55 protein-coding genes and 1 pseudogene (1 of these 56 cut by a window edge) are annotated in these 55,918 nt (G+C 69.3%); 14 read left to right on the top strand and 42 right to left on the bottom strand.

Translation table 11 applies throughout. From position 1 onward, the window contains the following. The 7 genes from ACFPZ3_RS58470 to ACFPZ3_RS58440 all read left to right on the top strand — a co-directional run. Window positions 1–621 carry the 3' end of a polysaccharide deacetylase family protein gene (locus ACFPZ3_RS58470; RefSeq protein WP_379523115.1) on the top strand. 843 nt of this gene lie to the left of the window's left edge, so 621 of the gene's 1,464 nt are visible here — the last part of the coding sequence; its start codon lies off the left edge, out of view; the stop codon is at window positions 619–621. Window positions 622–870: 249 nt separating this feature from the next. Continuing rightward, window positions 871–2,715: a 2-oxoacid:acceptor oxidoreductase subunit alpha gene (locus ACFPZ3_RS58465; RefSeq protein ID WP_379523114.1), complete on the top strand. Its 1,845-nt coding sequence runs from the start codon at window positions 871–873 to the stop codon at window positions 2,713–2,715. Then, window positions 2,708–3,754 (top strand): 2-oxoacid:ferredoxin oxidoreductase subunit beta, encoded by a 1,047-nt coding sequence (locus tag ACFPZ3_RS58460; RefSeq protein ID WP_379523113.1) that lies wholly within the window; start codon window positions 2,708–2,710, stop codon window positions 3,752–3,754. The genes ACFPZ3_RS58465 and ACFPZ3_RS58460 overlap by 8 nt, the downstream gene beginning before the upstream one ends. A 113-nt stretch (window positions 3,755–3,867) precedes the next feature. Further along, window positions 3,868–4,548 carry a polysaccharide deacetylase family protein gene (locus ACFPZ3_RS58455; RefSeq protein ID WP_379523112.1) on the top strand — a complete coding sequence of 227 codons (681 nt, stop codon included), beginning with the start codon at window positions 3,868–3,870 and terminating at the stop codon, window positions 4,546–4,548. Beyond that, on the top strand, window positions 4,549–5,568 hold the full coding sequence (locus ACFPZ3_RS58450; RefSeq protein ID WP_379523111.1) for a GNAT family N-acetyltransferase: 1,020 nt from the start codon (window positions 4,549–4,551) through the stop codon (window positions 5,566–5,568). Then, the gene (locus ACFPZ3_RS58445; protein ID WP_379523110.1) at window positions 5,565–6,464 is read left to right on the top strand and encodes an NAD-dependent epimerase/dehydratase family protein; all 900 of its coding nucleotides are present in this window, start codon (window positions 5,565–5,567) and stop codon (window positions 6,462–6,464) included. Before ACFPZ3_RS58450 ends, ACFPZ3_RS58445 begins: the two co-directional genes overlap by 4 nt. A 3-nt stretch (window positions 6,465–6,467) precedes the next feature. Continuing rightward, the gene (locus ACFPZ3_RS58440; protein ID WP_379523109.1) at window positions 6,468–7,385 is read left to right on the top strand and encodes a glycosyltransferase family 2 protein; all 918 of its coding nucleotides are present in this window, start codon (window positions 6,468–6,470) and stop codon (window positions 7,383–7,385) included. On the opposite strand, the gene ACFPZ3_RS58435 is transcribed toward ACFPZ3_RS58440, so the two are convergent. The 3 genes from ACFPZ3_RS58435 to ACFPZ3_RS58425 are packed head-to-tail and all read right to left on the bottom strand — an operon-like array spanning window position 7,330 to window position 11,502. Next, window positions 7,330–8,625 (bottom strand): hypothetical protein, encoded by a 1,296-nt coding sequence (locus ACFPZ3_RS58435; protein WP_379523108.1) that lies wholly within the window; start codon window positions 8,623–8,625, stop codon window positions 7,330–7,332. The genes ACFPZ3_RS58440 and ACFPZ3_RS58435 overlap by 56 nt on opposite strands. A 48-nt stretch (window positions 8,626–8,673) precedes the next feature. Then, on the bottom strand, window positions 8,674–10,728 hold the full coding sequence (locus ACFPZ3_RS58430; protein ID WP_379523107.1) for a glycosyltransferase: 2,055 nt from the start codon (window positions 10,726–10,728) through the stop codon (window positions 8,674–8,676). Window positions 10,729–10,731: 3 nt separating this feature from the next. Further along, window positions 10,732–11,502, bottom strand: coding sequence for a WecB/TagA/CpsF family glycosyltransferase (locus tag ACFPZ3_RS58425; protein ID WP_379523106.1), 771 nt, complete (start codon window positions 11,500–11,502; stop codon window positions 10,732–10,734). A 171-nt stretch (window positions 11,503–11,673) separates the two neighbouring features. Between ACFPZ3_RS58425 and ACFPZ3_RS58420 the strand changes: the two genes are divergently transcribed. Next, the gene (locus ACFPZ3_RS58420) at window positions 11,674–12,225 is read left to right on the top strand and encodes a dTDP-4-dehydrorhamnose 3,5-epimerase family protein (RefSeq protein WP_379523105.1); all 552 of its coding nucleotides are present in this window, start codon (window positions 11,674–11,676) and stop codon (window positions 12,223–12,225) included. On the opposite strand, the gene ACFPZ3_RS58415 is transcribed toward ACFPZ3_RS58420, so the two are convergent. Continuing rightward, a complete protein-coding gene (locus ACFPZ3_RS58415) occupies window positions 12,161–13,534 on the bottom strand; it encodes an O-antigen ligase family protein (RefSeq protein ID WP_379523104.1) in 1,374 nt (457 codons plus the stop codon). The two genes, ACFPZ3_RS58420 and ACFPZ3_RS58415, sit on opposite strands and share 65 nt — an antisense overlap. After that, window positions 13,531–14,271: a YveK family protein gene (locus ACFPZ3_RS58410; protein ID WP_379523103.1), complete on the bottom strand. Its 741-nt coding sequence runs from the start codon at window positions 14,269–14,271 to the stop codon at window positions 13,531–13,533. The genes ACFPZ3_RS58415 and ACFPZ3_RS58410 overlap by 4 nt, the downstream gene beginning before the upstream one ends. Before the next feature lie 145 nt (window positions 14,272–14,416). Between ACFPZ3_RS58410 and ACFPZ3_RS58405 the strand changes: the two genes are divergently transcribed. Then, window positions 14,417–15,289 (top strand): DUF6492 family protein, encoded by an 873-nt coding sequence (locus ACFPZ3_RS58405; RefSeq protein ID WP_379523102.1) that lies wholly within the window; start codon window positions 14,417–14,419, stop codon window positions 15,287–15,289. On the opposite strand, the gene ACFPZ3_RS58400 is transcribed toward ACFPZ3_RS58405, so the two are convergent. The 9 genes from ACFPZ3_RS58400 to ACFPZ3_RS58360 form a co-directional block, all read right to left on the bottom strand. Next, on the bottom strand, window positions 15,268–16,239 hold the full coding sequence (locus ACFPZ3_RS58400) for a hypothetical protein (RefSeq protein ID WP_379523101.1): 972 nt from the start codon (window positions 16,237–16,239) through the stop codon (window positions 15,268–15,270). The genes ACFPZ3_RS58405 and ACFPZ3_RS58400 overlap by 22 nt on opposite strands. Window positions 16,240–16,303: 64 nt before the next feature. Next, window positions 16,304–17,176: a glycosyltransferase family 2 protein gene (locus ACFPZ3_RS58395; protein ID WP_379523100.1), complete on the bottom strand. Its 873-nt coding sequence runs from the start codon at window positions 17,174–17,176 to the stop codon at window positions 16,304–16,306. Further along, complete coding sequence (locus ACFPZ3_RS58390) at window positions 17,166–18,617, bottom strand: oligosaccharide flippase family protein (protein ID WP_379523099.1); 1,452 nt, start codon at window positions 18,615–18,617, stop codon at window positions 17,166–17,168. The genes ACFPZ3_RS58395 and ACFPZ3_RS58390 overlap by 11 nt, the downstream gene beginning before the upstream one ends. Window positions 18,618–18,653: 36 nt before the next feature. Then, entirely contained in the window at window positions 18,654–19,601 is a 948-nt protein-coding gene (locus ACFPZ3_RS58385) for a hypothetical protein (RefSeq protein ID WP_379523098.1), read from the bottom strand. Then, window positions 19,601–20,875: a DUF4910 domain-containing protein gene (locus tag ACFPZ3_RS58380; protein ID WP_379523097.1), complete on the bottom strand. Its 1,275-nt coding sequence runs from the start codon at window positions 20,873–20,875 to the stop codon at window positions 19,601–19,603. The genes ACFPZ3_RS58385 and ACFPZ3_RS58380 overlap by 1 nt, the downstream gene beginning before the upstream one ends. Then, window positions 20,872–21,891 carry an NAD-dependent epimerase/dehydratase family protein gene (locus ACFPZ3_RS58375; protein ID WP_379523096.1) on the bottom strand — a complete coding sequence of 340 codons (1,020 nt, stop codon included), beginning with the start codon at window positions 21,889–21,891 and terminating at the stop codon, window positions 20,872–20,874. The genes ACFPZ3_RS58380 and ACFPZ3_RS58375 overlap by 4 nt, the downstream gene beginning before the upstream one ends. Window positions 21,892–21,896: 5 nt before the next feature. Further along, a complete protein-coding gene (locus ACFPZ3_RS58370; protein WP_379523095.1) occupies window positions 21,897–22,547 on the bottom strand; it encodes a PIG-L deacetylase family protein in 651 nt (216 codons plus the stop codon). Beyond that, the gene (locus tag ACFPZ3_RS58365) at window positions 22,544–23,320 is read right to left on the bottom strand and encodes a glycosyltransferase family protein (RefSeq protein WP_379523094.1); all 777 of its coding nucleotides are present in this window, start codon (window positions 23,318–23,320) and stop codon (window positions 22,544–22,546) included. Before ACFPZ3_RS58365 ends, ACFPZ3_RS58370 begins: the two co-directional genes overlap by 4 nt. Continuing rightward, entirely contained in the window at window positions 23,317–24,519 is a 1,203-nt protein-coding gene (locus ACFPZ3_RS58360; RefSeq protein WP_379523093.1) for a class I SAM-dependent methyltransferase, read from the bottom strand. The genes ACFPZ3_RS58365 and ACFPZ3_RS58360 overlap by 4 nt, the downstream gene beginning before the upstream one ends. Before the next feature lie 59 nt (window positions 24,520–24,578). Between ACFPZ3_RS58360 and ACFPZ3_RS58355 the strand changes: the two genes are divergently transcribed. Then, window positions 24,579–25,157, top strand: coding sequence for a dTDP-4-dehydrorhamnose 3,5-epimerase family protein (locus ACFPZ3_RS58355; RefSeq protein ID WP_379523092.1), 579 nt, complete (start codon window positions 24,579–24,581; stop codon window positions 25,155–25,157). On the opposite strand, the gene rfbD is transcribed toward ACFPZ3_RS58355, so the two are convergent. From rfbD to ACFPZ3_RS58275, 16 genes are all read right to left on the bottom strand, one after another. Then, a complete protein-coding gene (rfbD, locus tag ACFPZ3_RS58350) occupies window positions 25,139–25,990 on the bottom strand; it encodes a dTDP-4-dehydrorhamnose reductase (protein WP_379523091.1) in 852 nt (283 codons plus the stop codon). The two genes, ACFPZ3_RS58355 and rfbD, sit on opposite strands and share 19 nt — an antisense overlap. 29 nt (window positions 25,991–26,019) lie before the next feature. Then, window positions 26,020–26,946: a dTDP-glucose 4,6-dehydratase gene (rfbB, locus tag ACFPZ3_RS58345; protein WP_379523090.1), complete on the bottom strand. Its 927-nt coding sequence runs from the start codon at window positions 26,944–26,946 to the stop codon at window positions 26,020–26,022. Then, entirely contained in the window at window positions 26,943–28,010 is a 1,068-nt protein-coding gene (locus tag ACFPZ3_RS58340) for a glucose-1-phosphate thymidylyltransferase (protein WP_379523089.1), read from the bottom strand. Before ACFPZ3_RS58340 ends, rfbB begins: the two co-directional genes overlap by 4 nt. Before the next feature lie 2 nt (window positions 28,011–28,012). Beyond that, window positions 28,013–29,467: a sugar transferase gene (locus ACFPZ3_RS58335; protein ID WP_379523088.1), complete on the bottom strand. Its 1,455-nt coding sequence runs from the start codon at window positions 29,465–29,467 to the stop codon at window positions 28,013–28,015. Between the two features lie 269 nt (window positions 29,468–29,736). Further along, a complete protein-coding gene (locus tag ACFPZ3_RS58330) occupies window positions 29,737–30,087 on the bottom strand; it encodes a hypothetical protein (protein ID WP_148433120.1) in 351 nt (116 codons plus the stop codon). Between the two features lie 47 nt (window positions 30,088–30,134). Continuing rightward, complete coding sequence (locus tag ACFPZ3_RS58325) at window positions 30,135–30,767, bottom strand: GntR family transcriptional regulator (RefSeq protein ID WP_379523087.1); 633 nt, start codon at window positions 30,765–30,767, stop codon at window positions 30,135–30,137. Continuing rightward, the gene (locus tag ACFPZ3_RS58320; RefSeq protein WP_379523086.1) at window positions 30,764–31,636 is read right to left on the bottom strand and encodes a DMT family transporter; all 873 of its coding nucleotides are present in this window, start codon (window positions 31,634–31,636) and stop codon (window positions 30,764–30,766) included. The genes ACFPZ3_RS58325 and ACFPZ3_RS58320 overlap by 4 nt, the downstream gene beginning before the upstream one ends. Before the next feature lie 40 nt (window positions 31,637–31,676). Then, window positions 31,677–32,054 carry a hypothetical protein gene (locus ACFPZ3_RS58315; protein ID WP_379523085.1) on the bottom strand — a complete coding sequence of 126 codons (378 nt, stop codon included), beginning with the start codon at window positions 32,052–32,054 and terminating at the stop codon, window positions 31,677–31,679. Window positions 32,055–32,156: 102 nt separating this feature from the next. After that, the gene (locus tag ACFPZ3_RS58310; protein WP_379523084.1) at window positions 32,157–32,642 is read right to left on the bottom strand and encodes a GNAT family N-acetyltransferase; all 486 of its coding nucleotides are present in this window, start codon (window positions 32,640–32,642) and stop codon (window positions 32,157–32,159) included. A 20-nt stretch (window positions 32,643–32,662) separates the two neighbouring features. After that, a complete protein-coding gene (locus ACFPZ3_RS58305) occupies window positions 32,663–33,034 on the bottom strand; it encodes an MmcQ/YjbR family DNA-binding protein (RefSeq protein WP_379523083.1) in 372 nt (123 codons plus the stop codon). Window positions 33,035–33,079: 45 nt separating this feature from the next. Further along, window positions 33,080–33,499: a VOC family protein gene (locus ACFPZ3_RS58300; protein WP_379523082.1), complete on the bottom strand. Its 420-nt coding sequence runs from the start codon at window positions 33,497–33,499 to the stop codon at window positions 33,080–33,082. Between the two features lie 116 nt (window positions 33,500–33,615). Further along, complete coding sequence (locus tag ACFPZ3_RS58295; protein ID WP_379523081.1) at window positions 33,616–36,333, bottom strand: FtsX-like permease family protein; 2,718 nt, start codon at window positions 36,331–36,333, stop codon at window positions 33,616–33,618. After that, the gene (locus tag ACFPZ3_RS58290) at window positions 36,330–39,479 is read right to left on the bottom strand and encodes an FtsX-like permease family protein (RefSeq protein ID WP_379523080.1); all 3,150 of its coding nucleotides are present in this window, start codon (window positions 39,477–39,479) and stop codon (window positions 36,330–36,332) included. Before ACFPZ3_RS58290 ends, ACFPZ3_RS58295 begins: the two co-directional genes overlap by 4 nt. 16 nt (window positions 39,480–39,495) lie before the next feature. Further along, the gene (locus ACFPZ3_RS58285; RefSeq protein WP_379523079.1) at window positions 39,496–40,233 is read right to left on the bottom strand and encodes an ABC transporter ATP-binding protein; all 738 of its coding nucleotides are present in this window, start codon (window positions 40,231–40,233) and stop codon (window positions 39,496–39,498) included. Next, window positions 40,230–41,162 (bottom strand): ABC transporter ATP-binding protein, encoded by a 933-nt coding sequence (locus ACFPZ3_RS58280; RefSeq protein ID WP_379523078.1) that lies wholly within the window; start codon window positions 41,160–41,162, stop codon window positions 40,230–40,232. Before ACFPZ3_RS58280 ends, ACFPZ3_RS58285 begins: the two co-directional genes overlap by 4 nt. Window positions 41,163–41,252: 90 nt before the next feature. Then, window positions 41,253–41,915, bottom strand: coding sequence for a DUF402 domain-containing protein (locus ACFPZ3_RS58275; RefSeq protein ID WP_379523077.1), 663 nt, complete (start codon window positions 41,913–41,915; stop codon window positions 41,253–41,255). 105 nt (window positions 41,916–42,020) lie between these two features. Here ACFPZ3_RS58275 and ACFPZ3_RS58270 point away from each other — a divergent pair, with 105 nt between their 5' ends. Then, window positions 42,021–42,260: a hypothetical protein gene (locus ACFPZ3_RS58270; RefSeq protein ID WP_379523076.1), complete on the top strand. Its 240-nt coding sequence runs from the start codon at window positions 42,021–42,023 to the stop codon at window positions 42,258–42,260. 12 nt (window positions 42,261–42,272) lie between these two features. Here ACFPZ3_RS58270 and ACFPZ3_RS58265 read toward each other — a convergent pair whose 3' ends face one another. From ACFPZ3_RS58265 to ACFPZ3_RS58255, 3 genes are all read right to left on the bottom strand, one after another. Beyond that, on the bottom strand, window positions 42,273–42,782 hold the full coding sequence (locus ACFPZ3_RS58265; protein WP_379523075.1) for a YbjN domain-containing protein: 510 nt from the start codon (window positions 42,780–42,782) through the stop codon (window positions 42,273–42,275). Window positions 42,783–42,891: 109 nt separating this feature from the next. After that, window positions 42,892–44,265: a hypothetical protein gene (locus ACFPZ3_RS58260; protein ID WP_379523074.1), complete on the bottom strand. Its 1,374-nt coding sequence runs from the start codon at window positions 44,263–44,265 to the stop codon at window positions 42,892–42,894. A 20-nt stretch (window positions 44,266–44,285) separates the two neighbouring features. Further along, a complete protein-coding gene (locus ACFPZ3_RS58255; RefSeq protein ID WP_379523073.1) occupies window positions 44,286–45,011 on the bottom strand; it encodes a hypothetical protein in 726 nt (241 codons plus the stop codon). Between the two features lie 717 nt (window positions 45,012–45,728). On the opposite strand from ACFPZ3_RS58255, the gene ACFPZ3_RS58250 reads away from it, so the two are divergent. Next, a complete protein-coding gene (locus ACFPZ3_RS58250) occupies window positions 45,729–45,911 on the top strand; it encodes a hypothetical protein (RefSeq protein WP_379523072.1) in 183 nt (60 codons plus the stop codon). Then, complete coding sequence (locus ACFPZ3_RS58245; RefSeq protein WP_379523071.1) at window positions 45,908–46,342, top strand: type II toxin-antitoxin system VapC family toxin; 435 nt, start codon at window positions 45,908–45,910, stop codon at window positions 46,340–46,342. The genes ACFPZ3_RS58250 and ACFPZ3_RS58245 overlap by 4 nt, the downstream gene beginning before the upstream one ends. Window positions 46,343–46,351: 9 nt before the next feature. Here the strand turns inward: ACFPZ3_RS58245 and msrA are convergent, their stop codons facing one another. Next, window positions 46,352–47,014 (bottom strand): peptide-methionine (S)-S-oxide reductase MsrA, encoded by a 663-nt coding sequence (gene msrA / locus ACFPZ3_RS58240; RefSeq protein ID WP_379523147.1) that lies wholly within the window; start codon window positions 47,012–47,014, stop codon window positions 46,352–46,354. 122 nt (window positions 47,015–47,136) lie between these two features. On the opposite strand from msrA, the gene rarD reads away from it, so the two are divergent. Continuing rightward, on the top strand, window positions 47,137–48,072 hold the full coding sequence (rarD, locus tag ACFPZ3_RS58235) for an EamA family transporter RarD (RefSeq protein ID WP_379523070.1): 936 nt from the start codon (window positions 47,137–47,139) through the stop codon (window positions 48,070–48,072). 1 nt (window position 48,073) lies between these two features. Here rarD and ACFPZ3_RS58230 read toward each other — a convergent pair whose 3' ends face one another. The 8 genes and pseudogenes from ACFPZ3_RS58230 to ACFPZ3_RS58195 form a co-directional block, all read right to left on the bottom strand. Beyond that, window positions 48,074–49,063: a polyprenyl synthetase family protein gene (locus tag ACFPZ3_RS58230; RefSeq protein WP_379523069.1), complete on the bottom strand. Its 990-nt coding sequence runs from the start codon at window positions 49,061–49,063 to the stop codon at window positions 48,074–48,076. A 12-nt stretch (window positions 49,064–49,075) separates the two neighbouring features. Next, complete coding sequence (nuoN, locus tag ACFPZ3_RS58225) at window positions 49,076–50,668, bottom strand: NADH-quinone oxidoreductase subunit NuoN (protein WP_379523068.1); 1,593 nt, start codon at window positions 50,666–50,668, stop codon at window positions 49,076–49,078. Continuing rightward, window positions 50,665–52,224, bottom strand: a complete 1,560-nt coding sequence (locus tag ACFPZ3_RS58220) for an NADH-quinone oxidoreductase subunit M (RefSeq protein WP_379523067.1) — start codon at window positions 52,222–52,224, stop codon at window positions 50,665–50,667. The genes nuoN and ACFPZ3_RS58220 overlap by 4 nt, the downstream gene beginning before the upstream one ends. After that, on the bottom strand, window positions 52,224–54,062 hold the full coding sequence (nuoL, locus tag ACFPZ3_RS58215; RefSeq protein WP_379523146.1) for an NADH-quinone oxidoreductase subunit L: 1,839 nt from the start codon (window positions 54,060–54,062) through the stop codon (window positions 52,224–52,226). Before nuoL ends, ACFPZ3_RS58220 begins: the two co-directional genes overlap by 1 nt. A 73-nt stretch (window positions 54,063–54,135) precedes the next feature. After that, window positions 54,136–54,432: an NADH-quinone oxidoreductase subunit NuoK gene (nuoK, locus tag ACFPZ3_RS58210; protein WP_358096117.1), complete on the bottom strand. Its 297-nt coding sequence runs from the start codon at window positions 54,430–54,432 to the stop codon at window positions 54,136–54,138. Next, entirely contained in the window at window positions 54,429–55,208 is a 780-nt protein-coding gene (locus tag ACFPZ3_RS58205; RefSeq protein WP_379523066.1) for an NADH-quinone oxidoreductase subunit J, read from the bottom strand. The genes nuoK and ACFPZ3_RS58205 overlap by 4 nt, the downstream gene beginning before the upstream one ends. Then, entirely contained in the window at window positions 55,201–55,716 is a 516-nt protein-coding gene (gene nuoI, locus ACFPZ3_RS58200; RefSeq protein ID WP_379523065.1) for an NADH-quinone oxidoreductase subunit NuoI, read from the bottom strand. The genes ACFPZ3_RS58205 and nuoI overlap by 8 nt, the downstream gene beginning before the upstream one ends. Further along, window positions 55,703–55,918 (bottom strand): annotated as a pseudogene (locus tag ACFPZ3_RS58195) (NADH-quinone oxidoreductase subunit NuoH); the annotation flags it as partial. The pseudogene ACFPZ3_RS58195 and the gene nuoI, both read right to left, overlap by 14 nt.

The following is a 55,918-nucleotide window of genomic DNA, read 5'->3' as shown; positions in this document are numbered from 1 at the left end:
TGCGTGGCGCTGACGTTCGACGACGGACCGGGGCCGCACACCGGGGAGCTGCTGGACATGCTCAAGAAGGAGCGGGCGCGGGCCACGTTCTTCACCGTGGGCAGCAACGCGGCCGCGCGGCCGGATCTGCTGCGGCGGATGAGCCTGGAAGGGCATCTGGTCGGGAATCACAGTTGGGCACATAGGGACCTGACGAAACAAGGCAGTAGCAAGATCACTGACACGCTGATGAAGACACAGGACACGGTGTCGGCGGTCATCGGGCAGACGCCGACTCTGGTGCGGGCGCCGTACGGGGCCGTGAGCGTGCAGGTGCGCGATGTCGCGCGGGAAATGGGGCTGTCCCTGGTCAGCTGGGACGTGGACGCGGAGGACGGCCGCGGCGGCAAAGCGAGCGACATCGCGGAGCGTGCCGTGCGCGAGGCGCATCCAGGTGCGATCATTCTCATGCACGACATTCATCGGGAAACTGTGGATGCAGTTCCGGACATCCTCAAAAGGTTGCGCGGGAAGGGTTACAGGTTCGTGACCGTTCCAGAGTTGTACGGCTCTGCGGGGATGCAGGCCGGACGCCTGTACAGGTCGGGGAACGAGCTGCCCGGTAAGCAGCCCCTGACGTAGCGCACGTGTTGGGGGGACGTATAGTTGGCGCTCGTGACCCGAACCGTCCTGTTCGCCCGCCTGCATGTAGACCTCTGCAGGCTGGCGGCCGGACTGTGTCGTCGTTCTCCCACCTCACCCTGACTGAACTCCGACCGCGTTTACCCGCTTTGCGCGGCATGCAAACGCGTGACCTTTCGAGGATCTAGCATGGAAACAGAGAACGCGCCCAACGCAACCGCGCATTGGCGCGTCGAGGAGGACTGAGCTGTGGCAAAGCAGGTCCAGCAACTCGACCGCGTGATCATCAGATTCGCTGGAGACTCCGGCGACGGCATGCAGCTCACCGGCGACCGCTTCACCGCGGGCACGGCGGAGTTCGGCAACGACCTGTCGACACTCCCCAACTTCCCCGCAGAGATTCGCGCACCCGCAGGCACTCTGCCCGGCGTGTCGAGCTTCCAGCTCCACTTCGCCGACCACGACATTCTCACGCCCGGCGACGCGCCGAACGTGCTCGTGGCCATGAACCCGGCCGCACTCAAGGCGAACCTGGGCGACCTGCCCAGGGGCGCGGACATCATCGCCAACATCGATGAGTTCACCAAGCGCAACCTGCAGAAGGTCGGCTACGCGGCCAACCCGCTGGAGGACGAGTCGCTGAGCGAGTGGCGGGTGCACGCGGTTCCGCTGACCTCGCTCACGGTCAAGGCGCTCGAAGGCTTCGCGCTGTCCAAGAAGGACGCCGAGCGTTCGAAGAACATGTTCGCCCTCGGTCTGCTGTCGTGGCTCTACCACCGGCCGACCGAGCACACGATCACCTTCCTTGAGCAGAAGTTCGCCAAGAAGCCCGACATCGCCAAGGCCAACATCGCCGCTTTCCAGGCGGGCTGGAACTTCGGCGAGACGACCGAGTCCTTCTCTGTCTCCTACGAGGTCAAGCCCGCACGTCTGGCGCCCGGCGTCTATCGCAACATCTCCGGCAACCAGGCACTGGCCTACGGTTTGATCGCCGCGAGCGTGCAGTCGAAGTTGCCGCTGTTCCTGGGGTCATATCCGATCACCCCGGCCAGCGACATCCTGCACGAGTTGTCCAAGCACAAGCGGTTCGGGATCCGCACCTTCCAGGCCGAGGACGAGATCGCGGGCGTCGGAGCGGCGCTCGGGGCCGCGTTCGGCGGCGCGCTCGGCGTGACCACGACGAGTGGTCCCGGCGTGGCGCTCAAGGCGGAGACCGTCGGGCTGGCGGTCACCACCGAACTGCCCTTGATCGTCGTGGACGTACAGCGCGCCGGCCCCAGCACCGGCATGCCGACCAAGACCGAACAGACCGACCTGCTGATGGCCATGTTCGGACGTAACGGCGAGTCTCCGGTGCCGATCGTGGCGCCGATGTCGCCGAGCGACTGCTTCGACGCGGCGGTGGAGGCGGCGCGGATCGCGGTCAAGTACCGCACGCCGGTCATGTTGCTCTCGGACGGGTACCTGGCCAACGGCTCCGAGCCCTGGCGCCTGCCCGAAATTTCCGACTTGCCCGACATATCGCAAGAATTCACGACTGAGCCCAACGGCGCGGACGGCGAGTTCCTGCCCTTCAAGCGCGACACCGAGACCCTCGCCCGCCCGTGGGCCATCCCCGGCACACCCGGGCTCGAACACCGCATCGGCGGCATCGAGAAGGCCGACGGCACCGGCAACATCTCCTACGACCCGAACAACCACGATCTGATGGTCCGCACGCGGGCCGCCAAGATCGCCGGTATCGACGTGCCCGAGCTGGAGGTCGACGACGCCGACGGCGACGCGAAGGTGCTGGTCATCGGGTGGGGTTCGACGTACGGGCCGATCGCGGCCGCCGTACGGCGGATCAGGAGGAGCGGCGGCAAGGTCGCCCAGGCCCACCTGCGCCACCTCAACCCGCTGCCCGCCAACACCGGCGACGTGCTCAAGCGCTACGACAAGGTGCTGCTGCCCGAGATCAACCTGGGCCAGCTCGCCCTGCTGCTGCGGGGGAGATACCTCGTCGACGTGATCAGCTACAACCGTGTGCGCGGGCTCCCGTTCAAGGCCGAGGAGCTGGCCGGAGTCATCCAGGACGTGATCGACAGTGACTGAGCTTTTGAACGGGAAGGGACTGAGCCTGGTCCCGAAGACCGACGTGAAGCAGGGCCTCAAGGACTTCAAGTCCGACCAGGAGGTGCGCTGGTGCCCGGGTTGCGGTGACTACGCGATCCTGGCCGCGGTGCAGAGCTTCCTGCCCGAGCTGGGGCTCAAGCGCGAGAACATCGTGTTCGTCTCCGGCATCGGGTGCTCCTCGCGCTTCCCGTACTACCTCAACACCTACGGTTTCCACTCCATCCACGGCCGGGCGCCGGCGATCGCCACCGGGCTCGCGGCGAGCAGGCCCGACCTCAGCGTGTGGGTGATCACGGGTGACGGTGACGCGCTGTCCATCGGCGGCAACCACCTGATCCACTCCCTGCGCCGCAACGTCAACCTGAACATCCTGCTGTTCAACAACAGGATCTACGGCCTGACGAAGGGCCAGTACTCACCCACCTCCGAGGTCGGCAAGATCACCAAGTCGACGCCGATGGGCTCGCTGGACAGGCCGTTCAACCCGATCTCGCTGGCCCTCGGCGCCGAGGCGTCGTTCGTGGCCAGGACCATCGACTCCGACCGCAAGCACCTGCAGTCGGTGCTGCGCGAGGCCACCGCGCACCGCGGCACGTCGCTGGTGGAGATCTACCAGAACTGCAACATCTTCAACGACAACGCCTTCGAGCAGCTCAAGGATCCCGAGGTCCGCGACGACATCATGCTGCGCCTTGAGCACGGCCAGCCGATCGTCAGCTCCTCGCAGGCCGTCGTGCGCAGTGACAACGGCGGCATCGAGGTCGTGGCGCGCGACGGCGTGAGCGAGGACCGGATCCTCGTGCACGACGCGCACAACCCCGACCCGTCGGTGGCCTTCGCGCTCAGCAGGCTGGACGAGCCGGCGTTCGAGCACGTGCCGATCGGCATCTTCCGCCAGGTGGACCGCCCGGCGTACGACGTGCTGATGGCCGAGCAGATCGAAGAGGCCGTGCAGCAGAAGGGCCAGGGCGATCTGGAAGAGCTGCTGCTGGGTGGCGACACCTGGCGCATCGGCTGACCCAAAAACCGAGCACGACGCCGCCCACCAGGGCGGCGGCGTTTTCGCGTCCCGGCTGACAGGTGTAACGGCCCCCGGTCAGCAAGGGATACACCTGTGACTGGGGAGCGGGGATGCGGACGAGGGACTCGATCATCACCATGACCGTGCACGGCATCGGGCCGGCCGTCCGGCCGCTCGATCCGGGGGAGGACCGCACCTGGGTGAGCGTCGAGCAGTTCGAGCACGTGCTCGACACCGTCGTGGAACGTGACGACGTGCGGATCACCTTCGACGACGGCAACGCCTCCGACATCGAGATCGCGCTGCCGCGGCTGCTGGAGCGCGGGCTGCGGGCCGAGTTCTTCGTGCTGGCCGGCCTGCTCGGCGAGCGCGGCCGGCTGGCCGAGGCGGATGTGCGCGAGCTGGTGAAGGCAGGCATGCGCGTGGGCTCGCACGGCTGGGCGCACCGCGACTGGCGCAAGATCGACCATCGCCAGGCCGTCGAGGAGCTCGACGCCGCGCACCAGCGCATCTCCCGATTATCCGGGCACCCGGTCACCAGGGTCGCGATCCCGTTCGGCTCCTATGACCGGCATGTGCTGCGCAGGCTCCGGCAGGCCGGCGTGACCCGCGCCTACACCAGCAACGGCGATCGGGCCCGGCCGGACGCCTGGCTCCAGGACCGCTACACGCTCTGGCACGACCTCGACGCGAAGTGGACACGCCAGGTCCTCGACGGCTCCCCGTCGCTCGCCCTGCGGGCCAGGAAGACCGCGGGGCGCGCGTACAAGCGCTGGCGGGGCATGCCCTAGATGATCGACGTCCTGCGCCCGCACGAGCTCGGCGCGGCGGAGCTGACCGCCTGGCGCGCGCTGCAACGGCAGGACCTGCTGCTGCGCAATCCCTATCTGTCCCCCGAGTTCGTCCGGGCCGTGGCGGACTACCGGGGCAACGTGCACGTCGCCGTGGTGTCCCGGGACGGGGTGCCCGCCGGGTTCTTCCCTTTCGAGCGGAACCGAGCGGGTGTGGGCAGGCCGGTGGGAGCCGGTTTCACCGACGTCCAGGGGATGGTGGCGGAAAGCGGGCTGCGGGTGGACGCGCGTGCCTTGCTGCGGGCCTGCGGGCTGCGGCTGTGGACCTACGATCACCTGCTCGCCGGGCAGTTCGAGGGGACGCACCGGGTGGTCTCTCCCTCGCCGATCATGGACTTGGACGGCGGCTTCGAGGTCTACCGGAAGCAGATCAGCGGCAAGACGTACAAGTCGGTCATGTACCGGCAGCGCAAGCTCGGTGAGACGCGCCACGTCTTCGACTCGCGCGACCCCGCCGACCTGCGGGCCCTGCTGGGGTGGAAATCGGCGCAGTACCGCGCCACGGGGCTGCGCGACCTGTTCGCGGAGCCGGCGTTCAGGGAGCTGGTCGAGCGGCTGCACCAGGAGCCGGGCGAGGACGTACGCGGCGTGCTGAGCATGTTGTACGCCGGCGACAGCCCGATAGCCGGGCATTTCGGCCTGGTCTCGGGACCGGTCTTCGCCGGCTGGTTCCCCGCGTACGACAGGAAGTTCGCCTGGTACTCCCCCGGCCTCGTCCAGCACCTGGGCATGGCCGCCGACGCCGCCGGGCAGGGCGTGCGCCACATCCATCTGGGCAAGAGCCCGGCCGCGTACAAGGACTTCCTGGCCACGGGGCAGATCCCCGTCGCCGAGGGCAGGATCGCCAGGGCGGGCCCGGTCGCGGCGGCGCACTGGAGCTGGGGGCACGCCAGGAGCGTGCTGCGCCGCAGCGACACCTTGCGCAGGACGGTCAGGGCATGGCGAAAGGAGCGCTCATGACATGGAAGGGCACACGGGTCCTCGTGACGGGGGCCTCGGGCTTCATCGGCGGGCACCTCGCCACGCGCCTGGCCGCGCTGGAGGCCGAGGTCCACGCGGTGAGCAGGGGCCGGGAGAAGGACGGCGACATACGCTGGCACCAGGTCGATCTGCGTGAGCGGCAGGCCACGGCCGGGCTGCTCGGCGCGGTCTCCCCGGACGTCGTCTTCCACCTGGCCAGTGAGGTCAACGGCGCCAGGGCCCCGGAGATGGTCCCGGTCACGCTCGCCGGCAACCTCCTGAGCACGGTCAACCTGCTGACGGCCGCCGTGGGCCAGGGGTGCCGGATGGTGCTGGCCGGCTCGATCGAGGAACCGCGGCCGGGCAACGGGCACGCCGCCGCGCCGTCGCCGTACGCGATGGCCAAGAGCGCCGCGTCGGGTTACGCCGATCTGTATCACCGGCTGTGGGAGCTGCCGTACACGATCCTACGGCCGTCCATGGTGTACGGCCCGGCGCAGCGGGACACGGCCAAGCTGGTGCCGTACGTGACGCTGGCACTGCTGCGCGGCGAGGAGCCGAGCCTGACCAGCGGCGCCAAGGTGGCCGACTGGGTGTACGTCGATGACGTGGTGGAGGCGTTCGTGGCCGCCGCGGTGGACGACCGGGCCATTGGGCGCTCCTTCGACGTGGGCACCGGCGTGCGAACCTCGGTGCGCGAGGTGGTCGAGCTGCTCTACGACATCACGGGCACCACCGCACGGCCCGGCTTCGGCGCGGTGGCCGACCGGCCGCTGGACATCCCACAGGTGGCCGACCTCGGGCCCGCCCTCGACCTGATCGGCTGGCGGCCGACGGTCGAGCTGGCGGACGGCCTGCGGCGCACGGTCGCATGGTACGCGGAGCGAGTCTCCTAGCCGATGCGGATCGCCGTGGTGATCGTCACCTACAACAGCGCCGAGGTCCTGCGGGACTGCCTCGACTCGCTCTCGGAAGCGGCCGGCGGGGTGGAACTGGCCGCGGTCGTGGTGGCCGACAACGCCTCGGCCGACGAAGGGCTCGCCATCGCGGGACGGGCCGAGGCGATCACCATCGACCTGGGCAGGAACGCGGGCTACGCCGCGGGCATCAACGCGGGCCTGGACGCGCTCGACCTCGGCACGCTCGACGCCGTCTACGTGCTCAACCCCGACTGCCGCCTTCGCCCTGGCTCGATCGCGCCGCTGGCCGAGGCGCTGCGCACACCGGGGCGCGGGATCGCGGTGCCCAGGATGGTCAACCCCGACGGCTCGCTCCAGCCGTCGCTCCGCCGGATGCCCACGCTGGGCAGGGCGATCGCGGAGGCGCTGCTGGGCGGCACCGTGGCGGGGCGGTTGTGGCGGATCGGGGAGACGGTCACCGACCCGCGCGCCTACGAACGGCCGGCCGCGTACGCGTGGGCCACGGGGGCGGCGATGCTGATCTCGGTGCCCGCCCTGCGCGCGGTCGGCCGGTGGGACGAGTCGTTCTTCCTCTACAGCGAGGAGACCGAGTACTGCCTGCGCGCCGCCGACCTGGGCTGGACCACCTGGTACGAGCCCAGCGCGGTGATCGAGCACATCGGCGGCGACGGCGACAGGGACCCCGCACTGGCCGCGCTGCTCGCGGTCAACAAGGTCGAGCTGTTCAGGCGGCGCAGGGGCAGGGCGGCCGGGGCCGCGTACCGCGTGGTCCAGCTTCTCGGCCAGGGGGTGCGGGCGTTGTCGGGGCGGACCGTCGCTAGGGCGTGTTTCGCCGCGCTGCTCAGATCGGGATCTTATAGACGTGGTAGGAGTATTCAGCCTCGAAGGAGTCGCTGAACTGCCCTGACCCGTCGATGGGGATCGTGCGCCCCTCGAAGAGGACCTCGGCCTTGTCGGCCTTGATCCCCGGCGGCAGGGCCAGCTTGTGGGGCCCGGGGCTGGCGTCGCGGTCGAGCATGGTGAAGACGTAGAGGGCGTCGCCGTGCCGCTTGAGCATGGTGTCGAGCCCGTCGCCGAACCTGTGCTCGTAGGACTGGGTGTTGAGCACGGGGGCGAGCTGCTTGATCCGCTTGTTCATCTCCACGACCATCGGCCTGGTCTTGTCGCCGCAGCGCTCTCTCAGCACGTGTTGCGACGGGCAGGGGCCGCCGAAGTTGTGGTTGAAGTAGAGGATGCCGCGGGCCTCGTGGATGAGGGAGCTCATCACGGCGCCGGCCAGCTCATCCGGTTCGATGGCGCGCTTGTCGTCCTTGCCCGGCCAGCCCACCTCGACGACCGCGTAGACGGGCTGCAGCTTCTTGTCAAGGGAGTCGAGCCTGCGCAGCTTCTCGATGAGCATGCCGTAGTTGGCCGAGCGCCGGCACTTGTCCAGGGGCACGTTGATGTAGTTCTTGGCGTCCTGGCAGATGCCCTCGCTGGTGTACCAGTAGACGTCGGACGAGACGATGTCGGTGTAGTCGTTGACGAACCTGCTCGCCTCCTCGTCGGTCTCCCAGATGATGACGCCCTTGCCGAAGTTGGCGTAGAGCGGGCGCCCGTCCTTGGGCAGCCGGCTCTTGCGCTCCTTCAGCACGGTGTAGCCGCAGCGCTCGCCCTCGGGAACGCACAGAGGTCCTTCACCGGGGTGGTTGCCGGTCCATTTCGCGTCGCCGGGCCCGGCCCACATGTCGGCCTCGTCGTCGATCACCCAGCCGACCGCCTCCTCGCCGTAGCCGGCCAGCGGCTGGTCGGTCAGCGTCCACATGCCGCTCTCGCGTACCCGCTGGGCGTTGCTGGTGCTGGTCAGGCCCATGTACGTGTTCAGGCCCAGCGCCTTGTCACCGGCCGCGTCCCCTGGCTCGACGACCGACTCCAGCCAGACGCCGACGGGGAAGAACGCGGGATCGGCCCACGCCTTCGCGCCGAAGCCGCCGTAGTAGGCGGACCCGCCCTCCCACGGAACCAGGGGCAGGGCCTTCAGCGCCGCCTCGTTCGAGGGCTGCTCCGCCGTGCCGGTGGCCGTCGGCGGCGGCTCGTCCACGGGCTGGGAATCGCCGGGGTAGAAGTAGAGCACCGCCAGCACCAGAACCAGAGTCACGACGCCGAACACGGATAAAGGGGACAGCTTTCGCCCCATCGGCTCTCCTCAAACTCTGCGTGGCGGCGCTTCGGCCAGGGCCATGAGCTCGGCGGCGCGAGAGGACCATGAGGCGCCGCGCACGGACATGCGCAGCGCCTGGGATTCCCGCAATCCGCCGTCGTGCAAAGTCGAACGGATGGCCGCGATGAAATCGGCGGGATTGGTGGCGATCCTTACGCGATCAGTATAGTTCGCGAGTTCCGCGAAATCCGTGCTCACCACGGGCAGGCCGAGCGCCAGGTATTCCTTGAGTTTGATCGGGTTCGCATGCTGGATCCATGAATTGTCCAGCCACGGCATGATCGCCACGTCGAACCCCGACCCGTACGCCGGGATGTCGTCGTAGGGGCGGAAGCCCAGCCAGTGCACGTTCGGATACTTGGTGAGCCGCTCCATCGGCACGGTGGCGTCCCCGAGGAGCACGAGTGAGACGTCCGGCATGTCCGCCGCGATCCGCTCCAGCAGGTCGAAGTCCACCAGGTAGTCGTCGAGCGCGCCGAAGAAGCCCACCCGCGGCCCCGGGATGGCCGCCAGGTCGGCGGGCAGCCGGTCCGTCCTGGTGAAGTGCTCCAGGTCCACGCCGTGGTCCAGGAAGTGGGCGCGTGCTCCGGTCTGCCCGCGTTCCTCGGCCATCAGGGACCTGCTGACGTAGAGCACGTGGTCGGCGTGGCGCAGGAGGGCGTTCTCCAGCTCCTCGATCGTCGCGGTGTCCGCCTCGGGGAAGGCCGAGTGCCGGTCCGACCGGTTGAACAGCAGCGAACGCCTACGCATCGGCTGGACCACGTCCCAGGCCGTGGGGATGGTCGTCATGATCACGGGTTCGGTCAGTCCGAGCGCCCGGCAGACGGCCCTTACCTGGGTGCGTACGAGGACGGCGTTGACCTTGCGTAACAGCGGCGAGCCGTAGAAGGGCAGCGGCAGCGGGGACATGACGTAGAAGCCGGGCAGCGGCCGGCGGACGAACTTCGCCACGCTGCGCAGCTTGCGCCCGATGCGCCGCAGCGGCTGGGTCGATCGGCCCGGCGTCGGCATGCGCATGCCGATGCTGTTGACCACCAGGACCTTCCTGTGCCCGGCCACCGAGCGCATGAGCTGGAAGTCGGAGTGCGCCCGGTTGTGGTACCACCAGTCCTGCGCGGAGAAGCAGAGGTAGCCGGGCGGCTCCTGGCCGGTCGGCCAGCGCGGCAGTGGCAGCAGGGCGCGCAGGGCCAGCCGGTGCCGGTGGCCGCGGGCTCCTCCCTTGCCGACCGCGCGCAGCCCCTCGTTGACCAGCACCGCGGCGCGCATGGCCAGCCCCCTGACCCGCCCGTGCCGCTCACGGTGCAGCCGGACCCGGTTGGCCGCCGACAAGGCCCACAACGGCGCGGAGGTCTTCTGCGCGCCGCCGATGTGCACGGCCCGGGCGCGCGGCTGGTAGCGGAGGGCGAGGCCGTGATCCCCGGCCCGCAACATGTACTCGGTCTCCTCCGAGTACAGGAAGTACCGCTCGTCCAGCGGGCCGAGGGCCTCCACACAGGCCCTGGAGATCATCCAGACGGCTCCCGTGGCCCAGTCGGCCGTGTGCTCGCGGGCGTAGTGCGACCGGTCCACGACCAGCTCGCCCAAGGGGGCGAACCGGCCGGCCCGCCTGCCGCCGAGCAGGGCCTCACCGATCGCCCTGAGCACGGTGGGCCGCCTGCGCAGGGAGAGCTGCGGGCTTCCGTCCTCGTGGGTGAGCTCGGGCACGGCGATCCCGGTCCCCGGCACGGCCAGCGTCTCGCGCAGGCGGGCGATGGCGTCGGGGTCGAGCCGGACGTCCGGGTTGAGCACCAGGATGTCGCAGCCGGAGGCCGCGAGGATGCCGGCGTTCACACCGCCGGCGAAGCCCTTGTTACGTTCCATCCTGACGACCTCGGCGGCCGGGTCTATCCGCCGTACGAGATCGACGGTGTCGTCGGCCGAGGCGTTGTCGACCACGATGACCCGCGCGGGTCCCTGGTCGCGCAGCGCCAGGCGCACCGACTTCAGGCAGTCGGCGACCACCCCGCTGCTGTGATATGTGACGATCACTACCGCTAACATCGTTCACCTTTCCCGCAGGCGGATGGCCAGCCCCTGAACGAGGAGGCGCAGGGCGAAGGGTGCGTCGTGGAGCAGGTAGCGGCGGGCCAGGCGGCGTGGTTCGAGTGCGAGCCTGTGCAGCCATTCACCGCCGCTGCGCTGCAGGAGCTCAGGAGCGCGGCTGAACTGCCCGGCGGCCATCGGGATGCCCGCCCCGCATCCCAGGTGCCAGGCGGCGGGCAGTTCCGGCCGCAGCATCGCGATCACGTGCTCCTGCTTGGGAAAACCGAGGCCGACGAGTACGAGGTCGGGCGCGGCGGCGCTCACCCGCTCGGCGATCTCACGCAGGCGGCGCGGGTCGGCGTCGAATCCGTACGGCGGCGAGTACGCGCCCGCCACCCGTAACCCCGGATACCGCTCCGCCAGCACCCGCCCCGCGGTCTCCGGCACGCCCTCGTCGCCGCCGAGCAGATACACCGAGCGGCCCTCGGCCGCGGCCCGCTCCGACAGCGTGTACACGAGGGAGGCGCCGGTCACGCGCTCACCGAAGGCTCCGCCCGCCAGCCTGCCCGCCCACACCACGGGCATCCCGTCGGCGACCACCACGTCGGCCTGGGCCACCAGCGCGGCGAGGGCGGGGTCACGGCCCGCGGCGCGGACGATGTCGACGTTGGCTGTCACGATCCAACCGCCGTGCCCGGCCCGCCATCCGGCCGCCACCACATCGGCCAGCCCGGCTTCGCTGATCGCGGTCACGTCGATCGCGCCCACCCGCACGCGGGCGTCTGAGGGCATGCGTTGATCTGCAGAAATACGATCGCCCCCCGCTGCCAGCCGGTCCCATAATACGGCTGTTTCAATCGATAATCGGGGGATATACGAGGCTTGTTACGCCCGTAGGGGTTAACAATGAAAAACGCCAAGAAAACAACTTTTCGGTCGGTTCGTCATGGAATATATGGAGGCATGAGAGTAGAGCATGGTGCGCTTGACGGAGTGTTACTGTTCGTCCCGTCCCCCTATCGCGACGACCGGGGACTGTTCACGCGTACCTTCGACGCCGACGTCGCCAGGCAGGCGGGCCTGACGCCCGAGAGCTTCATCCAGGACAGCCAGTCGCGCTCGCGCCGCGGCGTCATCCGCGGCCTGCACGGCCGCTCGGGGCGGGGCGAGGCGAAGCTGGTCCGATGCGCCCGCGGCGCCATGCACGACGTGCTCGTGGACGCCAGACCGGAATCTCCCACGTTCGGCAAGGCCATGGCGGTGACGCTGGACGACGAGAGCTTCCTCACGCTGTACGTGCCGCCGGGGCTGCTGCACGGCTTCCAGGCGCTCACCGATCCCGTCGACACCTGCTACCGCATCGACCGGGCGCACGAGCCCGCCGAGGACCTGGCGGTCCGCTACGACGATCCGGAACTGGGGGTGGAGTGGCCGCTGCCCGCCGCCGGGGTCAGCGAGCGGGATCTGGCAGCGGGCTCGTGGGCTCGGTTGCGCCGCCGGCTGGGCTCGGGCTGACCCGCTCGGCCTGCGCGGCCCGCAGCAGGGCTCCCGCCGCGCCCACCAGGACGAACGACAGCCCGGTCACGGTCGAGAACGAGATCAGGTCGAAGGTGAACGACCCGACGAGCGGCACGATCAGGCAGGCGGCGACGGTGAGCCCGAGGTCGCGGACGCCGGGGTCGACGCTCAGGTACCTGGCCTTGAGCGCCGAGTAGAAGGCCACCACGAAGAGCGCGGTGAAGGCCAGCGTGCCGAAGATCCCGGTCTCGACCATGGACAGGATGTACTGGTTGTCGAAGACCTGGTGCTTGGGGGCGTACCAGGTGCCGAGGCCGCGGCCGAGCCAGAAGTGCCGGCCGATCTCCTGGGTGGCGACCGCGTAGTCGTGCGTCCTGTACTGGATGCTCGGGTCGTAGCCCAGGTTGGTGAACAGGCCGAAGATGGCGTTGATCAGGCCGGGCGCGACCAGCCTGATGACCACCAGGAAGCCCACGGCCACGAACAGCGCCTGTACGCGGCGCCGCGCCGGCCACCCGGCGAACAACACCACGCCGACCACGATCATGCTCAGCATGGCCGAGCGCGACACCGAGAACATCAGGCCGAGGCCGATCAGCAGCGTGCACGCCCACCAGCGCATCGCCGGCTCACCCCGCAGGCGGGCCTTCGTGGCCAGGTGCACGCCGAGCGGCAGGATCATGGCGCAGGTGACGCCGAACTCGATGGGGTGACCGGTGGTCGCGGCCACCCGGCGCAGATCCGCGCGCTCCAGGACGAAGGACGCCTCGTCGCTGGTGTAACGCAGGATCGGCAGCTCCAGGTACCTCGTCAGGTCGAAGGAGAGCAGGAACTGCAGGGCCCCGATCACCGCGATCACCGCTCCGAAGACCACGATGGTCTTGAGCAGGAAGTCGAGCCGGCGAAAGCCGCGCACGCCGTCGCAGACGGTGAGCCCGATGCCGACCGAGGCGACCATCAGCACGAAGGCGTGGTCGGCCAGGTTCAGCTCGTCGGAGTCCATGTATCCCGCCGTGGCGAAGCCGAACGTGGCGACCATGGTGGTGAAGTAGGCGAACAGCGCCGTGCGTACGGGGGTACGCCCCTTGGCCACCCCCAGCGTGAGCGTGAGCTGCGCGCACAACCAGAGCAACGCCGCCCCCAGGCTCACCACGTTGGCCGGGGTGAGCGAGAGCGGCAGCGCCCTGAGCACCAGCCGCGCGGGCACGATCAGCAGCGCCACCATGAAGACCGCCGCGACGGTGGCGCCGTCGGCGCGGCCTGGCGCGACCGGGGCATCGGGCAGGGTGCGGATGACGGTGGTCACCGGTTCAGGGCCTCTTGCCCGGCCGGGACCGGCTCGTCGGCCGCCGGCTCGTCCTCCGGAGGCTTCTCGGCCGCCCTGCGCGCCCGGTAGGCCCGCAGCGGGCCCGCGAGGTTGTCGGCGATGAAGGCGGCGCACAGCGCGGCGATCATGCCCAGGCCCAGCGCCGCGGCCGAGGAGCGGAGCTTCCTGCCGAACTGCGGCACCGGCTTGGTCGGCGGCACCGCCGCGCCGACCGTGATGTAGGTCTCGTCGGGCGCGTGCACCTGCCGCTGGCGCAGGTCCAGCTCCTTCCCGATCCGGTCCATGACCTTCAGCGTGATGGCGGTGGCCTGCTCGGGCCGCGTGCTCTCCCCCTTGACGAACACCAGGGGGCCCGTGGCCAGCGACTCCAGGTTGTTGGTGCCGTTGGTGACCGCGTAGGCGGGGTCGCCGTCCACCTCGACGCCCATCTCGGCCACCATGTCGGGCGTGCTCATGACGCTGATCAGCATCGAGGAGGCCACGCTCAGCCCGTGGGCGAAGTTCAGCAGCGGGTTCACCCGGGGGATCGGCGCGTTCGGGTCGCCTGGTGTGACCCCGCCGCTGGTGGGGGTGGTCAGGACGAGCACCGCCGAGGTGGTGTAGGTGACCGGGATCGTGGAGTAGGAGTAGAAGGCGCCGCCCATGGCCACCAGAAGGGCCGGCAGCGCGACGTACCACCGACGTATCAGGACGAGAACGGTTCCCCAGAAGTCCACGCGCCCCTCCCCCTTTTCCCACCTCATACATGTCGCACGGAGAGGGGTGGAGCGTTACACAAACACGTGTAACACCACCCAAATCATGACGATAAGGAGGCAGAGGGCGTCATCGCGCTGTGCGGGGGAACGGGAGAACACCTTCATGAGTTCTTTGGCCGTCGTCACGCCCACGTACGGACCCGACGCCGAACTCTTCGCCCTCCTGCACCGATCCGTGCTCCAGTACACCTCCGACGACACCGTGCACCATGTGATCGTGCCGCCGTCGGACCGCGCGTTGTTCGCCGGCTACGCGGGACCCCGGTGCAGGGTCTGGACCTATCCGGAGATCCTGCCGCGCCGCGTCTTCCAGCTGCCCGGCGTCGCGATGTGGGCCAACGCCCTGCGCCCCTGGCCGCCGCTGCGCGGCTGGATCATGCAGCAGGCCGTGAAGATGGCCGTGACGGCGCTGCTGGAGTCGACGGTGGTGCTGGTGGCCGACTCCGACGTCGTCCTGGTCCGCCCCGCCACCCCCGACATGTTCCTCCGCGACGACCAGGTGTGCCTGTTCCGGGTGGATGCCGGGGTGCACGAGGGCATGCCCGACCACGTCCTCTGGCACCGGGTCGCCCGCGGGCTGCTCGGGCTGCCGCCCGCGGAGAGGCTGCCGCTGCCCGACTACGTCAGCTCGCTGGCGTGCTGGGACCCCGCCATCGTCAGGGGGATGCAGCAGCGGATCACCGAGGTCGCCGGCCGTCCCTGGCTCGACGCGTTCACCTCGCAGCTGCGGATCTCGGAGTTCATCTGCTACGGCGTGTACGTGGAGGAGTCGCTGCGCGCCCAGGTCCCGATCAACAACTCGCTCTGCCACTTCATGTGGGACACCACGCCGCTGGACGAGGCCGCAGCCCTGGCCTTCGCCGACGAGCTGCCGGCGGAGGCCGTCGGCATGATGATCTCCGCCAAGTCCCACACCCCGATGGAGGTCAGGACGGCCGCCATCCGCCGCTGCGCTCAGGTGGTCGAGTCCGGCTGATCGCCGTCGTCCGGCTGATCGCCGTCGTCCGGCTTGACCACGGGGAAGGTCTGGGTGTCGGCCTCGCCCAGCTCGGTCGTGTACTCAGAGAGCGCGCCGAGCTGCGCCTTGGAGCCGTTGCCCACGGGCGCCGGCTCGTCGGCGGTCCTGTCCACCCGGCCCTGCCCGAACCTGACGAGCGTCCCCTGCATGGGATCGGCGTCGGTGTCGTACGCCTGCGCGCTGACGAGCACCGGCTCCGGCTCCGGCTCGGGCTCACGCTCGGCTTCGGTCTCGGCCTCGGGCTCAGCCGGTACGCCGGGACGCGCCCGCAGCCGCTGATACCCGTACGCCACCGCGAACCCGCCGAGCAGCCCGAGCACCCCACCGGCCGCCGCCGCCGACAGCTTGCCCTGCACGACGATCTTGGGCACGGAGGCGGGCATCACGTCGAGGATGCCGATGTGCGTGCTGATCGGCGCGCCCAGGGCCGTCTGCCAGGTGGCCAGTTCCACCCGCACCCTGCGCTGCGCCTTGACCATGACCTCCTGGACCACGCCGATCGAGGTGCTCTCCACCTCGATGTAGATGAACGGCCCGTTGGTGCTGATGCTCAGCAGGTCGGCGTTGGTACGGCCGTCGTTGATGGTCAGCGTCGTGGGCCCGCCCTCGGTCACGCCCAGCTCGGCCGCCACGTCCTCGGTGTTCGTGGACAGGATGAGGATGCCCGCCGTGGTCCGCAGCGCGTCGCTGAACTGCAGCAACGGGTTGGTCAGCCCCGGCTTGCGCAGGGGCTCGGTCTCCAGCGTGCCGCCCGTGGCGGGGATGGTCAGGACCATGGACGCCTCGGACACGTAGCGGGTCGGCATCAGGAAGTACGCCGCCAGGGCCAGCCCGATCGTGACCACGGCGATAGGGGGTCCGACGAGCTTGTTCCTGGCCAGACCGAAAATAGTCTTCCAGAAGCGCACTATATTCCGCCCCCGTAAGCGTTGCATCGATACAAACAGGAAATCGCGCTGTTCATGGGACGTGTTACACCATTCGCGCCATTGACCATAATTTACGGCTCCGATGCGCCATCGTACGGCGCTGGCGACGTGCGTACATGCCCAGCACGGCGAGCCGCGCCCGGCGGCGCAGGTCCGGCGTCAGCTCCGCGTCCCCCATCCACCGCAGCAGCTCGCGCAGTTGCAACGTGTTGGACAGATGAGCCTGCCAGGAGGGCACATCGAGCCTGCGGGCCACGCCCGAGATGCGCTCGATCCGAGTGTTGCGGTGCGCCAGCACCTCGGGCACGTGCGCCCATGGGCCGGCCAGCGCCAGCTTGGCGGCGAAGACCTCGTCCTCGCGCAACATGTTCCTGCGCGGAATTTCGGTCGCGGGGCCGCGCCGTAACAGCCCGTAGAGCGGGTCGATCTGCAGCGCGCTCTCGTTGAGCAGCCGTAACATCTCGCGCAGCCGCACCACCGGATCGTCCGAGCCCAGCCCCGCGCCCCCGTACGCGTGGGTTCTGCTCACCCCGTCGGGCCCCGTGTAGGCGACCTGGGTGGTGACCAGGATGACGCGCTCGTCGGCGTCGAAGGCCGCCACGGCCCGCGAGAGGCAGGCCGGGTCCAGCCGGTCGTCGTCGCCGATCCAGCGGACGTACGCGCCCCGGGAGACGCGGGCGGCGTGCATGAAGTTGTTCAGCAGGCCGACGTTGTGCGGGTGGCGGTGGTAGACGATCCTGGGGTCGTCGTTCGCCAGGTCCCTGCACAGTTCCTCGGTGCCGTCGGTGGAGGCGTTGTCGGAGATTACCAGCTCCAGGTGCCCGTAGTCCTGCGCGAGCACCGACTTGACCACCTGCTCCAGCCGTTCGGCGCCGTTGCGTACGGGCAGGGCGATCGAGACCAGTTCAGAGGCCATGGGCCCTCCCTTGACGCGTCAGCCGCCTCAGCGCCGCCGCCGGCGTGGCCAGCAGCGCGAACACGAGCATTCCTGTACCACCGACGACGAGGAGTTCCAGGAAGGGAACGCCCTCGAACGTGCCGGAGAACAACACCATGAACAGGCCGGCCGCCAGCGTCGCCAGCAAGGGACGGACGAGCCCGGGCAGCACCGGCCGCAGCCGTACACCCTGCCGGCGCAGCAGCAGGATGCCCAGCGGCAGCGCGACGAGGACGGCCACGGCGGCGTGGCCGGCGGCCGCGCCCCTGATGCCGCCGAAGTACGCGCCGGCCATCAGCGCGGGCAGCAGCGCGACCGCCCAGCCGAGGTTGAGCCAGACCGTGCTCTTGGTCGCGCCGACCGAGATGAGGATGTCCGTCACCAGGTACGACGTGATCATGCGCACGACCATGAGGACGGCCAGGAACCGCAGCACCCCCGCCGCCGGGTCCCACCGTGCCTCGTAGAGCAGCGCGACGAGCGGGTGCGCGAGCGTGCCCATGACCAGCGCCACCGGCATCACGAACGTCACGAGCAGCGGCAGGGAGCGCCGCACGCCCTCCGACAACGAGTCGCCGTCCTCGGCCAGCCGCGAGAAGCTGGGTAAGGAGACGTAGCGCAACGCCGTGCCGATCAGTCCTGGCACCCAGCTGGAGACGTTGAAGGCGAGCAGGTAGTAGCCGAGCTGCTCGTTGCCGAGTATCGCGCCCACGATGACGAAGCTGGAGTTCATCAGCACGGCCTCCAGGCCGAAGCCGACGGCGGAGGGCAGGCCGAAGCGCAGCAGCCGGCCGGCGACGGCCCGGTCGTAGCCGAGCACGAAGGGCATCTTGGCCAGCGCGAGGATGATGACGCCGGTGACGACCGACGCGCCCACCTGACCCCACGCGAAGCTGTAGGCTCCCGCGCCGGCCGCGGCCAGCGAGATGGCCAGGGTGGCGTTGACGACGAAGCCCGCCAGGTTGGCCACGGCCAGCTTCTGCTGCGCGAACTCGCGCATCAGCGCGGCGCTGCGCACCGCGGTCACGGCCTCGACCAGGATGACCATCGTGAGCAGCCGCACCACCCCGGTCGCCTCCGCGCTGCCCGCCAGCGCGGAGAAGTACGGCGCTCCCACCCAGAACAGCCCGTAGAGGCCGGTGGCGAAGAAGAACGCGAGCACCGTGGCGGTGGCCGAGATCTCCTCGATCCTGCCGCGCCACTGGATGACGGCGGCCATGATGCCCGCGTCCTTGACGACCATGACGAACTGCGTCGCGGCAAGGGCGACCGCGTATATCCCGAAGTCCCCCGGCGCGAGGATCCGCGCGAGGACCAGGCTCATCACGAAGGAGGCCGCCTTGGTCACCGTGTTCCCGAGGAGACTCCAGCGCAGCCCACGGCCGGCTTTGCGGCCGATGGACTCGATGTTGTCGTTCATTCCCGCCTTTTCATGAAACGCCCTTCACGAGGACGCTTAAGAGACGCGCTCCAGCCAGATCTCCCGCCAGAACGGCACGAACTCGCGTGGGCAGTTGAGGCTGTGCACCCCCTCGCACACGACCTCCTCCAGCACGATGCACGGGTTCTTCATCTGCAACATCTCGCCGGTCTTCTCATCGATGCAGCGCTCGACCCTGGCCTGCACCCGCGCCGTCTTTCCGCAGTAGCGCGCCATCTCCTGCTCGAAGCCCATGCCGCGGTTGAGCAGGTCGCCGTTGAGCGTGTCGAGGATCTCCTCGCGGGGCTTGACCCGTACGAGCTCGCCCGGGCGCAGGTCGAGGCTCTGCGCGGGCGTCTTGCCCGTCACGCGGCCCCGCAGGAAGCCCCACGGCAGCCCGCCCCTGATCCACAGCGGCCTGGGCAGCACGCGCTTGGCCACGCTCTGCAGCCGGTTGAACAGGCCGATGGCCAGGCCCTGCACGGTCTTGAGCAGGCCGACGTTGCCCGAGCGCACGTCCGTGACGTACTGGTTGACGTTCTTGAACGGCAGGCAGGCCGGCGCGGCCCGCAGCAGCTCGGTGGCCTGGCAGGAGAAACGTTCTTCCTCGACCGGTTTGCGGGTGTTGATCTGGAGGAGGGGCAGCAGCCGCGCGTCCTGCGGCGCCGGCGTGGGCGCTCCCTCCACCCGCCTGACCCAGGCTTCCTTCCAGTACATGGAGCAGGCGGTCTGGCAACCACCGTGCGCGGAGCCGTCACAGCGGGCTCCGGTCAGGTGCACGGCGGACTCCATCTTGCGCAGGCCCGTCCGGGTCTGGGTGTCGCAGAGCTTGTGCGCCACCTTGTGCACGGTGAGCCGTTGACCGCAGTAGGCCAGCATCTCCGGCATGAAGGGCAGCCCGTCGAGCTCGCCCCGCTCGTCCAGCGTCGCGAGGATCTCCCCTTCGCCCCGTACTTCCACCAGGTCCCCGACCCTGAGGTTCATCACGCGATCTCCTTGACCAGTCCGGCCGCTGACAGTGCCCGCGCCGCGTCCTCCAGCGCCGCGAACGGCATGTGCGCGCGCTGGGCGATGTCGAGCAGGCTGTGCTCCCCGTCGGACAGGTTCAGCACCCATAACATCGCCATCTGCGCCTGTTTCGTGTCGCTCCGCCCGCCGAGCGATCCGTAGAGCCCGCGTCTGCCGAGCTGCGGCTCCCCGTACGGGCTGAGGTTGAGATAGCTGCGGTTGCCCTCCAGGACCCTGGTGACCTGCCAGAGCGTCTCCAGCGTGTCGGACAGGGCCGCCGGGGTGACGAAATCCGGGTTGTCCCCCGAGGTGTGATATTCCGGGTATCCGGCGTACGGCGTCCTGGTCAGGCTGCCGACCGGCAGGTTGAAGCCCGGTGAGCAGAACTGCCGCTCGTCGTACCCGTACGGCGAGAACGGCAGCACGTCATGCGGCCGGTCCGCCAGCACGTGGGTGACCGCCCGGTCGATCTCCGCGTCGTCACGACGGCTCCTCTTGTACGTGAGCCGCCCCGGATCCCCCGCGCAGGCCAGCGTGAGCCCGTGCCTGACCCGCCCGGCACGCTCCCGGTTACGCGCCAGCCACGTGATGGCCCCGATCGTGCCCGGCGCGAACAGGAACCGGTAGGTGAGGCGCGGCCTGCCCAGCCGCCCAGTCAGTCGCCGCGCCAGCGCGGTCGCCACGGCGATCCCCGCGAGGTTGTCATTGGCCAGCGACGGATGGCACACATGGCAGGAGATCAGCACCTCCTCCTCGCTGAGCCCGGGCACGACGTGCTCGGCGTAGGTCAGGTGCCCGTCCGCCAGCGTCGAGTCGATCACCACCTCGTACGGCCCCTCGCCCATCCCGTCGAGCGTGCGCTGGCTCAGGCAGAACCCCCACGTCCGCGCGTAGTAGGAGGTCCGGTACGGCACCAGCTCCGGCTGCTCCGGCAACGTGTGCAGGTGCGGCCGCAGCTCCTCCAGCGTCATCACGGCGTCGACCGGCACGCTGTAGCCCACCACGTGCAGGTTCGACCGCCGGAAGTCCACCACCCTGGCCCCGGAGGCGTCCTTGATGTAGGCGTCGCGGATGTTCCACTCCTTGGGCACCGTCCAGTCGAGCACCTCCGTCCCGGTCGGCACCTCGTGGACCGCCAGCTCCAGGTGCTCCCCGACGATGTCCAGCGTGGCCCGCACGCCGTCGCCCGTGATGGAGCGGCACAGCGGATAGAGCCGCTCCACCAGGGCGTGCATCTCCTCCCCCGTCACGTCCTCAGCTCCGCGGAGACCGTGCCCGCCTCGCGCCGGTCCGCCAGCCAGGCCAGCCGCGTGAAGCGCTGCCGGAAGTCCTCCGCCGTCAGCCCGTGCGCGCGGTAGGCGTCGGCCAGCTCAACGGCCCCCTCCTTGACCGACCAGCGGGCGTGGTAGCCGGGCAGTGCCCGCCTGATCCGGTCGAACGAGACCCGGTAGGACCGCGGGTCGGCGCCGGTCTCCCCGGTGATCAGCAGCTCGGACCCGGGCACCGCCGCCACGACGTGCTCGGCGATCTCGGCCACGGTCAGGTTGTTCTGCTCGCCGCCCACGTTGAACGCCTTGGCGTGCACGGCCTCGCGCGGCGCGGTCAGCGTGGCCAGGAAGGCGTCGGCGATGTCGGCCGCGTGCACCAGCGGGCGCCACGGGGTGCCGTCGGACAACACGCGGACCTGCCCGGTCAGGTGGGCGTGGCCGACGAGGTTGTTCAGCACGATGTCGGCCCGCAGCCGGGGCGAGAAGCCGAACGCGGTCGCGTTGCGCAGGAACACCGGCGTGAAGTCGCTGTCGGCCAGCGCGATCAGCTCGTCCTCCACGCGTACCTTCGACTCCGCGTACGGGGTGACCGGGCGCAGCGGCGCGTCCTCGTCGAGCAGGTCGTCACCCCCGGAGGCGCCGTACACCGAGCACGTGGAGGCGTACAGGAAGCGGCGCACCCCCGCCTCGCGCGCCAGCCTGGCCAGGCGGACGGAGGCGTGATGGTTGATGTCGTAGGTCAACTCGGGTGCGAGAGCTCCCAGGGGGTCGTTCGAGAGCGCCGCCAGGTGGATCACCGCGTCGAAGCCTTCGAGCAGGTCCGCGGGCACGTCGCGCAGGTCCATGCGGTGGCCGGGCGGGTCGTCCGGCTGCGGGCCGAGCACGCAGGCGGCGAAGAGCCCGGAGTCCAGGCCCGCCACCTCGTGGCCGGCCAGGGCGAGCGCCGGCGCCATGACGGTGCCGAGATAGCCCTGGTGCCCCGTGAGCAAGACACGCATATCGATCAGCCTCCAGCTAGGTCCAGCGCGAGTTTGTGCAGGTAGAAGGCCTCCGCGTAGCGTGCGTGGCACTCGATGCCGCGGATCCTGGCCAGCCCGAGGAAGGCCTCCCTGTCGAACCAGGGCCGGTGCCGCTGCGAGGGATAGTGCTCCCAGAGCAGGTTGACCTTGCGCTCGGCCAGCGCCAGGTCGAGCGGCTGGTAGGCGTTGGGCCGCCCCATGTCGCCGTCCCACTTGAGAATCTCGTAACCCAGCGTGAGGTGGTCGCGGAAGACGGTGGGCACCAGCTCGGCCAGCCCCCGGTGGTCCTGGTGCGCGTCGTCGCGCTGGGGCGCCAGGATGAGGTCCGGCTCACTGCGCAGCCGCAGTTCCTCCACGGCGGACTTGGCCTCGTCCCAGTGGGCCGGCAGCCGCCCGTCGGGCACCTTGGCCACGCTCACCCGCAGGTCGGCGTCGGGGCAGAAGGCGTCGAGCGCGGTCCGTTCCTCCTCCTCGCGCGCGGTCCCGCCGCCGGACAACACCAGCGCGTCCACCTGGAGGCCCGGGTGCGCCGTGCACATGACGAGCAGCGTGCCGCCGGCGCCGATCGCGAGGTCGTCGCAGTGCGCGGCGAGCACGGCGATCCTGCGCAGGCCGCTGGGGAAGAGCCGGTTCACACCCGCTCCCACAGGGCCCACGGGCGCACGCCGCGCGAGTACGCCTTGTCCAGCTCCATGCGCTGGTTGACGGTGTCCGTCGGCCGCCAGTAGCCCCGGTAGGGGTAGGCCATGAGGCGCCCGCGCTTGGCCAGCTCCTTGCAGCCGTCCACGAGCAGGTCACCGTTCTCGGGGATGTGGTCGAAGATTTCCTGACGTAAGACGAAATTTCCCCCATTTACCCATAAGGGCATTTCGGTGACCGCGGTGATCTGCCCGACCAGGCCGTCCTCCGCGATCTCCACGCAGTGGAACGTGCCCGGCGGCGGCACGGCCATCAGCGCGCCCCCCACCCCCGACGCGGTGAACCTGTCGATGATCTCCGGCAGCGGTGCGTCCGTGAGCACGTCGGCGTAGTTGGCCAGGAACATCTCCTCGCCGTCGAGGTGCTCGCGGACGCGGCGCAGCCGCTCGCCGATGGACGAGCCCATCCCGGTGTGGATGAACGAGATCGTCCAGTCGGAGATGTCCGTGGCCAGCAGCTCGACGTCGCCGTGGCGCAGGACGAAGTCGTTGGAGGCGGTCTCCTCGTACCGGAGGAAGAAGTCCTTGATCTGGTCGGCGCCGTAGCCGAGACAGAGCACGAACTCCTTGTGACCGAAGTGCGCGTAGTAGCGCATGACGTGCCAGATCAGCGGCCTGGGGCCCACGAGCTGCATCGGCTTCGGGACGTCGCCGGGCGCGCCCGTGCGCATGCGGGTGCCGTACCCACCGCAGAAGAGGACGACCTTCACACGACCTCCAGCGTGGGGATGGGGAAGACCAGCCGGCCGCCCCAGTCGCGGATGTAGGAGAGCTGGTCGACCAGCTCGTCTCGCAGGTTCCATGGCAGGACGAGGACGTAGTCGGGCCGGTCGGCGGCGATGCGCTCCGGCCCGAAGATCGGGATGCGGGCACCCGGGGTGAACTTCCCGTGCTTGTACGGGTTGCGATCCACGGTGTACGTCAGCAGGTCCGGCCGGATGCCACAGTGGTTGAGCAGCGTGTTGCCCTTGCCGGGAGCCCCGTACCCGACGACGGTGCTGCCTTCCTCGGCCGCGCCGACCAGAAACCCCAGCAGGTCGCGCCGCACCCTGGCCACCCGCTCGGTGAAGTCGATGTAGCCGGAGATCTCGTGCAGCCCGGCGGCCTTCTCCATCGCCAGCACGTCGGACACCCGCTGCGACGGCGTCCCCGACGGGCGCGCCCACAGCCGGATGGAGCCGCCGTGCGTGGTCAGCAGCTCCACGTCCACCAGCGTCAGCCCGCCGCCGGCCAGCGCCCGCTGCGCGGAGGCGACCGTGTAGTACTGGAAGTGCTCGTGGTAGATCGTGTCGTACTGGTTGAGCTGCATCAACGTCAGCAGGTGCTGCACCTCGACCGAGACCCAGCCGTCGTCGGCGACCAGCGTGCGCAGCCCCTCGGTGAAGCCGATCACGTCCGGGATGTGCGCGTAGACGTTGTTGGCCACCACGTAGTCGGCCCTGCCGTGCTCCCGCACGACCTCCCGGGCACTGTCAGGGGTGAGGAAGGCCGTCACCGTGGGCACGCCGCGCTCCCTGGCGGCCTGCCCGACGTTCACCGACGGCTCGATGCCCAGGCAGCGCGCGCCCCGGTCCACCACGTGCCGCAGCAGGTAGCCGTCGTTGCTGGCCACCTCCACCACGAACGAGTCGGGCCGCAGGTCGAGCCCGGCCACGAACGAGCGGGCGTGCTCCACCCAGGAGGCGGAGTAGGAGGAGAAGTAGGCGTAGTCGGTGAAGGTGTCCTCAGGGGTGATCAACGGCGGGATCTGCGCGAGCCAGCACGAGGTGCACACGCGCAGGTGCAGCGGATAGGTCACCTCCGGCTCGTCGAGCTGCTCCCGGGTGAGGATGCGCTCACAGGGCGGCGTGGCCCCCAGGTCCACCACACCGGCGAGGTCGGTCGAGCCGCATAACCGGCAAGTCGTCATTTGCACGCTCCAAGAGATTGATATTTCGCCGGGACCGGTGATCTCGTTACTGTCGGATCATGGATCCCCTCGGCATCGACGGCGCCTGGCGCCACACGCCGCACGTCCACGCCGACCCCCGCGGCTCGTTCTTCGAGGCCTTCCGCGCCGCCGACCTTCCCCGGCGGTTCGACCTGGCCCAGGTCAACTGCTCCGTCTCGGCCCATGGCGTGCTGCGGGGCGTGCACTTCGCGGACGTCCCGCCCGGACAGGCCAAATACGTGATGTGCGTGTCCGGCAGCATCATGGACGTCGTCGTGGACCTCCGCGTGGGCTCGCCCACCTTCGGCCGGTGGGAGGCCGTGCGGCTGGACGACGAGACCCGCGTCGCCCTCCTCGTCGCCGAGGGGCTCGGGCACGCGTTCATGGTGCTCAGCGAGCAGGCCACGGTGGCCTACCTGTGCTCGCAGCCCTTCGCGCCGGGCCGCGAGCACGGGGTGAACCCGCTCGACCCGGCCCTGGCGATCGACTGGCCGGCCGGCGTGGAGCCGGTGTTGTCGGAGAAGGACGCCAAGGCGCCCACCGTCGAGGAGGCGCGCAGGGCCGGGCTGCTGCCCGGCTACGAGACGTGCCGGGAGTTCTACGCCACGCTGCATTGACGGCTCCTCGCCAGGAGGGGCCAGGCCGCGTGCAGCGCCGCCTGCCAATGCCTGATCGGCTCCCACCGCGTGTGGGCCAGCAGGCTGTTGGCGGGCCTCTTGGCCAGGCGGGGGAAGGCGGAGGTCTGTACGGCGCGCACCCGGTCCGGGTCCTCGCCGAGCAACCGGAAGATCTCCCTGGCGAAGCCGCACCAGGTCGTCTCCCCCGCGCTCGTGCCGTGGTAGACGCCTGGCGGCAGGTCCGACTGCGCCAGCCGCACGAGGTAGTCGGCCAGGTCGGCGCTCCACGTCGGCTGGCCGAGCTGGTCGTCCACCACGTCCAGGGTGTCCCGCTCCGCGGCCAGCCTGATCATCGTGCGCGCGAAGTTGGCGCCGTGCGCGCCGTACAACCAGGCGCTGCGCACCACGTAGTGCCCGTGCTCCAGCGCCGCCTGCTCACCCGCCAGCTTGGTCCTGCCGTACGCGTTCACCGGCGCGGGCAGATCGTCCTCGCGGTACGGCTCGACCCCCATCCCGTCGAAGACGTAGTCGGTGGAGACGTGCACGAGCCGGGCCCCCACCCGGTCGCACGCCTCGGCCAGCCAGCGCACGGCGTCCCCGTTGATCGCCAGCGCGTCGGCCTCGTGCGCCTCGGCGTCGTCCACCGCGGTCCAGGCGGCGCAGTTGACCACGGCCCTGGGCCGGTAGGCGGAGACGAAGTCGTGCACCGCCCGCCGGTCACGCACGTCGAGCTCGCCGCGGCCGAGCGCGAGCACGGGCTGGCCGGTCAGCGCGGTACGGTCGAGGACGTCGGCGGCGAGCATGCCACCGGCCCCCGTGATGAGCCACCTCATGCCGCCTCCAGGCATAAAAGGACGGTCACTTACCTCGCCCACCAGTCGCGGTGGTCGGCGTACCAGCGGACGGTGTCCTTCAGCCCCTGCCCGAACGGGATCTCCGGCCGGTAGCCGAGGGCGCGCAGCTTGGAGTCGTCCAGCGAGTACCTGCGGTCGTGGCCCTTGCGGTCGGCGACGGGCTCGACCAGATCCCAGTCCCGTCCGCAGGCTTCGAGCAGGCGTGTGGTGAGCTCCTTGTTGGTCAGCTCGGCCGTGCCCGCGATGTGGTAGACCTCCCCTGGCTCACCCTTCTCCGCGACCAGGCGGATGCCCGCGCAGTGGTCCTCGACGTGGATCCAGTCCCGTACGTTGCCGCCGTCCCCGTACAACGGGATCTTCCTGCCGAGCAGCAGGTTCGTGATGAACAGCGGGATGACCTTCTCGGGGTACTGCCGGGGCCCGTAGTTGTTGCCGCAGCGGGAGATCGAGACGTTCAGCCCGTAGGTGACCGCGTACGCGCGGGCGATCAGGTCGCCGCCCGCCTTCGAGGCCGCGTACGGCGAGCGCGGCCGCACCGGCGCGGCCTCGTCCCAGGACCCGATGTCGATCGACCCGTACACCTCGTCGGTCGAGACCTGCACCACCTTCGGCACCCCGGCCTCCAGGCACGCCTGGAGCACCGTCTGGGTGCCGAGGGTGTTGGTGCGCATGAACTCGGCGGCGCCCTCGATCGAGCGGTCCACGTGCGACTCGGCGGCGAAGTTCACCACGAGGTCGTGGCCGGGGACGACCTTGGCGAGCAGGTCGGGATCGCAGATGTCCCCGTGCACGAACTCGTGGCGCACCCCGTCGAGGTTGGCGCGGTTCCCGGCGTACGTCAGCTTGTCCAGGACGGTGATGTACGCGTCATTGAGGGTCCGGACGAAGTGGGAGCCGATGAACCCCGCGCCACCCGTCACCAGAATTCTTGTCATGAGCTGATCTGTACCTTGCTGTGATCGCCCAGTACGAGACGGTGGGCTTTGGGCGTGTTGGGGGCTGGGGTGACCTCGACGTCGTGCCCGATCAGCGACGACTCGATGCGGCCCACCCCGGCGATGGAGGCCCTGGGCAGCACGATCGAGTACTCGATCTCGCTGCCGATGATGGCGCAGGACGCGCCGATCGAGGTGTAGGGGCCGATGTAGCTGTCCTGGATCCGCGATCCCGCGCCGATGACGGCCGGGCCGACGACGCGCGAGCGCTCGACCACGGCCTCCGGCTCGACGACGACGCGGCCGATGAGCTCGCTGACCGCGTCCACCTTCCCCTCGATCAGGGGCTCGACGGACTCCAGGACCAGCCGGTTGACCTCCAGCATGTCGGTGACGTTGCCGGTGTCCTTCCAGTAGCCGGAGATCACCGAGGACTCGACGCGTAACCCCGCCTCGATCAGCCACTGGATCGCGTCGGTGATCTCCAGCTCGCCCCGCCACGACGGTTTGAGCTCGGCCACCGCCTCGTGGACGGCCGCGCTGAACAGGTAGACGCCGACGAGCGCGAGATCGCTCTTGGGCCGCGCGGGCTTCTCCTCCAGCCCGATCACGCGCCCCTCGACGTCCAGCTCGGCGACCCCGAACTGGCGCGGGTCGGCGACCTCGGTGAGCATGATCTGGGCGGCGGGACCCTCCCTGGTGAACCTTTCCACCAGGTCGTTGATGCCGCCCACGATGAAGTTGTCGCCGAGGTACATGACGAAGTCCTCGTCGCCCAGATACTCGCGGGCGATCAGCACACCGTGGGCCAGCCCGAGCGGCGCCTCCTGCCGCAGGTAGGTCACCTGCAGCCCGAACGCCGAGCCGTCTCCCACGGCCGCCTCGATCTCGGCGTGCGTGTCCCCGACCACCAGGCCCAGCTCCGTGATCCCCGCCGCGGCGATGGCCTCCAGGCCGTAGAACAGGACCGGTTTGTTCGCGACCGGAACCAGTTGCTTGGCCGAGGTGTGCGTGATGGGTCGTAGCCGTGTGCCCGACCCCCCGGCGAGCACGAGTGCTTTCACCGCTAATACGCCCCTTCTCCACGGGTGACTACGGACCAGGTCTTCCACAGGATCTGCAGGTCGAGGATGAGCGACCAGTTCTCCACGTACCGCAGGTCGAGGCGTACGGATTCCTCCCACGTGAGGTCGGAGCGCCCGCTGACCTGCCACAGGCCGGTCATACCCGGCTTTACCACCAGGCGGCGGCGGACGTCTATGCCGTACGCGGCGACCTCTTCCGGCAGTGGTGGGCGTGGGCCGACGAGGGACATCTCGCCACGGAGGACGTTGAGCAGTTGCGGCAGCTCGTCCAAGGAGTATTTCCGCAGGAAAGCGCCTACCCTGGTGATCCTTGGATCGTTCCTAATCTTGAAGAGCACCCCGTCGAACTCGTTCGCTTCGAGTAACGCGCCCTTGAGAAGTTCCGCATCAACCACCATCGTACGAAATTTCACGACACGGAACTCTTTGTCGCCTTTGCCGACTCTGATCTGGTGGAAGAGGGCCGGCCCGGGGCTCGTCATGCGGATCAGCCCCGCGATCGCCAGCAGCGGCAGCGCCAGGACCAGCAGCGCCATCCCCGCGCCCAGGCGGTCGAACACGGTCTTCACGAACTGCCGCATGCCATCGAACTCGGGATGTTCCACGTGGAGCAGCGGCATCCCGGCCACCGGCCTGATGCTGATGCGCGGCCCGGCCACGTCGAGGAGCGCCGGCGCCACGAACAGATCGGTGCGCGCCGACTCCAGACTCCAGGCCAGCCGCCGCAACGCGGCCCCGTCCAGTTCGGGACAGGCCAGCACGGCCACGGCGTCCGCCTGCTCCCGCTCGACCACGCTCGCCACGTCGCCGAACGACCCCAGCACCGGTATGCCGTCCAGGTCGACGTCGATCGCGTTGTCGGGAAGGCAGGCTCCCACCACCTGCATTCCGTGATAGGGCTGGCGCCTGAACTGGATCACCAGGTCGAGGATCGACTCCCGGTGCCCGACCGCTATGACCTGGCGCATGTAGTCGCCCACCGCTCTCCTACGGTGGAGCCGTTTGCGCATCCGGTAGCGGTAGTAGAGCGTGGCCGACAAGGCCAGCGGCAGTATCGCCATCACGAAGCTCCGCGCGATCGCGGTCTGCGTGGCGTAGGCCATGATGGCGACGGTGGCCATCAGGCCGATGCCGCCGTTGAAGACCGCTTTGAACTCCTCCGTTCCTTCGCCGTTGGCGCGTTGGCGGTACGCGCCGCCCATCATGAGCGCGATGGGCCAGGCGATGACGAGGCCGAATCCCAGTACGTACTCGGCCAGTGGTATGTACGCGCCGGTAATCAGCCGGACGCCCAGCACGCAGACGCATGCGAGCAACGCGCACATCGTGTCCCCGGATAACAGGAGCCGTAAGTACGCCCGCGTCCAGATGCTCGACGCGCGGCGCGGCACGGCCTCGAGGAGCACGACAGTGGACTCCCCAGTCCCCACCCTCATAGCACCACCCTGATGACTGTGTGCATCGCAGATAACAGGACGTTCCTTGCACCACATGGGTTGACATGACCCACGTATCAACAAGGGCGGCGGCCCCCACTAAAGAGTAAAGATCGATTCCAGCATGGGGAATAACGTCATATGTCCACAATCGGACGATAATCGGGCCCTCGGAGGGCTTGACGGAACGGTCCATAAGTGAAGGCAGTTCGCAGGAGGAACAGGCGATTTACTGCGAAATTTCGGCAGGTTACCGTTGCGTGAAGCGACTAGTCGTACTCGAGGTCCGGCAGCGCCGACGGCGGATCCGGGCTACGCCAGACGACCACCACCCCGTCGTGCGCGGAGTCGGCCGCCAAGGTCAACCGGTCGAGGTCAAAGTCGGGCAAGTAGCGCAACCGGGCGAGAAACGTGGCATCCGTGGCCGAACGCGGCACCACGCAGCCTTCGCCGTCACGGTCGAGCAGGATATAGAGGACATCTTCCCCGGATTCGGTGACGACACGGACCTCCACCACGTCCTCCCAGGCGAGGGCTTCGACGCTACCGTCAGCGTAGTGACGAGTGACGCCCTCTTCCGTGACATACACGTAGGAGTCCGGCATCGGGTTGCCGTGCATGGCCGCGATTCTTGCGAGTTACGGGTCGGTCCCGCAAGGGTTCGCGCTCATTGGTGCTCATGCGCTCCCCAGGAGTGGCTGAGATGCGCCGCCACGGCGGCTCTGGCGGCCTCCTCCGGCCCGTTCGCGATGGCGTCGAGCAGCTCCCGATGCTCCCGGATCAACACCTCCCTGTCCTTGTACACCTCCCGCAGCCGCACCAGGCCGAGCCTCGTCTCCGAGGCCAGCACGCCGTAGAGCCGCTCCAGTCGCGGACTGCCGACCGCCTCGATCAGCGCCTGGTGCAGCACCATGTGCTCGGCCACCGTCTCCGACCAGGGCGCGTCGGCGGGCAGGGCGCCCATCCGGTGCAACGCGGCCTCCGCCCCGGCGACCGTCTGCCCGACCACCGCCTGGGCCATAAGGTCCTCCAGGGGGCGGCGGACGTACATGAGATCGTCGAGGTCCGAAAGCGTCACTTCCGGGACATAGGCGCTGCGGTTGCGTTCGCGGCGAAGCACTCCCTCGTTGACCAGGCTCGCCAGCGCCTCCCGCACGGTGGGGCGGGCGACGCCGTACGACGCGGCGATCTCCTGCTCGGGCAGCGCGGTGCCGGGCGGGATCTCGCCGGACAACACCCTGCTGCGCAGGGCGTCGGCGAGCGCGCCGACGGTGGAGACGGGTCTGAGGGGCAACGTCACGGCTGCGACTCTAGCCGCATTTCCGTTGTACGTTCCGGTACGGCCACCGCCACCAGGCTGAGCCCCAGCAGCACCAGCCCGGCGACCGACACCGGGGCCAGCCGCTCACCCAGCACCACCAGCCCGAGCAGCGCGGCCACGGCCGGCTCCGCCAGGGCCAGCGTGGCGGCCGTGGCCACCGGGGTGGTCCGCAACCCCCGCCCGTACAGGAAATAGGACAGCGCGGTGGTCCCCAGCCCCAGGTACAGCACGGCGACCAGCGCCCGGGGCTCGGCGATCCACTCCACCCCGCTCACCACCAGCACCGGCAGCATGATCACCGCGGCCCCGCCGAACATCACGCCCATGACGGCGTTGGACTCGTGCCCCTGACCGATGGCGCGGGCCGCCGTCACGGCGTAGAAGGCGTAGACCAGGCCGCCCAGCAACGCGACGAGCACCCCCGACACCATCCGCTCCCCGGCCTCCGCGCCACCCCCCACGATCAGCGCCGCACACCCGCAGATGGCCGCCGTCGTGGACACGGCCCACCGCCCGCTCGGCCGCCGGCCGTGCAGAACCCAGGAGAGGACCCCCGTGAAGACCGGCCCGCTGCCGATCGCGACGACGGTGCCGATGGCGACCCCCGTACGGCTCACCGCGGCGAAGAAGCAGAGCTGGTAGGCGGCCACCGCGACGGCCCCCAGCAACAACCCCGGTTTGAGCGCCCTTCTGAGACCGCCCCTGGCCACGAACGCCAGCGCGGTCCCCCCGATCACCAGCCGGGCCGCGGCCAGCGCCACGGAGTCGGCGGAGACCAGCAACCCGGCCGTCCCAGCGGTCCCCCAGAGCACGGCGGCGCCGACGACGGCGAGCGGTCCATTCCTCATGCCGCCATTGTCAGACAACCAGACACCACTTGTCTAGCTGTCAGACAATTTCCTCCAAGAGCCGATCGATCACCCGCGCCGCCGGAGCCGCCACCTCCCCCATGTAGTCGTCGAACACGGCCAGCCCGTCGTGGATCCCCGGCACGCTCTTACGCGGCAGCTCAAGCAGCTTCTCGTCCTCCGCCTCGATCCCGCCCTCCACGTGGAAGGCGCCCCCTGAGGCGACCATGGAGACCTCGAACCGCACCTCGCGCCCGTCGGGCAGCATGAACGTGGCTCCGACGCGGACGCCGGCGGGAGGGAAGAAATAGGAGAAGCGCTCGCTTCTCACGAAGGGATGACGTAACTCCGCAAGAGTCTCCGACGCCCGCCCCAGAGCCGCCAGCAGCCCGACAGCGGCCAGACTCTCGCTGTCCATCCGCCAAGATTAGTTCAGCGAGCCACTCCGTCGCCAGGCAAGCCATCAGCCCCTTCAGCCGGTGGCACCTTCAGTCGGTGGCGCTGTCAGTCTGTAGCGCTGTCAGTCGGTGGCCAGGCGCGCATGTCGCTCGACGTCATACCGGACTCCCCCATAACAGATCTTGGCCCGCTCGATCCCCTCAGCCGCGAACCCGGCCTTGGTGGCGACCCTGCACGAAGCCGGATTGTTCATCCGATGCCCCAGCTCCAGCCGGAACAACCCGCGCTCATCGAACGCCCACCGAGCCAGCAGCTCGGTGGCCACCACCGCGATCCCTCTCCCCCGGGCCTCGGGCAGGACCCAGTAGGACACCCACCCATTCCCATGACCATCCATCTTGGTCACGGCCACGTTCCCGACGACCCGCCCACCGTCGGCCGTCACGGCGAAGGCCTGCCCGACCCCGTCCCAGGAGGCGATCCACCCCGAAGCGTCCTTGAGCGTGACGACGGGCCAGGGCGCCTGCCGCCCCAGGTCGGGCGACTGAAAGGCCCGGAGCACGACAGGCGCGTCGTCCTCACGCCACTTCCGCAGTCTGACGTTCACGGAAATCACGCTGCCCGAGATTACCCGGACTGCACCCGCTGCCCGATCGGGTGGGTGGCCTCGAAGTCGTCCACGAGCTGCTTGGGTGCGGTCAGGCACCACGCCTCGGCCAGCAACTCGAACAACTCATCGGAGTCGATCCGGTCGAGATGAACCACCACCCATCCGAACCGCCCCGCCGTGAACTGCACCTCGAACACCTCGGGCCGCTCGTTGACGAGCGCGATCTGCTCCTCGATCGTCGCCTTGAGCCCGACGGTCTCGGTCGCCTCCCACAGATAGCCGAACCCCTTGTCACGCACCTTCAGGCCGACCCACTCGCCACCATGACTCATCCGAACCTCGGGCAGCTCGTCCAGCAACCCGAGGAACTCATCGACGCTCACACCCATGCCGCCTGTGTACCAGAACGCACCGACACTTCCGAGCGAACCAGCTCACTCGTAGTATCGGACCTCGATCACATTCCCGTCGGGGTCGGCAAAGTAAATGGCCTCGGGCGCGATCCCCTGGGCCCCGAACGAGTTCGTCCCGGTCGCGGTGATCGCCACTCTGTGCTCCTTCAACCTCACCTGCAGCGCCTCGAAATCCTCCCGGCCCACCGACAGGCAGAGATGATTGATCGGATGCCCGGCGCTCCCCTGCGCCCCGGTGGCCTCGTCAACACCCCGCATCGCCTCGAAGGCCATCAGGTCGATGATGCTCTCGGACGATATCCGTACGCTGGGAAAAGGGGCCTTCCCCTCACGGAACTCCTCGGCCCGGACCCCCGGCAACCCGATCACCTGCTCATAGAAACGCAGGGACGCGAGCTGATCGGAGACCCAGCAGACGAGATGGTCAAGGCGTGCGTGCATGAAACACCTCCGCTTTTCTTCCAATATCTGCTGCCCTAATCCCCGTGTCCACCTACGGCCTCAGATCTCCGCACACCTGAAAGAACGGATTCATCCCCAGTTCGCGTCGACGTTCTCTATCCATCGCCCGCACGGAGCACCTCGCTCAACCGCCGCCGGCGGCGTAGCGCCGACTCGATCGGCACCACGACGGCGACCGCCGCCGACAACGCGACGGCCACCAGGCCGAGCCGCCACCACGGCAGCACCAGGGCCGGGCCGGCGGCCTGCCCGGTGAGCAGCCCCAGTGCGAGCGAGTCGAGCATCGGGCGGGCGAGCAGCACCCCGAGCAGCGGGCCGCCCACCGCGGCGACCAGCACCGGAGGCAGCAGCTCACCCGCCGCGACCCAGCGGGCCTCACGAGGTCGCAGGCCGAGGGTACGCAGCCGGGTCAGGGTCTGCCACCGCTCCGGCGCGCCGGCCGCCGCCCCGAGAGCGAGCCCCAGCAGGCCCAGGGCCAGCAGGGTCGCGGCCGAGGCCCACGCCAGCCGCAACAGCCCTGAGGTCAGCGGCGCCGCGCGGCGTTCACGCAGGACGTCCTCGCGCAGCACGGTGTTGCCTGCGGCAGAGCTGCCCGCGACCGCCCGCGCCGCTCCTGGACCGGTCGCCCACACCGTGTTCGGCACGGACGGCATCCCGGCGGCGGCGAGGGCCCCTGCGTCCACGAGGACGACGTCACCGGCGTCGCCGACGGCGGGCGCCGTGCCGACGGCGGTGAGCCGGACGGCCGGAGCACCGTCCCGGGGCAGCTCCAGCCGCATGCCCGGCCTCAGGCCGCCGTCGCTCGACCGCACCAGCGCTGGCACGTCACCGCCACCGGTCGCACCGAGCCGGGCAAGCTCCGGCATCGGAGTAGAGGCGGTCTGCAACCGCCGGAACGCGGAGGCGTCCACGATCACCAGCCTTGGAGCGACGGCCCGCGAGTCGGCGACGACCCGCGCCCTGTCGGTCACCTGCGCGGCGACGACCTGCCGGACCCCCGGCGCGGCGGCGACGCGCCGGGCGAGCGCGGCGGTGGCGGGAACGGAGGCGGGGCCGACGTCGAGGCGGGCATCGGCGCCGACCGTCCGCCACGCGCTCTCCTCCACCCCCTGATCGACGGTCGCGTCGAGGGTGAACGCGAACGACGCCAAGGCGGCGCAGGTCACCAGAGCCAGGACCGGCAGCACACGCGCCGACGTCGCCGCCGCCCTCGCGCCCCCGAACACCGCCAGCGGCCGGCGCGAGCGCAGAGCCTGCCTGAGCACGAGGCCCGTCCCGACGGGCAACAGCCGCACCAGCAGGAGCGCACCCGCGAGAACGCCGAGAGCCGGCGCGCTCGCGGGCAACACCCCACCACCGTCCGGCCCATCTCCGGGAAGGATCCCGCGCTGGTACAGAGCCACGAAGGCGACGACCGCGGCGATCAGGACCGCGACCTCAAGGGCGGCGCGCCGGAGTTCGACGGTGTGGCGGGCCCAGCGGCGCGCGGACCGGTTGGCCGGGACCCGCCGGTCGCGGGTGGAACGGGCGGCGGCGAGCGTACCGAACGCCGGCCCGGCGACGACGGCGGCGAGGACCACGGGGATCACCCACCCCCAGGAGGCCCCCGGCGCGACGGCGTGAGCCAGCGCCAGCCCGGCCGCCGCGGCCGACAGCGCCACCACCGCGGACTCGATCAACAACTCGGAGCCGAGCCCCGGCAGCGACATCCCCCGCTGCCTGGCGGCGGCCAGCGCCGGGGCGCGACGGCGCACCAGCAGGTCGGCGGCGAGCAGCAGGACCAGGACCGCGGCGGTCAGCACGCCGGTGAGCAGCACCGACGCCTGCGCGGACGCCGCGGCGACCTGGGAGCGTACGTCCCGTAACACGCCGTCGAGCCGCGTCTCCCATTTCAGGGAGCCGTCCCGGGCGCCGGAGGAGCCGGAGGCGGCCTTGAGAGCGACCACCTTCGCGGCGACCGCCTGGGCGGAGTCCCAGGTGAGCCGGCTCGGTTCGGGGGTGAACCAGACGGTGCGCTCCAGTTCGTCCTGGTCGAAGGCGAGGCGGGCGTCGGGCAGGGAGTCACGTGACAGCAGCCCGGCGAACCGGGTCGTGCCCACGCCGTCCGCCCCGGGGACGGGACGCAGCAGCGACGGGACGAACCGCCAAGCGGGATCGGCACTGTCAGCCACCCGGAAGATGCCGCTGACCTGGACCTTCTTGACGTTCCCCTGGCCGTCGGCGAGGGGGATGCGAGCGCCGGGACGCACGTTGAGAGCGGCGGCGTCCGCCTCCGACAGACCGACCCGCACCGGCCAGGGCGGCCCCCCGTAGGCGACCTCGGCATGGCCGTCCGCCGAGGGCCCGGGCGGGCCGCCCGCGATCCAGGTCACCTCCGGCCCGGCGGCGTGGGCGAGGTAGGCGAGCTGGAACGTACGCAGCACGCTGCCATCGGTGATCTTGAGGGTGGGGCTGATGACGGCGGCGACGGGCGGGCGCAGGGCGGCGCGCAGGCCGGGGCCGAGCTCGTCCGTCGCCCTGTCACGGAAGTCGTCGACGTCCTCCGCCAGGCGGGGAGCACGGACGCGTCCGCTGGTCAGCCCGTCGTCGCGTTCGAGGCCGGCGTGGACCAGGAGGTCGCCGCCGGCGCGACGGACCCCGTCCTGTACGGCGTCGTCGGCGGTCGCGTACAGCAGCGGCGGAACGGCCCCGGCGAGCAGCGTCACGACCGCCACCACGGCGGCGGCCAGGAGCAACGGCCCGGCGTCGGCGCGGGCGCGGCCACGTACGCTCGGCCAGTGCACCATCGGCAACCGGACGGCAGGCCACCTCACGACGCCACCCGCAGATACGCGGCATCGACGCGCCGGGCCTGGACGACGACCACCGCGGTCACCGCGAGCACGCAGCCGGCCAGCAGTAAGGCGAGCAGGCCCGCCTCGGCGCCCCACGGCCAGACGGGCAGGACGGCCGGGATGGGCGCGGCGCCGGTGTCGGAGCGGACGAGCAGGGGCGCGACGACGCGAGTGGCGAGCGCGCCGACGACCGCACCCACCGCGAGCAGGGGCAGCAGGACGCCGATGTGCTGGGCGAGCAGTACGGTACGGACCTCGCGCCGGGTCATCCCCAGCCCCCGCAGCCGCGCCACCTCGACCACACGGCTCCGCAGGTCGAAGGTCACATGCAGGACCACGCCGGCGAGCAGCAGCAGCCCCGCGGCCGGTACGAGCAGCCGCAACACGGCCGGCAGCCCGGCCCGCAGGGGGCCACCGGTGAGGCGGGCGGTCTCGGAGGCCCGGGTCGTTACGGCGCCGAGACGGAGATCGGCGCCGCCGGCCTTGGTGGGATGGCCGACCCACCACGCGTCCACGGGCACGTCGAAGTTGCCGCTGACGGCGAGGGCACGGGAGAGGGCGTCGAGATCGGCCAGGATGGCCGGAGCGCCGGGAGCGGACGGTACGGCGGGCAGCGCCTCCGTCACGATGACCGGGACGGCGGTGAGACCGACCGTGAGGTCGAGCCGGGAGCCTCGATGGGCGCCGACCTCGTCGGCGAAGCGGGCGGAAACGGCCACGGGCACCGGTCCTGGGGCGGGGAAGGCGGTGGCGATCAAGTTCCTGGCGGCGTCCGGAGGACCTTTGAGCGAGACGGTCGTCGTCATCCTCAGCTGATCGCCGGCGAAGGTGACGGCCGGATCGACGAGTTGCCCCGGGGCGGGCCCGGCGGAGGTGGCGGTCCAGGGCGACCCGGGCGCGGCCCCTGGCACGGTGAGTGTGACGACGACGCGGCTGTCCCCGGAAGGGAGCTCCGTCAGATAGTCGGAGTGGCCGGTGCCGACGTTCCCCTGTGCGATCGCGAACGGGAGGGACACCGCGACCAGCCGCAGCCCTTCCGCCGTCGCGCAGGCCGGCAGCGGATGCGCCCGGCCGTCGAGCGGCACGGGTGCGCCATTGCACGGAATACGCAGGCCGGCCGCGTCCTGCAACAGCAGGCGGGGAGTCACGGTGAGCGGGGTCGTACCGGTCGCCTTCCCGGCCAGGGTGAGCGGGACGGGGACGCCGGCGGCACGGGTCCGTGGCGCGAGGGCGGCGCCCACCTCCGCCCAGCCGCGGCCGTCGTTCAGCCGGCCGCGCAACAGCGCCTCGGCGCGGGTGGTGTCGAGCGCGACCAGCCGCGGCGGATCACCGGCGCCGCCGAGCCACTGCCCCACCGCGACACCACGATCGGCGACCGGGCTCACCACCCCTCCGGTGGCCGCGCCGACGGCCGCGCCCTGCCCGGCGGCCGGCGGGGTGGCGAGGGTGAGAGCGAGGTCGGTGCCGACGGACAGATCGGCCTGGTCCTGCTGGGAGCGCTGCCACGTGGCGTCGAACCCGATCCCGTACGTGGCCGCCGCGCAGGCCAGCCCGATCAGCAGCCCCGCCGCGACCGCCTGCGGCCGGCGAGCGGCTTCGAACGCGGCCAACGGCACCACCAGCCCGCGAGCGCGCCGCGCCAGCCGCTCGACGCCACGCAACGCGGGCCACACCAGGCGCAGCGCCAGCGCGGAACCGGCGATGAGCAACAACGCGGGAGCGAGCACACGTACGGCGTCGGCCGGGGAACCGGAGCCGGTGGGCTGATCGCGCAACTGCCACCAGCCGACGGCGGCGAACACCACGAGCAGCAGGTCGGCGCCGGAGCGGGCGAGCAGCTCACGCCGCTGACGACGGTCGCCGGCGGGCCGCACCGAGGGCACGACGAGCACCGTCGCGAGCGCCAGCGCGCCCCCGGCGACCGCGAGCACCTGTACGCCGCTCACGCCCGGGCTCACGGCCAGCCCGGCCCCCGCCATGGGCGGCAGCCAGGTCAGGCCGGCGTGCAGCGCGGAGGAGGCGGGGACGGCGAACGCGGCGGCGAGCACGGCGAGTGCGCCCGCCTCGACGAGGGCGGCGAGGGCGAGCCGGCCCCGGCTGAAGCCCAGCGCGGACAGCAGGGCGGTCTCGTCGGCACGCACCCCGGCGGTGAGCCGGCCGGCGAGGGCGAGGGCGGTCGCGGTCAGGACGATGCCGATGGCGGCGACGGCGAGCACGGCGGCCGTGGTGACCTGCTGCTGGTCGTGGGCGGCCAGCAGCGTCGAGGGGAACCGGGAGGCGACGCGTTCGATCCGTACCCGGTCGCCGAGGGTCCCCGCCAGCCGCCGATCGGCGGCGAGCACGGCCTGGGCGGCGGCGTCGAGGTCACGACCGGTGGGGGCGGACAGGTCCGGATGGGCGGTGATCTCCAGCCGGTCGATGGTGGAGCCGCCGGCGAGCAGGTCGGGCAGGTCGACGATGAACGGCCCGTACGCGTGAACCGGCTGTGCCGAGCGGCCGTCGCGGTAGGCGAGGTCGTAGCCGGCGGCGGCGAGGGGGTCACGATCCCAGCCGGTGGCCGGCAGCGGGCGTACGACACCGACCACGGTCACCTCGACCGGCTTGGCGGGGTCCTCGAACAGCTCCGCGCCCAGGTGGACGCGGGCGCCGGGCTTGAGGCCGAGCAGCCGCGCGGTGGACTCCAGGACCACGGCCTCCATCGGCACGGCGCCGGCGCGCGGCCGGCGTCCGGTCGTCAGCTGGGCGCGGCCCGGCAGGTCCTCCACCCCCGACAGGTAGGTCACCGCCGGGACGCGGTCTCCACCGGTCGCCGGGAGCGACCGCATCACGGACGACACCCGCGCGGCCGTCGTCGTGGCGAACGGAGCGAGCGCGGAGGTCAGCACGCCGCGGGTGTCGTCGGCGACGGATCTGGCGTCCGGGCCGCGGACGGTGACGGTGTACGCGGTGACGTCCACCTGGTCGGGAGTGGCGCGGGACGCGGCGGTCTCCAGGGCCTGCTCGGCGGTGCGGGTGAGGAGGAGGGCGCAGGTGCCCAGCAGGGTGGGGCCGACCATGGCGACGACCAGGAGGGCCGCCAGGAGGGGCCACTGCGCGCCGGCTCGGTGGGCGACCAGCCTCAGCACAGCCGGCTCTGACCGATCACGAGACTTCCCGCCCGCCGGGCCGCCCATCTTGGAGCCGCCCGCCTTGGGGCTGCCCGTCGGAGAGCCGGCCGTCGTTGATCTGGATCACTCGATCCGCCAGCGCGAGCATCGTCGGATCATGCGTGGACACCAGCGCCGTCACACCCTCGGACTCCACCACTCCCCGCAGCAGCGCCATCACCGACAACCCGGTCTCGGCGTCCAACTGCCCGGTGGGCTCGTCGGCGATCAGCAGTCGCGGCGAGGCGGCCAGAGCCCGGGCGATCGCCACCCGCTGCTGCTGACCGCCGGACAGCTCACCGGGACGCTGCTCGGCATGGTCGGCCAGGCCCACCAACTCCAGCAACAGCTCGACACGCCGCTCACGCTCCCCGGATGGCATACGGGCCAGCCGTAAGGGAGCGCCGACGTTCTCCGCGGCGGACAACACCGGGATCAGCCCGAAGGTCTGGAACACGTACGAGACCTTCTCCCGGCGTAACCGGGACAGACCGTCCTCGTCGAGGGTGGTGACATCCGTACCATCGACGAGGACCGTACCGGAGTCAGGCCGATCCAGACCGCCGATGACGTTGAGCAGGGTGGTCTTGCCGGAGCCGGAGCGCCCGATGAGGGCGGTCATGGTCCCGGCGGCGAGGTCGAACGTCACGTCCCGCAACGCGTGCACGGCGCTGGCCCCGCCGCCGAAGCGCCGGTGGACACCCCGCACGGCCAGCAGCGGCCTGTCGCTCATTCGGACGCGCCGACGTCGGGCCGGATCGAGACGTGGTCGGCCTCCAGCACCAGGCGTACCCGTCTGGTCAACGCAAGCGCCTCCCGATAGTCGCGCGGCACCTGAACCCGCCCAGCCCGATCCATCACGGCGTACTCCTCAGCGATCACCTGCGTATCGCCATCGGCCCCGGTGGCCGTCCGGCGCAACACCTCGCTGCTGGTACGCCCGTCGCGAATCGCCACGGTCCGCTCGACCTGCCCGCTCACCGCGGGATCGTGCGTCACGACGACCACGGTGACCCCGAGCCGCCGATTGACCTCCCGCAACATCCCGAAGACCTCGGCGGAGGTGGCACTGTCCAGCTCCCCGGTCGGCTCATCGGCCAGCAACACACGGGGCTCGTTGGCGAGGGCCACCGCGATGGCCACCCGCATCTGCTGCCCTCCGGACATCTGCGCGGGCCGCCGCTCAGCGCAGTCGCCGACCCCGAGCGTGTCCAGCAGCTCGGCGGTACGCGCACGACGGGCGCGCCCCGGAGTCCGGGCCGCCGTCATCGGCAGATCGATCATCTGACGCGCCGTCAGGTACGGTACGAGGTTTCCGGCCGTCTGCTGCCGGACGAATCCCACGGTATGCCGCCGATAGTGCACCCGATCGGCCCGCGACATGGCCAGCAGATTCCACCGATCGACACGCGCCCGTCCAGCGGTAGGAGCGTCGACTCCGGCCAGAATGGACAACAACGTCGACTTCCCCGACCCGGACGCCCCGACGACGGCCACCATCTCCCCGCCGTCCACGACCAGATCCAGCCCTTGCAACGCCTGCACCTCGACCGACCCGGACTGGTAGATCCGCACGAGGCTCTCGCACACGATCAGCGCGTCGCGCCCGAACTCCGGCGCCTTCTGAGGCGGCTGCGGCAGGGACAACGGCCTGATGGACATCCCCCTCCTCGGGTCCGGCGTCGCGTTGATCTCTGGCCAGACTCTATAGTCCGCGCACGCCACCCCCCAAGGCCTCCTGCCCATGAAAGATCATGCTCCGCGAACCCTTCTCACATCCGCCGGCAGAACCGGCATCTCCCAGGACTCGTGCGGCGGCGGCGACCAGTCATGCGCGAACGGCCCCTGCCGTGTCTCGACGAGCCCGACGACCTCCTCCCGCGCCTGGGCGACGTGCCGGTGCGTCTGGTCGTCTATCAGTCCAAGCCCTCTGGCCTGCTCATAGTCGTCTTCGTCCTTCCACCGGTAACTCGAGAAGTCCGGCTCGATGACCAGGTCCAGCATCAGGTCGAACGTGTCGATGCCCAGATGGGTGCGCTGTTTCGGCAGGTCGAAGTCGACGTACCAGGACAGGGGCCGCTGCTGGGCGTCGAAGAACTGCCGCACCGTGAAATAGGCGTCCAGGTAGTACCAGCTGCGTACCGTGGTGTTCTGCCACGCCCACCAGCCCAGCTCCCACTGACCCGAGGCCAGCTCGCGGATGATCCGCTCCCGGCGGCCTTCCTCGTTCGAGAACTCCGTCATCCACGTGGTGGACACCAGCCCTCGCAGGCCAGGCCAGCTCGCCACCAGGAAATACTCCTCCGTGTCCTGCAGAACGCGGTACGGCACCGCGGTCCAGACCTTGCCCTGCCACACATGACGGCGCACCGCCGACGAACCCGCCTCGAAGCGCCTGGCATTGTCGATCGTCATACATGCGATCTTGCACCGTGTAGAGACCGCCAGCCCAGCACGCCGTACCCCGCGACCCTGCTGACCTGGTTGCCAGGACACCCGACGGGCCCGTTCGCCGCAGCGGTGACCACGGACCCTTCCGAGGATCACCTGCTCCTGCCCGCCCGTGCCGTCGTCCGCGCCGTCCTCCCAGCCAGCACAGATCTACGCCAAGCCGGGCAGGACGTGTTCGCCTGGCTGGACCGCCATCACACGGAAGTGACCGGCCCCAATGTGGAAGATCACCTCATGGACGCCGACGCCGCCCAAGCCACCGTCCTTGAGGTAACCGTGAACCCACGGCGGCACATCCGCGCCGCCTGAAGCCCCTGCGGCCTACTCCTCGTCACCCTTCTCAGGCTCCGACGCCATGCCCTTCTCCAGACCGAGCGCCTCAATGACCCACTTGTCGAACTCGACCGACGACCGCACCCAGCTCAGCGTGCTGGACACGAAATGCTCCAGCAGGGTGCCGCTGCCGATCAGCATCTGGGCCTCGCCGATGAGGCGGACCGAGCCGTCGTCGTGGGTGTGGGTGTAGACCTTGGGCCACAGTGTGCGGCGGTTCCAGTCGTCGATCACCTCGTGCAGCCGCGGCTTGTCGTCGATGCTGTACGGGCGGTCGTAGAAGGTGCGTACCGAGTAGACCTGCTGGTCTCCCTCACCGCGGAACATGAAGTAGGTGCGGAACCCCTCCCAGGGCGCCGCGAGGTCGCCCTCCTCGTCCACGACATATCTCAGCTCCATCTGGTCCAGCAACTGCTTGACCAGATCCTGGTCGGGCAGGATCGCCGCCCCGGCGGAGCTGGATGAGGTGGGTTCAGGTTGACCCTCGGAATTCGGCATCGAAGACGGGTCAATGGTCACCGCAATGGTCCCTTCGTACGTTTCCGCCATCCTCTCGCATGCGGCCGGCGTCAGAGGCTTCACCGCTGCCGCACGCTCTGCCGGATGGCTACAGCTTGCCGAACACCACTCTTGGATATCCAGCCTCGTCGATCTCGATGGGCCGAACCTTGCCTGTCCTGACGTCGATCAGCCGATAGCCGCCGTGATGCATGCTGACGATCACCGCCGATGACCCGACCCACCGCTGCACGCCGAGCACATTGTCATCCTTGAGGGTGATGGTGCGATCCGCTCCGTCACCGTCGAGGCTTCCCACGTACACCTCAGGTTGCCGATCGTACGCGCGGGCGTACATGGAGCCGTCGCTCGACACCAACCTGGGGTCGGCAAGGTAGGTGTCGATCCGCTTCCTGGAGCCGTCCGGTCGCCTCAGCCAGCCGTTCTCCCGGTCATCGTCCATGGTCATCAGGCCGCGCGAAGTCCAGCTCATGATCATTTCGTCTGGGTACTTGATCAGCTTTTCGGGATGACGGAGATCCATCACGGCGACAGGGTCTTGGTCAGCCTGAAACGCGACGTAGCGACCGTCCAGGGAGAAGTCCAGCCTCAGGCCCCTGAACCTGTCCGCCTGGAGGGGCAGTCTCTTGGTCCAGCCGCTCGTCACGTCCATAAGCGTGAGCTCGCTCTTTTCGCTGTCATGGTGAGCGATCTTGCGACCGTCGTGGCTGACCTTCAGGAAGTCTCCACGCAGGTCGGCCAGAACCCTGCGTTCGCCGGACGTGGTGACGACCGCCCACGAATCCTGGTACCCGGTCTCGTTGTAGCGATCGGCAAGGCGGTAGGCGTACCGGACAGCCACGCCAGGTCCCGTCGGGAGGTCTTTGGACAGGGTGGGTCTCACGTACGGCTGGGACGGCGGCGGGTACTCGGTCCTCCTGGGGGCCTCCGGCAACGAGAGGGACGCGGCTGTGAACAGCGCTGTGACCGCGCCCACGACTCCCGCGCAGACTGCGGCGAAGCGCCTTTTCCTGTAGCTCTCCACGAGCTCGCGAATCCGGCCTGGTTCGAGTCCTTGCCGCATCTCCTCGCCCGTCGAGCCCGAGGCACCCGAGGCCGTGGCACCCGAGGCCGTGGCAGCCAAGGTCGGGGCAGCCAAGGTCGGGGCAGCCAAGGTCGGGGCAGCCGACGCATCTGCGGCGACCTGCTCGGCCTTGGCGAGCCGCCACCCGAGCAGGTCGGACACATTCTCGGCCGACCATCCGTCGTGACGCAGCGCAACCGCGGCAGCCCACTCAAGCCGGGAACTCCGTCCAGCCACCGCGGGTCGACGCCAGCGGCGGAAGGGGGACAGGAACCGCCGGTAAAGGGTGAAGTACGCCTCTCGCGAGTCACGACGACGCGCGAGAGCCTGAGCTGTCAGACGCCGCGCCTGGGCCGGATCTCCGGTGAGCGCGAGGGCGGTCCGCCACAGCGGTTCCATCCAGGAACCGTCGACCGGCTCTACCACAGCAACCTGCCCGCGCGGTGCCTTTCCACGAAGGCCAGGCCCGGAGGACTCTCACCGTCCACCTCGTCCTGGGTCCCGGTGACGATGTCCACCACGTGGTAGCGCTCCCCCTCCGTGGCAAGGACATGACTGTCGTCCAGCCACGCGACGGCGCGCGACGATGGCGGAAGGAGCAGAGATCCGAGTCGTTGGCCGGTTTCGACGTCGTAGAGGTTGCCGCCCGCGGCGAAAGTCACGCCATCGGGTGCGAGGCCAATGCCCACCTCCTCGTTCTGAAGGTCGTCGTCGAGTGGCCGGACCGACCCATCCTGGCGTACGACGATCACCCTGTTCGGTACGCCGCCGTCGCCGTGTCGGCACCACTGATTTCCGACCACCAGTTTCGCGGTGACCCCGTGAACCACGCAGACGTTCGGAATCTCCCGCGCTTGACCCGTATCGAAGTCGGTCAAGATGGTTTTGGCGTTTCCCATCAGCGAGACCGTGAACCACCGGCCATCAGAGGAACTGGCGAGATTCACCCATTTGCCCACTTCCTCGCCGCTCAGCGGGGGAGTAAGCGCTCGGGTTTTTCTCGTACGCAGGTCCATCGCGACAAAGCGATAGCTCGGCGCATCGAGATAGACCACACGGTGCCCGTCCCGGCTGATGGCGAACTCGACTCCGTCCTTGTCGCCGTCGATCCCAAAGATCTCAGTCGCGGCCTGCGCGATGGTCACCACACCGCCGTCAGAGCCGAGTCGCAGCTTCAACCCCGTACACAGGACCGTTCCAACAGGGCGAACGCTCTCAGGGTCGAGGCACTCCTGGCGCTCACCGGACAACACCGGCACCGCCGTGGGTAGAGAGGGCTTCACCCACCACCCTCTGACATGACCCACAAGGATTGCCGCGAGAACGAGAACACTCAAAGCTGTAACGAAAACCCGCAACTTGCGGGCGCGGCGCGCTAACCGTTGCCAGTGGCGGGTCACAGGCCAGAACTGTACAGATTCCTAGCATCATGCGGTAGATCGTTTATCGACCGACATTTTCTCTTTCTTCAGACCTCCTTGCGGATATGGGCTTAACGAGCCACCGGAAGACCTGTGGGCCCGATGGACATCAGCACGTGGGCGACGACCGGCCACAGCGCCGCCAGCGACCGCCCGGCACACCCTGGACCCCGCAGTGAAGATCGCCACCGAAGCGGTCTGCCCAGGCGTCGGACGGGGCCGGGCGATCAGGAGCCAGGATCCAGACATCTCCACAGGCCTACGCCTCGCCGGAGGTCAGCCCAACCGGACATGCAACACCCGTGCTCCCGATACCGCAGTAGCAGTTCGGCACCTGAAAGATATTGCTGATGGTAGCGGTTCACTTGGCGTAAACAATTCGCGCCAGCCAGGAGCAGAGAGAACATCCCTGAGATAAGTGGAAGCACTTACACTGTCGGTATGGAGCACGGAGACACGGGAGACGGCGTCCAGGAGGCATTCCTCGACGATGAGCCGCAGTTGCCTCGTCACCTGGCGGTTCTCGTCGGCGCGCTCCAGGGACCCTCCGATCTTGCTGTACACCACGACGCTTACCTGACTTATCCCCATCACAAGGACTCGGGTGAGGCCGCGACAGCATGATCCTGTGCGACACAGGACCGCTCGTAGCCGCGTTCAACAAGTGTGACAACGACCACGCCCGCTGCGTACGCTTCCTCGCTCGGAACTGGACCCGGCTGGTCGTACCATCCCTGGCGGTCACAGAGATCTGCCCCCTGCTCACGGATCCGGTCCGCCGAGGCAGCCCTGCTCTTGCCGCAGAATTCTGCGCGGCAATCGCAGACGACGAACTACGAGTCATCGAAGTCACCCCTCATGACTACCGCCGCATGCCCGAGCTGCTCATGACTTACGCGTCACTTCGGCTCCAGGCAGTAGATGCCTGCGTGATCGCCCTTGCGGAGCGGTTCGACCTGCGCGAGGTAGCGACTCTGGATCGACGCGACTACCTGGTCGTTGCCCCTCGCCACCTGCCAAAGGGGCAACGACTTACGATCTTGCCGGACGCCTGACCTTCGGATTCACTCGCCGGCAGGCGCGACACCCACCGGGCACGAGACTCCGGTACCGCCGATGCCGCAGTAGCCATTGGGCACTTTGTACAGATATTGCTGGTGATAATCCTCAGCAAAGTAGAAGGGACCCGCCTCGGCGATCTCCGTGGTGATCTCGCCGTAGCCCGCCTCCTTCAGCACCCGCTGGTACGCCTCCCGCGCCCCCTCGGCCGCCTTCCGCTGCTCGGGTGAGTGGTAGTAGATCGCCGAGCGATACTGCGTCCCCACGTCGTTCCCCTGGCGCATGCCCTGCGTGGGATCGTGGGCCTCCCAGAAGATCCGGACGAGCTCCTCGTACGACACCTTCGCCGGATCGAAGACGACCCGCACGGCCTCGGCGTGGCCCGTGAGGCCGCTGCAGGCCTCTTCGTACGTCGGGTTGACCGTGTAGCCGCCCTGATACCCGACAGCCGTCGTGAAGACCCCGGGCGTCTGCCAGAACTTGCGTTCGGCGCCCCAGAAGCAGCCGAGGGCGAAGTCCGCGACCTCCAGGCCCTCCGGGTACGGCGGGGCCAGGGGCGCGTCGAGGACCGCGTGGCGAGCGGGCACGGGGATCGGGTCGGGGCGACCCGGGAGGGCGTCCTCGGGTCGGACCATCGATGTCTTGTTGCCGCCGAACAGCCAGCCCATAGCGCTACCTCCCATAGGTGAATTCCAGCCTACACACCCCTCAACACTTAAGTACGTCTAAACATTTCCACATAGTGGATGAGATTTGTGTTTAAGGGTGGTAATGCCCGAAAATGGGTTACATGCCTGACCTCCGGCGTGGCGTCTTCTACGGGATCGCCGCCTACACGATGTGGGGGCTCTTTCCCCTGTACTGGCCCCTGCTCAAGCCCTCGGGAGCCGTCGAGATCCTCGCCCACCGCATGGTGTGGTCACTGGTCGTCGTCGCCGGCGTGCTCGCCCTGCGCAAGCACTGGTCCTGGATCAGGCAGATCGCCCGCCAGCCGGCCAAACTCGCCCTCCTGACGCTGGCCGCCATCGTGGTGACGGTCAACTGGGGCACCTACATCTACGCGGTCAACTCCGGACATGTCGTGGAGAGCGCTCTCGGCTACTTCATCAACCCCCTGGTCAACGTGCTGTTCGGCGTCGTGCTGCTGCGCGAGCGGCTGCGGCCGTTGCAGTGGGCGGCGGTCGGGTTCGGGGCGCTGGCGGTGCTCGTGCTGGCGCTCGACTACGGGCGCCTGCCGTGGGTGGCGCTCACGCTGGCCTTCAGCTTCGGGCTGTACGGGCTGATCAAGAAGCGGGCCAACGTGGCGGCCACCGAGGGCCTGGCGGTCGAGTCGCTGGTGTTGTTGCTGCCCGCCCTCGGCTATCTCGTCTTCCTGCAGACGACGGGCGGGGCGACGTTCGGCCAGGAGGGGACCGGGCACGCGGCGCTGCTGGTGCTGGCGGGGATCATCTCGGCCGTACCGCTGATCTGCTTCGGGGCGTCGGCCATCCGCGTGCCGTTGAGCACGATGGGGCTCCTGCAGTACATAGCGCCGGTCCTGCAGTTCGGGTGCGGCGTGCTGGTGGCCGGCGAGGTCATGCCGGCCAGCCGGTGGATCGGGTTCTCGATCGTGTGGCTGGCGCTGGCGCTCTTCACGTACGACAGCCTCAGGGCGGCCCGCAAGGCCGCCCGAAGCCGTCGTGCGGCCGTGCGGAGCCGCTTGGAAGCGGCGGCGGAAACCCCGTAGATCAGCCGGAGCGCTCGACCACGTAGTCGCACAGCGCCAGGTACGCGTCCTTGGCCGGAATGTCGGGCAGGCCCGAGATGTCGGTACGAGCCCGGTCCACCCACGCCGCCAGCTCCGCCCGCGCCCTGGCCATGCCCGAGTGGGCGCGGAGCAGGGTGAGGGTCTCCTCGACGTCCTCCTCGGCCACCGGGCCCGACAGCAGGGCCGACAGGCGGGGAGAGTCGTCGGCGGCGAGCGCGTACAGGACGGGAAGGGTCTTGACGCCCTCGCGCAGGTCCGTGCCGGGCGTCTTGCCCGACTGGGCGCCCGACGAGGCCACGTCCAGCAGGTCGTCCCCGAGCTGCCAGGCCACCCCGATCGCCTCGCACGCCCGGCTGAGCCGCTCCTCCACATCCGCCGCCGAACCCGACAACAACGCGCCGAAGCGGCCTGAGGCGGCGATGAGCGAGCCCGTCTTGTCCGACAGGACGCTCAGGTAGTGCGTGATCGGGTCCTCGCCCGTACGGGGACCGACGGTCTCGCGGATCTGGCCCTGTACGAGGCGGGAGAACGTCTGGGCCTGGATGCGGATCAACTCGGGACCGAGGTCGGCCAGGATGTCCGAGGCCTGGGCGAACAGGTAGTCGCCGGTGAGGATCGCCACGGTGTTGTCCCACCGGGCGTTGGCGGACGGGGAGCCCCGGCGGACCGGAGCCTCGTCCATGACGTCGTCGTGGTAGAGCGAGCCCAGATGGGTCAGCTCGATGACCACGGCGCCGGGCACCACGCCCGGCGCCGACGGGTCGCCGAACTGGGCGGCGAGCAGCACCATCAACGTACGGAACCGCTTGCCGCCCGCCTCGATGAGGTGCTTGGACGCCTCCGTGACGAAGGCGTCGTCGCTCTCCACGGACGAGCGCAGGAGCTTCTCGACCGCGGCCAGTCCATTGGCCACGTCCTGCGCCAACCGCTCGTCCTCAATGGGAAGGTCAACCACGGGAGGCGCGGACATACGGGATCCCCTTTATCTAATGAACAGGCTGCTAGCAGCGTCGTTGGCAACACCGAGCACGGACTCCGGGTAGAGCCCCACTCCTACGGTAACCAGCAAAGAGACGGCGATGACCGCCACGGTGCCCATACTGGGCGCCGCGATCGCCGGGCCGTCGGCCGCCGGCTCGTTGAAGAACATCAGCACGATCACGCGCACGTAGAAGAACGCGGCGACCGCGGAGGCGACCACACCCACGACGACCAGGCCGGCCATCCAGCCGCCCATGGAGTCGCCGGGCTGCGTGCCGCTGTTCAGCGCGGCGGTGAAGATGGCGTACTTGCCCATGAAGCCGCTCGTCAGCGGGATGCCGGCGAAGGCCAGCAGGAAGAACGCGAACACCCCTGACAGGACCGGCGCGCGCTTGCCGAGCCCGGCCCAGCGCGACAGGTGCCCCGCCTCGCCGCCCGGGTCGCGCACCAGCGTCAGCACGGCGAACGCGCCGACCGTGGTGATGCCGTACACGGCCAGGTAGAACAGGATCGCCTTGAGCGAGCCCGCGTTCCCCTGCGGGGTGCCGAACGTGGCCATCACGCCGACCAGCAGGAAGCCGGCGTGCGCGATGGACGAGTAAGCCAGCATGCGCTTGATCTCGGTCTGCGTGATCGCCAGGATCGAGCCGACGATCATCGTGAGCGCGGCGACGCCCCAGATGACCGGCCGCCACTCCCAGTCGAGGTTGCCCAGACCCACCCAGAACACCCGCAGAACGGCTCCGACGGCCGCCACGAGCGTGCCGGAGGCCATGAGGGCGGTGATGGGCGTCGGGGCGCCCTGGTAGACGTCCGGCTTCCAGGCCTGGAACGGCGCCGCGCCGATCTTGAACAGCAGGCCCACGCCGAGCATCGCGAACCCGATCAGCAGCAGCGGGTCGAGCGTGTTGCCCGCGGCCATGGCCTGGTTGATGCCCGGCAGCGAGACGGTGCCCGCGAAGCCGTAGATCATCGCGGTGCCGTACAGGAAGAACGCCGAGGAGAACGCGCCCAGCAGGAAGTACTTCATCGACGCCTCCTGGGACAGGAGGCGACGCCTGCGGGCCAGGCCGCACAGCAGGTAGAGCGGCAGCGACATGACCTCAAGGGCCACGAACATCATCAGCAGGTCGTGCGCGGCCGGGAACAACAACATGCCGCCGACCGCGAACAGGACCAGCGGGTAGACCTCGGTGTGGCCGGTGCCGTTGTCGTGGGCCTCGGCCTCCTCCTCGTCGGCGCTGCCCGGCACGGCCGCGGCGGAGGCCACGAACTGGCCCTCGTCGTTGATCAGCAGCACACAGACGAACGACAGGATGAGGATGATGCCCCAGATGAACAGCGAGGGGCCGTCCACCGCGACCGCGCCCATGGCGGAGGCCGTGGTGGACACCTGGCCGCGCAGCGTCTGCACCAGGACCAGCGCGAACGCGCCGGCCAGGCTCAGCAGGGTGAGCGGCACGTGGATGGACTTGCGCAGGTAGCGCGGCGCGAACGCCTCGACGAGCACGCCGATGCAGGCCGCGCCGAAGACGATCAGCAACGGCGCCAGCGTGCCGTACTCGATCGTCGGCGCTTCGATGGCGGGGTTCACTGACCTGTCCCCTTCTCAGCGATGGTGGAGGCGGGTACCTTCACGTTGGTCAGCGTCTGTTGCACTGACGGGTTGATCACGTTGAGCAGCGGCGCGGGGAAGAAGCCGAACCCGATGATCAGGGCGACCAGCGGAGCCAGCACCCAGACCTCGCGAGCGTTCAGGTCCTTGAAGGCCTTGACCGGCTCGGCCGTCGGCCCGTTGATCGTCCGCTGGACCATCCACAGGATGTAGACGGCCGCCAGGATCACGGCCACCGCCGAGATGACCGCGGCCACGGTCAGCGCGCCCGAGCCGTGGGCCTGGCTGGAGTACGTGCCGATCATGACCATGAACTCGCTGACGAAGGACGACAGTCCCGGCAGCGAAAGACCGGCCAGACCGGCGACCAGGAAGAAGCCCGCGAGCAGCGGGGCGACCTTCTGCACGCCTCCGTAGTCCCCGATGAACGGCGAACCGCGCCTGGCGATGAGGAACCCGGCCGCCAGGAACAGCGCGCCGGTGGCGAAGCCGTGGTTGACCATGTAGAGAGCCGCGCCGGACTGGGCGACGTCGGACATGGCGAACACGCCCAGGACGATGAAGCCGAAGTGCGAGATCGACGTGTAGGCGATGAGCCGCTTCATGTCGGTCTGCCCGATGGCCACGATGGCGCCGTAGATGATGCTGATGACCGCCAGTACGACGATCGGCATCGTGAACGCCTTGGCCGCGTCGGGGAACAACTCCAGGCAGAAGCGGAGCATCCCGAACGTGCCCACCTTGTCCAGCACGCCCACCAGCAGCACGGCGGCGCCGGCCGGGGCCTGGGCGGCCGCGTCGGGCAGCCAGGTGTGCACCGGCCAGAGCGGCGCCTTGATGGCGAAGGCGATGAAGAACCCGCCGAACAGCCACTTCTGCATGCCCGGGTCCTGGATGGCCCCGATCAGCTCGGGGAACATGAACGTCTTGCTACCGGCGACCACGTAGAGGCCGATGACCGCGACCAGCATGAGCAGGCCGCCGAACAGCGAGTACAGCAGGAACTTGACGGCCGCGTAGGACCGCTGGGCGCCGCCGTACGAGCCGATCATGAAGTACATCGGGATCAGCATGGCTTCGAAGAAGACGTAGAACAGGAAGATGTCGGTCGCCGCGAAGACGCCGATCATCATCGTCTCCAGCACGAGCAGCAGCGAGAAGTACGTCTTCACCGACCGCTTCGGCGTGATCAGCGTGCCGTCCGCGGTCTTGACGCCGTCCGCGTCGTGCCAGGAGGCCAGCACCACGATCGGCACCAGCACCACCGACAGGGCGATGAGCACTAGTGCCACACCGTCCACGCCGACCCCGAACTTCACGCCGAAGCTCGGGATCCAGTCGTAGGCGGCGGTGAACTGGAAACGGTCGCCGTCCGGCTTGAACCCGGCGGCCATGACGCCCGTCAGGACCAGCGTCAGCAGCGAGACCAGCAGCGTGACCTGCTTGGCCAGCTTGTCACTGCCCTTGGGAAGCAGGGCCACCACGATGGCGCCCACCACGGGCACCGCCATGATTATCGGAAGCCAGGGTGACATCAGATGTTCCCAACGAGGAGCAGGGCGCCGGTCAGCAGGGCGGCGCCGATCAGGATGGACAGCGCGTACGTTCTGGCGAAGCCCGTCTGGAGCCTGCGCAGGCGCCCGGAGCTGCCGCCGATGCCCGCCGCCAGACCGTTGACGATCCCGTCGATGCCACGGTTGTCGAAGAACACCGCGAGGCGGGTCAGCCACTGGCCGGGGCGCATGAAGAGCGACTCGTTGAGCGCGTCACCGTACAGGTCGCGCCGGGCGAACGTGGTGAGGAAGGAGCCGCGCGGCTGCACCGAGGGCACCTCGACCCGGCCGTACCTCATCCAGGCGATCAAAGCACCGATCGCGACCAGCACGAGGGTCACGAGGCCCGGTGTGCTGGCGAAGTCGAAGACCGGAGCGGCCGTCTCGCCGCCGACGGCGGGGCGCAGGAAGGTGTACAGCGTCCCGCCCAGGACGAGGTAGCCACCGAGACCCAGCGCACCGATCGAGAGGATGATCAGCGGCCAGGTCATCACGGCCGGGGACTCGTGCGGGTGGGCGTCCTCGGCCCAGCGCTTCTCGCCGAAGAAGGTCATGAAGACCATCCGCGACATGTAGAAACCGGTGATGCCCGCGCCGAGCACGGCCAGCCAGCCGAGCACCGGCTGGTGGTGTACCGCGGTCTCGATGATGCCGTCCTTGGTGAAGTAACCGGACAGCAGCGGGAACCCGATGATCGCCAGGTAGCCGATGAAGAACGTGACGAAGGTGACCGGCATGTACTTGCGCAGCCCGCCGTACTTCCTCATGTCCACTTCGTCGTTCATGCCGTGCATGACCGACCCGGCGCCGAGGAACATGTCGGCCTTGAAGAAGCCGTGCGTGATCAGGTGGCCGATCGCGAAGGCGTAGCCCGCCGGGCCGAGGCCCGCGCCGAGCATCATGTAGCCGATCTGCGACATCGTCGAACCGGCCAGGCCCTTCTTGATGTCGTCCTTCGCGCAACCGATGATCGCACCGGCGAGCAGCGTGGCCGCGCCGACGATGGAGACGGCGAGCGCGGCGCCCGAGCCCTCGGGGAAGAAGAACGCCCCCGAGCGGACCACCAGGTAGACACCGGCGGTGACCATGGTCGCGGCGTGGATCAGGGCCGAGACCGGGGTCGGGCCCTCCATGGCGTCCAGGAGCCAGGACTGCAGCGGGAGCTGCGCCGACTTGCCGCACGCCCCGAGGAGCAGCAGCAGGCCGATCGCGAGCGTGGTGCCGCTCTCGGTGCCATCGACGGGCATGTCCTTGAAGGCCAGCGAGCCGAACGAGGTCCAGATGACGAACATGCCGACCAGCAGGCCGAAGTCGCCGACGCGGTTGACGACGAACGCCTTCTTCGCCGCGACCGCCGCAGACGGCTTGAACTGCCAGAACCCGATCAGCAGGTACGACGCCAGACCGACGCCCTCCCAGCCGATGAACAGGCCCACGTAGTTGTCGGCCAGCACCAGCAGGAGCATCGCGGCCACGAACAGGTTCAGGTAGGCGAAGAACCTGCGCTTGTGCTCGTCATGCGACATGTAGCCGATCGAGTAGATGTGTATCAGCGAGCCCACACCGGTGATCAGCAACGCGAAGCAGATGGACAGGGGGTCGATGAGCAGGCCCATGTCGACCATGCCGGGGATGAACTCGTACAGGTGGACCGCCCGGCGGCGCTCCTCCTCCCCGAACCCGATCAATTGGAAGAACGCCAGCACCGCCACGACGAACGAGGCGAGGGACATGGCCACGCCCAGCAGATGGCCCCAGCGGTTGGTGAACCGGTTGAACACCAGCAGGATGAGCGCCCCCACGAGTGGGAAGGCGATCATCAGCCAGGAGACTCCGATCACGCCGCCGGTGTGCTGGGTGATCTGAGCGATTTCAGACTCCACCAGTCACCTCTTAGTACTTCAGCAGGTTCGCGTCGTCGACGGACGCGGATCTGCGGGTTCGGAAGATCGTCACGATGATGGCCAGGCCGACGACGACCTCGGCCGCGGCCACCACCATCACGAAGAACGCGATGATCTGGCCTTCCAGGTTGCCGACCTGCCGGGAGAACGTGACGAAGGCGAGATTGCAGGCGTTGAGCATGAGCTCCACGCACATGAACACCACGATCGCGTTCCGCCTGATCAGCACGCCGATGGCGCCGATGGCGAACAACAGGCCGGACAGTACGAGGTAGTGAGTCGTCATTTGGTGACCTCGTTGCTTTGCTCGGCGTCGTCCTCGGCCCTGTGCTTGATGGCCTCGGCGAGCCTGGGGTCCTCGGGCAGGTGCCCGCGCTCGACGTCGTAACGCGCGATGTAGCGGTTGACCGAGGTCTCCGCGACCGAGCCGTCGGGCAGGAGCGCCGGCATGTCGATGGCGTTGTTCCTGGCGTAGGTGCCGGGACCGGGCAGCGGCGAGGGCTGGTCGCCGAGGAACCGGGCGCGGGACAGGTCCTTCTGCGTGAGCTTCTCGGTGAGCCTCTCGCGGTGCGCCAGCACCATCGCGCCCAGCGCGGCGGTGATCAGCAGGGCGGAGGTGATCTCGAACGCGAACACGTACTTGGTGAACAGCAGCAGCGCGATCGAGCGGATGTAGCCGCCCTGTTGCGTGGCCGCCGCCAGCCCGGTCTCGGGCGCGAACATCGCGTTGCCGACGGCCAGGGTGATCAGCACCAGGAAGCCGAGGCCCGCGATGATGGCCCAGAAGCGCTGGCCCTTCAGCGTCTCGACGAACGAGTCTGAGGAGTCCACGCCCACGAGCATGAGCACGAACAGGAACAGCATCATGATCGCGCCGGTGTAGACGATGATCTGCACCGCGGCCAGGAAGGGCGCGTCCTGCACGGCGTACAGGACGGCCAGGCAGAGCATCACGGTGCCGAGCATCAGCGCTGAGTACACGGCCTTGCGGTTGAAGACCATGCCGAGCGCGGCGCCGACGGACACGACGGCGAGCACCCAGAATGTGATGGTCTCACCCATTGGTCCGTCCCAGCAGGTAGTAGTCCTCTTCGGTCTCACCGAGCCGCATGGGGTGCGGCGGCTGTTCCATGCCCTGGGTCAGGGGCGCGAGCAGCATCTCCTTGGTGTAGATGAGGCTCTCGCGGTTGGTGTCGGCGAGCTCGTACTCGTTGGTCATGGTGAGCGCGCGGGTCGGGCAGGCCTCGATGCACAGTCCGCACAGGATGCAGCGCAGATAGTTGATCTGGTACGTGCGCCCGTAACGCTCACCCGGCGAGAAACGCTCCTCGTCGGTGTTGTCCGCGCCCTCGACGAAGATCGCGTCGGCCGGACACGCCCAGGCGCACAGTTCGCACCCGACGCACTTCTCCAGCCCATCAGGCCAGCGGTTGAGCTGGTGACGCCCGTGGAAGCGAGGAGCCGTCGGCTTCTTCTCCTCCGGGTAGTTCGTCGTGACGGGCTTCTTGAACATCGTGTGGAAGGTGACCCCGAAGCCCTTGACGGGGTTCAGCCAATCAGTTAGTCCCACTGGGAATCTCCTTGTGCTGCACCCCGTGGTAGTGCGGCAGGTCGAGCGGCGGCACCGGGAAGCCACCGGCCGCCGGTTCTTCGGACAGTTCCTCGAACTCGGCCTCCACCTGTGCCTTCTTCGCTTCCTTACGCCGCTGGTTGACGGTGTCGAAGCGCATCCAGATGGCCAGCGCTCCGATCACGATGACCACGCCGAGGCC

Source organism: Nonomuraea insulae (assembly GCF_042656245.1).
Note: the sequence above shows the minus strand (reverse complement) of the source record. Positions and strands in the feature narration are given on the sequence as shown.

What these genes read in the sequence shown, in the direction of transcription:
- ACFPZ3_RS58455 (WP_379523112.1), top strand. Translation starts at nt 3,868, where the DNA reads ATGCGGACGAGGGACTCGATCATCACCATGACCGTGCACGGCATCGGG.
- ACFPZ3_RS58450 (WP_379523111.1), top strand. Translation starts at nt 4,549, where the DNA reads ATGATCGACGTCCTGCGCCCGCACGAGCTCGGCGCGGCGGAGCTGACC.
- ACFPZ3_RS58445 (WP_379523110.1), top strand. Translation starts at nt 5,565, where the DNA reads ATGACATGGAAGGGCACACGGGTCCTCGTGACGGGGGCCTCGGGCTTC.
- ACFPZ3_RS58440 (WP_379523109.1), top strand. Translation starts at nt 6,468, where the DNA reads ATGCGGATCGCCGTGGTGATCGTCACCTACAACAGCGCCGAGGTCCTG.
- ACFPZ3_RS58430 (WP_379523107.1), bottom strand. Translation starts at nt 10,728, where the DNA reads ATGTTAGCGGTAGTGATCGTCACATATCACAGCAGCGGGGTGGTCGCC.
- ACFPZ3_RS58425 (WP_379523106.1), bottom strand. Translation starts at nt 11,502, where the DNA reads ATGCCCTCAGACGCCCGCGTGCGGGTGGGCGCGATCGACGTGACCGCG.
- ACFPZ3_RS58420 (WP_379523105.1), top strand. Translation starts at nt 11,674, where the DNA reads ATGAGAGTAGAGCATGGTGCGCTTGACGGAGTGTTACTGTTCGTCCCG.
- ACFPZ3_RS58405 (WP_379523102.1), top strand. Translation starts at nt 14,417, where the DNA reads ATGAGTTCTTTGGCCGTCGTCACGCCCACGTACGGACCCGACGCCGAA.
- ACFPZ3_RS58395 (WP_379523100.1), bottom strand. Translation starts at nt 17,176, where the DNA reads ATGGCCTCTGAACTGGTCTCGATCGCCCTGCCCGTACGCAACGGCGCC.
- ACFPZ3_RS58390 (WP_379523099.1), bottom strand. Translation starts at nt 18,617, where the DNA reads ATGAACGACAACATCGAGTCCATCGGCCGCAAAGCCGGCCGTGGGCTG.
- ACFPZ3_RS58385 (WP_379523098.1), bottom strand. Translation starts at nt 19,601, where the DNA reads ATGAACCTCAGGGTCGGGGACCTGGTGGAAGTACGGGGCGAAGGGGAG.
- ACFPZ3_RS58375 (WP_379523096.1), bottom strand. Translation starts at nt 21,891, where the DNA reads ATGCGTGTCTTGCTCACGGGGCACCAGGGCTATCTCGGCACCGTCATG.
- ACFPZ3_RS58360 (WP_379523093.1), bottom strand. Translation starts at nt 24,519, where the DNA reads ATGACGACTTGCCGGTTATGCGGCTCGACCGACCTCGCCGGTGTGGTG.
- ACFPZ3_RS58355 (WP_379523092.1), top strand. Translation starts at nt 24,579, where the DNA reads ATGGATCCCCTCGGCATCGACGGCGCCTGGCGCCACACGCCGCACGTC.
- rfbD (WP_379523091.1), bottom strand. Translation starts at nt 25,990, where the DNA reads ATGAGGTGGCTCATCACGGGGGCCGGTGGCATGCTCGCCGCCGACGTC.
- rfbB (WP_379523090.1), bottom strand. Translation starts at nt 26,946, where the DNA reads ATGACAAGAATTCTGGTGACGGGTGGCGCGGGGTTCATCGGCTCCCAC.
- ACFPZ3_RS58335 (WP_379523088.1), bottom strand. Translation starts at nt 29,467, where the DNA reads ATGAGGGTGGGGACTGGGGAGTCCACTGTCGTGCTCCTCGAGGCCGTG.
- ACFPZ3_RS58330 (WP_148433120.1), bottom strand. Translation starts at nt 30,087, where the DNA reads ATGCACGGCAACCCGATGCCGGACTCCTACGTGTATGTCACGGAAGAG.
- ACFPZ3_RS58320 (WP_379523086.1), bottom strand. Translation starts at nt 31,636, where the DNA reads ATGAGGAATGGACCGCTCGCCGTCGTCGGCGCCGCCGTGCTCTGGGGG.
- ACFPZ3_RS58315 (WP_379523085.1), bottom strand. Translation starts at nt 32,054, where the DNA reads ATGGACAGCGAGAGTCTGGCCGCTGTCGGGCTGCTGGCGGCTCTGGGG.
- ACFPZ3_RS58305 (WP_379523083.1), bottom strand. Translation starts at nt 33,034, where the DNA reads ATGGGTGTGAGCGTCGATGAGTTCCTCGGGTTGCTGGACGAGCTGCCC.
- ACFPZ3_RS58300 (WP_379523082.1), bottom strand. Translation starts at nt 33,499, where the DNA reads ATGCACGCACGCCTTGACCATCTCGTCTGCTGGGTCTCCGATCAGCTC.
- ACFPZ3_RS58285 (WP_379523079.1), bottom strand. Translation starts at nt 40,233, where the DNA reads ATGAGCGACAGGCCGCTGCTGGCCGTGCGGGGTGTCCACCGGCGCTTC.
- ACFPZ3_RS58280 (WP_379523078.1), bottom strand. Translation starts at nt 41,162, where the DNA reads ATGTCCATCAGGCCGTTGTCCCTGCCGCAGCCGCCTCAGAAGGCGCCG.
- ACFPZ3_RS58275 (WP_379523077.1), bottom strand. Translation starts at nt 41,915, where the DNA reads ATGACGATCGACAATGCCAGGCGCTTCGAGGCGGGTTCGTCGGCGGTG.
- ACFPZ3_RS58265 (WP_379523075.1), bottom strand. Translation starts at nt 42,782, where the DNA reads ATGCCGAATTCCGAGGGTCAACCTGAACCCACCTCATCCAGCTCCGCC.
- ACFPZ3_RS58260 (WP_379523074.1), bottom strand. Translation starts at nt 44,265, where the DNA reads ATGGAACCGCTGTGGCGGACCGCCCTCGCGCTCACCGGAGATCCGGCC.
- ACFPZ3_RS58250 (WP_379523072.1), top strand. Translation starts at nt 45,729, where the DNA reads ATGGAGCACGGAGACACGGGAGACGGCGTCCAGGAGGCATTCCTCGAC.
- ACFPZ3_RS58245 (WP_379523071.1), top strand. Translation starts at nt 45,908, where the DNA reads ATGATCCTGTGCGACACAGGACCGCTCGTAGCCGCGTTCAACAAGTGT.
- msrA (WP_379523147.1), bottom strand. Translation starts at nt 47,014, where the DNA reads ATGGGCTGGCTGTTCGGCGGCAACAAGACATCGATGGTCCGACCCGAG.
- rarD (WP_379523070.1), top strand. Translation starts at nt 47,137, where the DNA reads ATGCCTGACCTCCGGCGTGGCGTCTTCTACGGGATCGCCGCCTACACG.
- ACFPZ3_RS58230 (WP_379523069.1), bottom strand. Translation starts at nt 49,063, where the DNA reads ATGTCCGCGCCTCCCGTGGTTGACCTTCCCATTGAGGACGAGCGGTTG.
- ACFPZ3_RS58220 (WP_379523067.1), bottom strand. Translation starts at nt 52,224, where the DNA reads ATGTCACCCTGGCTTCCGATAATCATGGCGGTGCCCGTGGTGGGCGCC.
- nuoL (WP_379523146.1), bottom strand. Translation starts at nt 54,062, where the DNA reads ATGATCGCCTTCCCACTCGTGGGGGCGCTCATCCTGCTGGTGTTCAAC.
- nuoK (WP_358096117.1), bottom strand. Translation starts at nt 54,432, where the DNA reads ATGACGACTCACTACCTCGTACTGTCCGGCCTGTTGTTCGCCATCGGC.
- ACFPZ3_RS58205 (WP_379523066.1), bottom strand. Translation starts at nt 55,208, where the DNA reads ATGGGTGAGACCATCACATTCTGGGTGCTCGCCGTCGTGTCCGTCGGC.